The sequence below is a fragment of the Streptosporangium heterodermiicola genome (assembly GCF_051390675.1).
GTDB lineage: Bacteria > Actinomycetota > Actinomycetes > Streptosporangiales > Streptosporangiaceae > Streptosporangium.
This window is the reverse complement of sequence record NZ_JBPJSR010000020.1, coordinates 115,344-159,256: the sequence shown is the minus strand read 5'-3', so window position 1 is coordinate 159,256 and position 43,913 is coordinate 115,344. Positions and strand designations below refer to the sequence as shown.

General features: G+C 71.3%; 37 protein-coding genes (1 of these 37 only partly in view). 14 read left to right on the top strand and 23 right to left on the bottom strand.

Annotated features, from left to right (window positions below; genetic code table 11):
• Nucleotides 1-26: 26 nt before the first annotated feature.
• The 4 genes from ACSC1Q_RS33825 to ACSC1Q_RS33810 are packed head-to-tail and all read right to left on the bottom strand — an operon-like array spanning nt 27 to nt 5,891.
• Nucleotides 27-437, bottom strand: a complete 411-nt coding sequence (locus tag ACSC1Q_RS33825; protein ID WP_436762771.1) for a hypothetical protein — start codon at nt 435-437, stop codon at nt 27-29.
• Nucleotides 434-2,590 (bottom strand): hypothetical protein, encoded by a 2,157-nt coding sequence (locus ACSC1Q_RS33820; protein WP_436762770.1) that lies wholly within the window; start codon nt 2,588-2,590, stop codon nt 434-436. Before ACSC1Q_RS33820 ends, ACSC1Q_RS33825 begins: the two co-directional genes overlap by 4 nt.
• Nucleotides 2,587-4,332 (bottom strand): hypothetical protein, encoded by a 1,746-nt coding sequence (locus ACSC1Q_RS33815; RefSeq protein ID WP_436762769.1) that lies wholly within the window; start codon nt 4,330-4,332, stop codon nt 2,587-2,589. Before ACSC1Q_RS33815 ends, ACSC1Q_RS33820 begins: the two co-directional genes overlap by 4 nt.
• Entirely contained in the window at nt 4,329-5,891 is a 1,563-nt protein-coding gene (locus ACSC1Q_RS33810; protein ID WP_436762768.1) for a site-specific integrase, read from the bottom strand. Before ACSC1Q_RS33810 ends, ACSC1Q_RS33815 begins: the two co-directional genes overlap by 4 nt.
• Before the next feature lie 50 nt (nt 5,892-5,941).
• On the opposite strand from ACSC1Q_RS33810, the gene ACSC1Q_RS33805 reads away from it, so the two are divergent.
• A complete protein-coding gene (locus tag ACSC1Q_RS33805) occupies nt 5,942-6,151 on the top strand; it encodes a BRCT domain-containing protein (protein ID WP_436762767.1) in 210 nt (69 codons plus the stop codon).
• 12 nt (nt 6,152-6,163) lie between these two features.
• A complete protein-coding gene (locus ACSC1Q_RS33800) occupies nt 6,164-6,358 on the top strand; it encodes a hypothetical protein (protein WP_436762766.1) in 195 nt (64 codons plus the stop codon).
• On the opposite strand, the gene ACSC1Q_RS33795 is transcribed toward ACSC1Q_RS33800, so the two are convergent.
• Nucleotides 6,359-6,919 (bottom strand): GNAT family N-acetyltransferase, encoded by a 561-nt coding sequence (locus ACSC1Q_RS33795; protein ID WP_436762765.1) that lies wholly within the window; start codon nt 6,917-6,919, stop codon nt 6,359-6,361.
• A 273-nt stretch (nt 6,920-7,192) separates the two neighbouring features.
• Here ACSC1Q_RS33795 and ACSC1Q_RS33790 point away from each other — a divergent pair, with 273 nt between their 5' ends.
• Nucleotides 7,193-7,897, top strand: coding sequence for a ThuA domain-containing protein (locus tag ACSC1Q_RS33790; RefSeq protein WP_436762764.1), 705 nt, complete (start codon nt 7,193-7,195; stop codon nt 7,895-7,897).
• Between the two features lie 160 nt (nt 7,898-8,057).
• Here the strand turns inward: ACSC1Q_RS33790 and ACSC1Q_RS33785 are convergent, their stop codons facing one another.
• The 4 genes from ACSC1Q_RS33785 to ACSC1Q_RS33770 form a co-directional block, all read right to left on the bottom strand.
• Nucleotides 8,058-9,503 (bottom strand): hypothetical protein, encoded by a 1,446-nt coding sequence (locus tag ACSC1Q_RS33785; RefSeq protein WP_436762763.1) that lies wholly within the window; start codon nt 9,501-9,503, stop codon nt 8,058-8,060.
• Nucleotides 9,490-10,008, bottom strand: a complete 519-nt coding sequence (locus ACSC1Q_RS33780) for a SigE family RNA polymerase sigma factor (protein WP_436762762.1) — start codon at nt 10,006-10,008, stop codon at nt 9,490-9,492. Before ACSC1Q_RS33780 ends, ACSC1Q_RS33785 begins: the two co-directional genes overlap by 14 nt.
• A gap of 118 nt (nt 10,009-10,126) precedes the next feature.
• Nucleotides 10,127-10,765 (bottom strand): phosphotransferase, encoded by a 639-nt coding sequence (locus tag ACSC1Q_RS33775; RefSeq protein ID WP_436762761.1) that lies wholly within the window; start codon nt 10,763-10,765, stop codon nt 10,127-10,129.
• A gap of 190 nt (nt 10,766-10,955) precedes the next feature.
• The gene (locus ACSC1Q_RS33770; protein ID WP_436762760.1) at nt 10,956-12,050 is read right to left on the bottom strand and encodes a right-handed parallel beta-helix repeat-containing protein; all 1,095 of its coding nucleotides are present in this window, start codon (nt 12,048-12,050) and stop codon (nt 10,956-10,958) included.
• A 548-nt stretch (nt 12,051-12,598) separates the two neighbouring features.
• Here ACSC1Q_RS33770 and ACSC1Q_RS33765 point away from each other — a divergent pair.
• The 3 genes from ACSC1Q_RS33765 to ACSC1Q_RS33755 all read left to right on the top strand — a co-directional run bounded on the left by ACSC1Q_RS33765 (nt 12,599) and on the right by ACSC1Q_RS33755 (nt 15,626).
• Nucleotides 12,599-13,285 carry a TetR/AcrR family transcriptional regulator gene (locus tag ACSC1Q_RS33765; protein ID WP_436762759.1) on the top strand — a complete coding sequence of 229 codons (687 nt, stop codon included), beginning with the start codon at nt 12,599-12,601 and terminating at the stop codon, nt 13,283-13,285.
• A 60-nt stretch (nt 13,286-13,345) separates the two neighbouring features.
• Nucleotides 13,346-14,584: an MFS transporter gene (locus ACSC1Q_RS33760; protein WP_436762758.1), complete on the top strand. Its 1,239-nt coding sequence runs from the start codon at nt 13,346-13,348 to the stop codon at nt 14,582-14,584.
• 247 nt (nt 14,585-14,831) lie between these two features.
• Nucleotides 14,832-15,626 (top strand): trypsin-like serine protease, encoded by a 795-nt coding sequence (locus ACSC1Q_RS33755; RefSeq protein WP_436762757.1) that lies wholly within the window; start codon nt 14,832-14,834, stop codon nt 15,624-15,626.
• Between the two features lie 1,000 nt (nt 15,627-16,626).
• Here the strand turns inward: ACSC1Q_RS33755 and ACSC1Q_RS33750 are convergent.
• On the bottom strand, nt 16,627-16,791 hold the full coding sequence (locus tag ACSC1Q_RS33750; protein ID WP_436762756.1) for a hypothetical protein: 165 nt from the start codon (nt 16,789-16,791) through the stop codon (nt 16,627-16,629).
• A gap of 69 nt (nt 16,792-16,860) precedes the next feature.
• Between ACSC1Q_RS33750 and ACSC1Q_RS33745 the strand changes: the two genes are divergently transcribed.
• Nucleotides 16,861-18,300 carry an MFS transporter gene (locus ACSC1Q_RS33745; RefSeq protein ID WP_436762755.1) on the top strand — a complete coding sequence of 480 codons (1,440 nt, stop codon included), beginning with the start codon at nt 16,861-16,863 and terminating at the stop codon, nt 18,298-18,300.
• Between the two features lie 110 nt (nt 18,301-18,410).
• On the opposite strand, the gene ACSC1Q_RS33740 is transcribed toward ACSC1Q_RS33745, so the two are convergent.
• From ACSC1Q_RS33740 to ACSC1Q_RS33710, 7 genes are all read right to left on the bottom strand, one after another.
• The gene (locus ACSC1Q_RS33740) at nt 18,411-19,064 is read right to left on the bottom strand and encodes a sarcosine oxidase subunit gamma (RefSeq protein WP_436762754.1); all 654 of its coding nucleotides are present in this window, start codon (nt 19,062-19,064) and stop codon (nt 18,411-18,413) included.
• A 124-nt stretch (nt 19,065-19,188) separates the two neighbouring features.
• A complete protein-coding gene (locus ACSC1Q_RS33735; RefSeq protein WP_436762753.1) occupies nt 19,189-22,173 on the bottom strand; it encodes a 2Fe-2S iron-sulfur cluster-binding protein in 2,985 nt (994 codons plus the stop codon).
• Entirely contained in the window at nt 22,170-22,310 is a 141-nt protein-coding gene (locus ACSC1Q_RS33730; RefSeq protein ID WP_436762752.1) for a hypothetical protein, read from the bottom strand. The genes ACSC1Q_RS33735 and ACSC1Q_RS33730 overlap by 4 nt, the downstream gene beginning before the upstream one ends.
• Nucleotides 22,307-22,585: a sarcosine oxidase subunit delta gene (locus ACSC1Q_RS33725; RefSeq protein ID WP_436762751.1), complete on the bottom strand. Its 279-nt coding sequence runs from the start codon at nt 22,583-22,585 to the stop codon at nt 22,307-22,309. Before ACSC1Q_RS33725 ends, ACSC1Q_RS33730 begins: the two co-directional genes overlap by 4 nt.
• Before the next feature lie 13 nt (nt 22,586-22,598).
• The gene (locus ACSC1Q_RS33720) at nt 22,599-23,819 is read right to left on the bottom strand and encodes a sarcosine oxidase subunit beta family protein (RefSeq protein WP_436762750.1); all 1,221 of its coding nucleotides are present in this window, start codon (nt 23,817-23,819) and stop codon (nt 22,599-22,601) included.
• Nucleotides 23,820-23,885: 66 nt separating this feature from the next.
• Nucleotides 23,886-26,330 carry a GcvT family protein gene (locus ACSC1Q_RS33715; protein WP_436762749.1) on the bottom strand — a complete coding sequence of 815 codons (2,445 nt, stop codon included), beginning with the start codon at nt 26,328-26,330 and terminating at the stop codon, nt 23,886-23,888.
• A gap of 338 nt (nt 26,331-26,668) precedes the next feature.
• Entirely contained in the window at nt 26,669-28,126 is a 1,458-nt protein-coding gene (locus tag ACSC1Q_RS33710; protein ID WP_436762748.1) for a serine hydrolase domain-containing protein, read from the bottom strand.
• A 47-nt stretch (nt 28,127-28,173) separates the two neighbouring features.
• Between ACSC1Q_RS33710 and ACSC1Q_RS33705 the strand changes: the two genes are divergently transcribed.
• On the top strand, nt 28,174-28,491 hold the full coding sequence (locus ACSC1Q_RS33705) for a hypothetical protein (RefSeq protein WP_436762747.1): 318 nt from the start codon (nt 28,174-28,176) through the stop codon (nt 28,489-28,491).
• A gap of 266 nt (nt 28,492-28,757) precedes the next feature.
• Here ACSC1Q_RS33705 and ACSC1Q_RS33700 read toward each other — a convergent pair whose 3' ends face one another.
• The 5 genes from ACSC1Q_RS33700 to ACSC1Q_RS33680 form a co-directional block, all read right to left on the bottom strand.
• On the bottom strand, nt 28,758-29,753 hold the full coding sequence (locus ACSC1Q_RS33700) for an ABC transporter substrate-binding protein (protein WP_436762746.1): 996 nt from the start codon (nt 29,751-29,753) through the stop codon (nt 28,758-28,760).
• A 56-nt stretch (nt 29,754-29,809) separates the two neighbouring features.
• Nucleotides 29,810-31,804 carry an ABC transporter permease gene (locus ACSC1Q_RS33695; RefSeq protein ID WP_436762745.1) on the bottom strand — a complete coding sequence of 665 codons (1,995 nt, stop codon included), beginning with the start codon at nt 31,802-31,804 and terminating at the stop codon, nt 29,810-29,812.
• Nucleotides 31,804-33,114 (bottom strand): quaternary amine ABC transporter ATP-binding protein, encoded by a 1,311-nt coding sequence (locus ACSC1Q_RS33690; RefSeq protein WP_436762744.1) that lies wholly within the window; start codon nt 33,112-33,114, stop codon nt 31,804-31,806. Before ACSC1Q_RS33690 ends, ACSC1Q_RS33695 begins: the two co-directional genes overlap by 1 nt.
• 40 nt (nt 33,115-33,154) lie before the next feature.
• A complete protein-coding gene (locus ACSC1Q_RS33685; RefSeq protein ID WP_436762743.1) occupies nt 33,155-34,612 on the bottom strand; it encodes an aldehyde dehydrogenase family protein in 1,458 nt (485 codons plus the stop codon).
• Nucleotides 34,613-34,699: 87 nt separating this feature from the next.
• On the bottom strand, nt 34,700-35,503 hold the full coding sequence (locus ACSC1Q_RS33680) for an IclR family transcriptional regulator (protein WP_436762742.1): 804 nt from the start codon (nt 35,501-35,503) through the stop codon (nt 34,700-34,702).
• A 152-nt stretch (nt 35,504-35,655) separates the two neighbouring features.
• Here ACSC1Q_RS33680 and ACSC1Q_RS33675 point away from each other — a divergent pair, with 152 nt between their 5' ends.
• Nucleotides 35,656-37,017, top strand: coding sequence for a hypothetical protein (locus tag ACSC1Q_RS33675; RefSeq protein WP_436762741.1), 1,362 nt, complete (start codon nt 35,656-35,658; stop codon nt 37,015-37,017).
• On the opposite strand, the gene betA is transcribed toward ACSC1Q_RS33675, so the two are convergent.
• Nucleotides 37,011-38,651 carry a choline dehydrogenase gene (gene betA / locus ACSC1Q_RS33670; protein WP_436762740.1) on the bottom strand — a complete coding sequence of 547 codons (1,641 nt, stop codon included), beginning with the start codon at nt 38,649-38,651 and terminating at the stop codon, nt 37,011-37,013. The genes ACSC1Q_RS33675 and betA overlap by 7 nt on opposite strands.
• A gap of 129 nt (nt 38,652-38,780) precedes the next feature.
• Here betA and ACSC1Q_RS33665 point away from each other — a divergent pair, with 129 nt between their 5' ends.
• The 5 genes from ACSC1Q_RS33665 to ACSC1Q_RS33645 all read left to right on the top strand — a co-directional run.
• On the top strand, nt 38,781-39,581 hold the full coding sequence (locus ACSC1Q_RS33665; RefSeq protein WP_436762739.1) for an IclR family transcriptional regulator: 801 nt from the start codon (nt 38,781-38,783) through the stop codon (nt 39,579-39,581).
• A 299-nt stretch (nt 39,582-39,880) separates the two neighbouring features.
• Entirely contained in the window at nt 39,881-41,341 is a 1,461-nt protein-coding gene (locus ACSC1Q_RS33660; protein WP_436762738.1) for a sensor histidine kinase, read from the top strand.
• 496 nt (nt 41,342-41,837) lie between these two features.
• Complete coding sequence (locus ACSC1Q_RS33655) at nt 41,838-42,506, top strand: HEAT repeat domain-containing protein (RefSeq protein ID WP_436762737.1); 669 nt, start codon at nt 41,838-41,840, stop codon at nt 42,504-42,506.
• A gap of 6 nt (nt 42,507-42,512) precedes the next feature.
• Entirely contained in the window at nt 42,513-43,511 is a 999-nt protein-coding gene (locus ACSC1Q_RS33650) for a MerR family transcriptional regulator (protein WP_436762736.1), read from the top strand.
• Between the two features lie 111 nt (nt 43,512-43,622).
• Nucleotides 43,623-43,913, top strand: partial view of a carboxylesterase/lipase family protein gene (locus tag ACSC1Q_RS33645; protein ID WP_436762735.1) — the 5' end (the start) only. 1,299 nt of this gene lie beyond the right edge of the window; only the first 291 of its 1,590 coding nucleotides appear in the window; its start codon is at nt 43,623-43,625; its stop codon lies off the right edge, out of view.

Here is a 43,913-nt window from a genome sequence, read left to right as displayed (position 1 = left end):
TACCTCGCAGGTACGGTCTCGGTTGATCAGCGGTCCAGCTCCGGCATCGGGATGACGTTGTTGAACAGGGGGGCGGGTTGCCCTCCCGAACCGTGTCGGCGGGCGAGGACGGCGGAGGCGAGAGCGAGCTGCTCAGCACGGCTCCATGCCTCGGCTTCCGAGTCGCGTGCCGCCTTCAGGCTCGCCTTCAGTTGGGCGACGTCCTTGCGCAGACGCTTTTCGACTTCTGGGGTCTGGTGGGTCTCGGCGCGGACACGGGCGTAGAAGGCTTCCTTGAGATCAGCGTGTCGTTTTTGCAGTGCCATGCGGTGGATGTCTGCTTCGATGGCGAGGGCGACGATGGTGAGGCTGCCGTCGGAGCGGGTGGGCTTGCCAGCCAGGAGCCGGTCGATGGCGTCGCGGATGCGGGCGCGTTCATCCTGGTGCTGCTCGTTCATGTGAGGACTTCCTTGGCGGTCTTGGCGATGGCGTCATGGGTGTCGGCGATGCCGCGGAGCCGGTTCGCGTTGCTACGGAGCCGGTCGCCGACGGGCTTGGGCGTGTAGTCGGCCTGGCGGTCGAGGTAGTCGGCGCGGTCCCGCAGGGCGTGGGCGTGGGCATCGGTGCGAACTGCGTTACCGCAGCCGAGCTGGCAGGCGAACTGGTTGGGGGCTGTCGCCCCCGGTTCCGGGTCGCACAGGGCCGTGTCTTGCTTGAAAGCGCAGATCAGAAACGAATCAGGGTTGTCGAACAGGACGTTCCCGTCATGCGCGAGGAACTTCGCGGCCTTCGTGGCGGCCTGTCGGGTGGTCAGGGTCCCTTCGAAGCGCGGGGCTTTGAGGGCTCCGGTGAGAGCGCGTCGGGCCGCCTGGCCGGAGATCTTCTCCCCGGCCGCGGTCCGGCCCAGCAGGTTTGCGGCGGTGTCGGCGGCCGCACGCACCGTCTCGATATCGAGGACGCCGTGGATGCCGGGACGGCCGCGGTCGCCGTATCCGGTGGAGGTCCGGGCGTCGAGAACCGCGCGCATGTGACCGTATTGGACGGCAAGCGCGACCAGCCCGCCGGGTCGGCGGGCGATGTGCCAGGCCAGGGTGCGACGGAAGCGGGCCAGCCCGATCGCCCCGAGCGGGTCCGAAGGGATCACCCTCTGCGGCAGGTCGTGCCTGTCTGCCTCTCGGTTCGCCCAGGCCACGAAGTCCTCGACCCGCCTGGCCAGGCTCTCAGCCCTCAGAGAGCCTCGGAAGGGACGCCGGCTGGCGAAGTCTTGGTGGGCGGAGCTGAGGAGGAGTTCACCGACCGGGACAATGCGCTCAAGGACACGAATGGCGTGAACCACTGGCTCGATGGCCACCCAGGGGACTTCGCGCTCCTCGCCGGCGGAGACATGGTTGCCATCCTTGTCGGTGACGTTTTTGTAGTGGTGGCTGTAGATCAGGTGCCGTGATGTGGTGCCGTCCGGGTTCGGTTCCGGGTTGGGGCAGCAGCCGGACCGCAGCCCTTGAACCTCCTGCGGACGCATCCCGGTCAGATACAAGATCACGATGGTAGCGGCAGCGGCGAGACAGCGCATCAGCACGGGAGCCTCGTCGAACTCGATGTACTCCTTCCAGGGTCGGCCCTCGATCCGGCCTGTGATCGGGACCTCGAGCGGGCAGGGTCCTGGTCTCTGGGCGGCCAGCCGGGTCAGGCCGTGCTTGATGGCGAACCTGTCCACCTGCTTGAAGCTGGCGCCGGTTGTCGCAGCGATGAACGTGCGAGCCAGCGTGACCCCACCGCAGTCGCCGACAGTGGCGGGCACGAGGTTGTCGTCGCGGGCGCCGAGCGGCAACAGGTAGTCCTCCAGGGACGCGCGACTGGCAGGGGTGCCTTTGGTGGCCTGCGCGCGGGCCGTCAGACGGCGCCGCTCGGCCCAGGCAGCCAAGATGTCGTCGGCCAAGTCCTCAACCATGAAGATTGCCCAGGTCAGCAGCGGACCGATGACTGTCTCGTCCAGTGGCTCGGTCTGGTTCTCCCCTCCGCCGGTGCTGGCCTCCTCGGGCAGGTAGTCGTCGACGCCCTCGACGTCCCAGGGCGGCCGACCGATGCCTGACGGGCGGGCGCTGAGCTGGTCGAATGCCCATAAGTCCGACAGCTGGCCGAGGATCCTCCGGGCGTGGTCGCGACTGCAACCGCTGAAGGTCCGCCCGGTGGCGTAGGCCCGCCAGTGCTCCGCAGTGCAGCCGCCCAGACGGGTGACGTTTCGCTCGTTGAGCCAGCGAGCCAGCCTCAGCCACTCCAGGAAGCTGTGCCGCATTACCGGCGCACTGTCGCGCGTGCGCGTGGCCCGGCCGCGCGACTGCACGTAGGTGGGCCGCAGTTCCCCATTGAGCATGGTCCAGGTAACGAGCTTCAGCTCGTCCCGCAGGTCACCCGGGCAGTTCTTCCAGTAGAGACAGTGGATCTTGCTTCCAGGAATGTCGATGAGCGGCCCCATCGGCCAGATGTCGTCCTGGTAGCGGGCGTTAGGATGTTTGTTGCCGAGGCTGATCCAACACGGCAGAATGCCCGGACTGTCCGGGACGGGCATCGGAAGCACGTAGGGATCGGCCTCGACGCCAAGGAGCGTGGTCACGGGGCAAGCTGTCCCTTCAGCAGGAGATCGACGATGGTGCGGTCGGTACTCGTGACACGGGCCAGGGCGGCGTCCCAGGCGAGGGTTCTGATCTTGTCGCGTAGGTCATCCAGCCGCTGCAGGTGGTCGTCCCATCGCCCGCGCCACATCTCCTCAGGCCATGCGGAGCGCAGTGCCGTCAACTGCCGGTGCAGGTAGGCCAGGCGTGAGTGGTGGCCAGAGTGAACCCGGGAGTTCGGGCAGGCCAGGCAGAGCAGGAAGTCCGCCCCGCAGCCGCCGCCCGGGGCGGGCCAGGGGCTGGTCTCTTCGTTCGCGCAGTCCGCGGTAGCGGTCTCCTGGTGGTCGGGGGCTGCGGCGTCGGTCAGCCGGCCCTTGAAGGTGGTGTCGCGGGCTTGATTCAGGGCCTCCTCAGCGCCAGCTGCGATCACGCTCCGGGCCGCCTTCTGGACGTTCTTGTCGGGCAGTATGTAGACACTCTCGTGCGTGCCTCGGCTGTGCTGGAGCGGTCGGCCTTCCTGGGTCACGGTGGTGCGGCGGCTGCGTTGGAAAGGGGACCCGCCTAACCCGTGGGACCGCCCCCACCACTTCCCGTCGTCGGAGGAGACTCCGAAAGCCAGGGGGCCGACCCGGGGCGGCCGGTCCAGATCGTTGCCCGCCCTGTTGGGCTGCTGGCTGCGGCCGACCATGAGCAAGTCAATGCCCGGTGCCAGGCGGGCGGCCAGCGCGCGGCCGTGTGCGGTGGCCTCTAGGGCCTTGGTGATCAGCCGGCCCGGTGAGTCCGCGCCGGAGTCGGTGATGTTCTCCGTGGAGAACCACCGCCCGCCCCCAGCACGCCGCTTCTCGACCTGCACCTGGTAGGTGATGGTCGTCGTCTCTCCCGCGGACGGCGTCCTGACCGGAACGGGAACGCGGTCGAACATCGAAAGGTTCCACGCGAAACGGTCGGTCAGCATCACTGCCAGCGCAGTCAATTCCTGCCGCGTTAGAAACAACCGACCCCACGTCACCAAGGCTCCTGCCCCGCCCAGTAGGGTGGTATTCGTCACGGATGACTGGCCGCTGGTGTGCACCGTGCGCGGGACGTCACCGGTTTTCGCCAGATGATCCAGGACCGCTCCGATTCTTCCCTCGCGGCTTCGCTCGGTGAACTCTGCTGCCCGCCACTGCTCCAGTAGGACCGTATTCTCCCTGATCCGCAGCAGCGCGGCCCGGAACTGCCGCTCCGCCGCCAGCACCATCCGCTCCCGCTCCGGCCCCTCATACGACTGCTTGCTCGACCCTCGGCTCGGAACACGCCGGGCAAGTTCCTCCGCGGCCAAGCCGACCGCCAGCCGACGGTCCCGTTTCAGAAGCGTCCGCATCTGCGTCATGGAGTTACGGCCGCCAGCGGTCTCCTTGTGGTTGTTGCGCCACAGCCGCAGCGTGGCCGAGGTCAACTCGTCCAAGTCCTGAGCTGGGTGGCCCTGAGCATCGAGAAACCGGTCGAATGCCAGGACCGAGTTCCAGTACGAATTCGCGCTGGCGTGACCGGTCCAGGTGCGGGACTGCGCGGCGAAAGTCCTCGCCAGCGAGCGCTGCATAGGCGCCGGCACCTTCAGCTCACCGAAGTCGAAGACTCGCGCATGACCGCCCTTGTTGATCACTGTCACCTCCAGCCCGTCCGGGGTCAGTTGCGGAGTGGTCTGGAAGTCCGCTGGCGGCAGGACCGCCCGGTGCCCGTTTCCTCGCCTGCGCCCGCTCACAGCGCCTCCTGCGCAACCGGCCGTGCATCGACCAATACGTCGATGTCTTGGATCCCTGCCGATGCCTTCGCTAACTGCGCAAACAGGCTGACCATGTCCCTCGCGTCCTCGTCATCCTTGCGCTCGCCCACGTCGCGATCCGCATCGAGCGCCAGGATCGACTCCAACTGCAGGTGCGTCACCGGCGTCAGGTAGTGCTCCCGCGTCGTCTCCACATCCCGATGTCCCAACAGCGTCTTCACCAGCCACCACGGGTCACCGTATAACTGGGCGAAATCCCGCCGCTCGGCCGACGTTAGACCGTACTTCCGGTCCATCAGCTCGTTCAGCGTGATCAGCATGTAGAGCGCGAACGAATGCCGAGTGGAGTGCGGTGTCGCGTACGGTACCTTCCCGCGGACCTCTGCCGACCTCAGGAAGCGCTTTGCCTCCCGTTCCTGCTGCGTCAGCAGCATCCGCTCGCACTGCTTGTTCGCCAGCCTGAACACGGCGTTCCAGCGGTCCGGAAGCATCGGCAGGCCCTGTTCGGTCAACCACAACCACGCTGGCTCTGGACCCTCCGGCCCTTCGATGAACAGCCACCGCCGCTCACGCCAGTCCAACAGAGCCAACTCACGCCGCCCCTCTACCCCGGCGCGGTCCACCCAGTGCACCATCGGGGACAGTTCCCGCGTCACTCCGGTCACCAGCCGCAGCTGCGATAGCTTCTCGTAACGGCCCTGCTCCCGGGCACGCTGCACCGCCCACGCCCGCTCCGACTCCATGTAGGAGCCAACCTGCCGCACCGAATCCACCGACGCGTAGAAGGTACGAACCCTCTTCGACCGCGACAGCGCCTTCGCGATCCGGCCGTGGCAGTACCGCCCGTGACGCAGTAGCTGTGACGGCACCTCGAACGTCAGCAGCCCTCCACCCTCCTGCCGACGAAGCCCCGAGCTCAGCATGAACTGCACGAACGAGGCGTTTCGAAGCTCCGTCCGCGCGTCCCACCCCGGCTGCGGTGACCCGTCCCGGGTCAGGCCCCGAAGTCCCAGGTCCTGCCACAAACCCCACGTCCGCGGCGTCAACCAAGACACCCGGGCACTGCGGGCATCGGCCGCCCGGTCTTCCGGTCGGCTCACGTCTACGGGCAGCGGCGACACCTTCGCCCACTTGTAGAGCTTGGTCAGCGCTGCTGCCTCGCGGTTCCACTTCGTGCCACCCACCCGGACTGGATTGAGCGGTGACCTGCACCGGAACTCCTGATAAGCCTGCAGATCCCCCTCGGTCGCCTGCCGCCACGGGAGGCCCCGACGCCATAACCAGTTCAGCAGCAGCCGGATGTCTGTCGCGTAGTTCCGCCGACTCTCCCGCTCCAGCTTCCGGAACGTGGGCGACAAGACGAACTCCAGCAGCTCAGCGTCCACTATAAAGTCCGGCCGGACGAAGACCGGATCACCTGGTCGCAAGCCGATACCAGCCGCCGCGGTGGGCAGATCCCGGATCCCCAGCACCCCTTTCTCCGGCAGCGGATCCCAACCCTCCGCATCCGGCACGAACACCACCCACCACTCGCCCACGCCCTGCCTCCTATAGCCCTTGAACTCACAGAATTATCAGGGAAGGCTCCATGAGCGGGGCGCTGGAGGCGCTCACCCGCAACCAGATGAACGAGCTGATCGAACGCGCCGGCGGCAAGTCCTCCTCCAGCGTCTCGAAGAAGACCAGCCTGCTGGTCGCCGGGGAGAACGCGGGCTCCAAACGGGCGAAGGCCGACACCCTGGGTGTGCGCATCGTCGGCCCCGAGGAGTTCGCCGGCCTCGTCGGGCCGTTCATCTGACGGGGATCCGAGGTGTCTCGCCCGGTCGGCGAGTTCGAGCAGGCCGCGGAGCGACCTCCCGCGTCGGCCGTCGACGGGCGCGCGGATCCCGGGGTGTTCGAGGTCGGCTCACAGGTCCGGTCGTCCCCGTCCGGAATCCCGTACCGCCGGAAGGCCGGCGCGGTCCGGGAGGGCGAGGTCCGGGGGCCGCTGCGCCGGATGCCGTGATCAGATCCGGAACACGGACAGGGGCGCCGTGCAGAGGGTCTGCTCGGCTCCATACTCCTCGAACGTGCCGCTGGGGCGGAAGCCGAGGCGGGCGGCGAGTCTCAGGGATCGCTCGTTCGCGGTCTGGGTCACGAGCACGACCGGCTGGTCGGGGAGTTCGGCGGCCGCGGCGCGCAACGCGGCCGACGCGGCCTCGAACGCGAATCCCGCGCCCCACGCGCCGCGCCGCAGTGCGTAGCCCAGTTCCAGTTCCCCGCCGTCCCCGGTGACGTGCCCGGGACCGTCGTCCGGCCGGGGGGCGAGCATCAGTGTCCCGACGAACCGGTTCGTCGTGTTGTCCGCGATGACGTAGTTGCCGGGCCTGGACGTCGGGCTGGCGATCGCCGCGTCGAAGTGCCGCTCGACGTCGCTCCGGGGCTGGGGACCACCGATGTACGCCTGAACCTCGGGATCGGTGTAGAGCTCGATGAATCCCGCGCGGTCGGCATCGCGCAACGCGCTACGGAGCAGGAGCCGTTCCGAAGGGACCTCCGTGGCGGACAGCGTGCGCGATTCGCTCATAGGCCCCGGAGCATAGAACACGGTCGCCTTGTCCGGGCTCGGTCACGGTGACCGATCGGCGCCACCGGCCCGCGGCCGGCCCGGGACGACGACCGGTCCGGCGAGCGGGTACGGGGCACCGAGGCCCAGCGCCGGACGATGGCTGACGGCTGCCTGACCGCCGATCGGGGCGCCTTCGCCGGTGCGCCGTGGGGGTATCCGCGCGGCACTGGTGACACCGGTCATGAAATGTGAAGATTGCAGTCGTTTGTCCTCTGATCGATAGGTGAAAGCATGACGGGCGATCACACGCGCAGAGCTCTGGTGGTCCGGGGCGGCTGGGAAGGGCACGCCCCGGTGGCCGCCACCGAACTCTTCGTCCCCTTTCTCGAGAAGCACGGGTTCGAGGTGCATCGGGCGGACTCCCCCGCGCCGTACGCCGATCCCGCGTTCATGTCCGGTGTCGACCTCGTCGTGCAGTGCTACACCATGGGCACGATCACGCCTGACGAGCTGCGCGGGCTGGAGGCCGCGATCCGCGCCGGTACCGGCATGGCCGGCTGGCACGGCGGCATCGCCGACTCCTTCCGCGCCTCCTCCGACTACCTGCATCTCATCGGCGGGCAGTTCGCCTGCCACCCCGGCAAGGACCCGGCCGAGCGGGACGGCTCGCAGGCCGACAACTTCGTCCCGTACACCGTCACCATGCTGCCCGAGGCGGAAACCCATCCGATCACCGCGGGCGTCGCCGACTTCGACCTCGTCACCGAGCAGTACTGGGTGCTGACCGACGACTACGTCGACGTGCTGGCCACCGCGACCCAGAAGGCCCGCCCGTGGGACCCCTGGCACCGGGAGGTCACCTCACCGGCGATCTGGACCCGCGGCTGGGGCGACGGGAAGATCTTCGTCGCGACCCCGGGACACGATCTCGGCGTCCTGCGCGACGACAACGTGCGCACCGTCATCGAAAGGGGGATGCTGTGGGCCGGCCGGTGACCGTCGCCGGCACCTGCGAGCGGCCCCGGCCCGTGGCCTTCCGCCCGCCCGGCGACACCTCCCGGGGCGTCCGGCGGCCGGTCCACGCCGAGACGCTGAGACGCCGAGATGCCGAGATGCCGCGCGGGTTCCACCGGCCCCCGGTTCCGGGCCTCCTCGTCTAGGGCCGGTAGGACGGGGGCGGGACGCGGACCTTCGCGGCGATCCTGTCCAGTTCACCGGCCAGGGCGGGGTCGGCCTTCACATGGACGGCGACCTCCGGGCTCTCGAAGAAGATTCCCCGGCGACCGTCAGGGCCTGTGGTCCGGATGCCCATGGGCGGCCTTCTCGTGCGTGCTGACTCCCGCCTCTCTCCGCGCAGGAACTCGTTCACCCACCGGTTGTCGTGGAGGCGCACGCCTCGGATCACGGTGACCTCGACGTCGCGTGAGCCGTCCGACCAGCGTCCGATCTTCGCGCTCCAGCCCTCGCCGAGCCGCGTCGCGTCCCCGGCGACCCGTCGCAGGCCGGGGGGCAGGTAGGCGAGAGCGACGTGGTCGACCGCGTTGCCCGATGTGGACGGCTTGCCGGAGGTGGACGGCGGCTCGGCGGGAACGAGGCCCTTCACGATCCTGTCCAGTGTGGTCGCGAGGCCCCGGTTCACCGTCACGACGTATCCGAGACCGGGCCTCTCCAGCCACAGGCGCATCCGCGTGGCCGAGGCACCCGCAGCGTCCCCACCGCCCCCGTCGGCCCGGTACCCGGGTTTGCCCCGGACCTTCTCCGGGGTGGCGGTGGACAGGTTCTGACGGGTCCTGGCCCAGGTGAGCAACGTCTCCGCGTCGGCGGCGCTCACCCCGCGCACCGCCAGGAGCCGGATCGAGGCGCCGTCGTCCCCGCTCCATCCGAGTTCGGCCCACCCGGTCGGGTCGACCACGGAGAAGGGACTCTTCAGGTACAGGCCGGGGGGGACGTAGGTGACGCGCAGCCCCTGGAAGACTCCCCCGGTCGGATCCTTGGGGACGAGACCGCCGGCGATCCTCCGCAGGGCGTCCCGGTGCCGGGCGCCCACCGTGACGCGCAGGACCAGTCCTGGCCGCTCCTCCCAGACCAGGTCGTCCCCCTCTGCCCGGGTGAACGCCCCGCGCCCGCGTACCCGCACGGCGAGGACTCCCGGCAGCGTCTCGGGCGTGCCCCTGATCCCGCCGAGCACGCGCTCGGCTCCCCCGACGTGGAAGGCCGGGTCCCGGTAGACCGTGACGCGGACGAGGTCCTCCCCCGCCCCCCAGGTCGCCCCGGTGCCGCGCAGCCCTCCGGCGTCGGCTCTCCCCACCACGGGCGCGCCGAGCCCCGGGGGCAGGTAACCGACCTTGACGCCGTCCACGCCCACCGCCCGGGTGGGAGAGGCGACGCCGCTACGGTCCGTCACGATCAGGTAGCCGGGTACGGCCGCCGCCAGCACGGCCGCGGCGACCAGGGCCACCGCCGCCGTACGAGCCCTCCTCTCCCGTCTCGCGCCCTGTACGACGCGGTGGGCGAGGCCGGGAGGCACACCGAGCGCGGAGGTCTCCTCGACCATGGCCAGCCGGAGTTCGTGTTCGACGTTCGGCATTTCAACGTTCCGCATGGGGAAACTCCTCCTCGTGAAGGTCGGCGCCGATCAGGGGGCGCAGACGGGCCAGTCCCTTGGACGCCTGGCTCTTGACCGCCCCTATCGAGCAGCGGAGGACCTCGGCGGTCTGGGCCTCGGTCAGGTCCTCGAAGAAACGCAGGACCAGTACGGCGCGCTGGTGCGGCGGCAGGCTCCGCAGACCGGCGATCAGGACCTGGCGAAGCTCGACACCGCTCAGGGAGTCGGGCGCCGGGGTGTCCGGGGGCGCGTCGGTCAGGAAGATCCGCAGGATCGCGCGACGGCGGGCGCGGCTGATGGCGGTGTTGACGATGATGCGGCGCACGTAGGGCTCGGGGTCACTGCCCGCGTGCAGACGGCCCCAGCTGCGGTAGGCCTTCTCCAGCGCGCTCTGCAGGACGTCCTCGGCCTCGTCGCGGGACCCGCAGGTGAGGTGCGCGATCCTGAACAGGCTCGCTCCCCGCGCCGCGACGAACTCGGTGAACCCCTCGTGACCGCTCACGCGGCCGTCTTAGGTCTCATACCCGTCCATACGCCCGGCCCCGCGCGAAAGGTTTCCAAGCATGACCGGGGAACGTGGCGCCGTGGACGTGATCCAGGACCGTCAGGTACTCGAAACGTCAGGGCGGGTTCCACAGTCTTCGGAGGACGCTCGTCCTTCGACGGCCGTGCCGACCTGAGGGGCGACGCGGGGAAAGCGGTTGCGGCGTGGGCCAGCGGTCGAGCATGCGGTCGCGCATCATCGCGGTGAGGTCGCCGACGCCCGCGAGATCGGCGCTGCCGACCGTGATCTCGCCGACGACCCCCAGACGGTGCAGCAGGCGCCGGCGGGCGGTGGCCGTGCCCCAGCGCCAGTCACGGTGGGCCGCCCTGGCCAGATGGTCGCTCCCGTCACGGCGGGCCCGTTCGACGAGGGCGTCGCCGCGCGGCAGCCAGCCGGTACACGCGTCGGCGAGGTCACCCTGGGGTTCGGCGCCGGTGGCGGTGCTCCACGCCGCGCGGTAGGCCTCCTCGGCGCGGCGCAGCAGCGGTGAAGGGGTGGCGGTGGCACACCAGCAGGTCGGGAGGGCGACACGCAGGTAGGCCAGCTCGGTCAGCCCGTTGCCCAGCGCGGCCTGCTCGAAATCGACGAAGCGGACCCCGTCGCGGGTGTACAGGTCGTTTCCGGGACAGGGATCCCCGTGCAGCAGCGCGTTCCCCGGCGCGCGGCCCAGCCGGTCGAGCACGCCGTCGAACTCCGCGCGAACCGCCGGCGCCACCGTGACGCCGAGCCGGTCGGCCAGCCGGAGAAAAGCGTGCAGATCTCCGGATCCGGGCGGGGACCAGCGCGGCAGCGCCCCGGCGTCGGCGGCGTTCGTCCCCGCTCGTACCGCACCGTCGCCTCGGCCCGACGGCGCCGCCGGGGCGTGCGGAACCGGTGCGTCACCTAGGCCCGACGCCGCCGGGGCGTCAGGAGCAGCTGCCCTTCCTGGTGAGCTGACCGCCGATGACCTTGTTGTCGCAGGCGATCGTGTTGCCGCCCGCGGTGTCGTTGATGCCGACGCCCCTGCCGCCGGCGAGATCGATGGTGTTCTTGCGGAAGACGTTGCCGGTGCCCCAGCCGTCGACGATCTCGTGGGTCTGGAAGCCGTCCTGCGGCGTCTTCTTCCCGGTGTTGCCCTCGATCACGTAGTTGTTGCCCTTGACGTCGACCCAGGAGTCGTTGAGCTCGTCCCCGCCGAGTGCCGACCCGTCGAAGATGTTGCCGACGATACGGCCTCCGCTGGTGCCCTCCTTGATGTCCACGGCCTCGGCCGTGGCCCGGATCACGTTTCCGCGCACCAGGTTGTTGTCGCTCCTGTCCATCTGCCCGCCGGAGTAGCGCTTCCAGTTCGACTCCGCCGAGCCGAGGTAGACGCCCTCGCCGAACTTCGCACGGCGCAGGCCGGTGTTGTAGATCTTGTTGTACTGCACCGTGTTGCCCCTGCTGAAGTTACGCAGATGGACGGCCTCGTCGCCGATGTCGTGCACGCTGAGGCCCTGGACGATCGAGCCGCTGGTCCTGTCCGCCATCACGCCCTTCTGGGCGTTCTGCACGGTGAAGCCCACCAACCGCCAGAAACTCGCCCTGTCGAGGTGGAAGGCGTAGCCCTTCTTGATGCCGCCGCCGTCCAGGACCGATCGGGCGTCGCCGCACAGAAAGATCGGCTTACCCCGGGTTCCCGACCTCTGGGCGACGAACCTGTCCTGGTAGGTGCCCGGGCGCAGGCGGATCACGTCGCCCGCCCGCGCCGACCTGATCGCCCGCTGGAGCTCGTCGGCGCTGCCGACGGTCTTGGTCGGCCGCGGGCAGCGCACCGTGCCGGGGCCGGTCGGCACGGGCGTGGTCGGTGCGGGAGCGGACACGGACACCGTCCTCGCACCCTTGAGGACACTCGCCTCCTCGTTCCCGCCGTTGTTTCCGCTGTTGTTTCCGTAGCCGCCGGTGCCGGCGCCGTTCCCGAGGCTCATGGCCATGACCAGCGGGCCCACCAGCCCGACGGCCAACTTGATATCAATTCTCATAATTCGTCTCCCTTTCCGGGGGTCGACAGACGATCACTCCATCGGGAACACAAGATCTGCTTCGTTGCGAAAACCCTGAGGTGACGCTCAGCGGATGATCAAAGGTCGGCGTCACCCGGGCCGCGTGTACTCCTCGGCGATCCGGCCCACCCACGACGAGAACGACTCGCCGTCGCACGGCTCCGGTACGAACAGCAATCGCCGCACCGAACCCACCCACTCCACCACGAACACCGCCTTCCGGTCACACCAGGATGATCAACACTGCAATCATGGACGCTCCTCACCGGCGGCCGCTGCGAGATCGGGAAAATCCCGGTCACCGCGCCGGCAGCGCGCGGATCCGCCGGGCCGGGCTCGCCGAGGGGGATCCCGTGGTCCTCCTGGCCGGTGCGGCCCGCCGGCTGCCGGGGAGGAAGCGGGTTCCGGAGGCCGAAACCCCGGGCGCGCGGATATGCCTCCATGCCTCCGGCGAGCGGCGCGACCTTCACACTGTCGCATACCAATCGATATGTACGTACGTACACTTGGTGTGTACGCTTGTACGCATGACGCTTGATCCGGACGCCCGCTCGATGCGCGAGCGAGTGCTCCCCGGTGACCTGCACATCGCCGACGACCCCGAGCCGGCCATGCACCACGATCGGGCCGGGCACCCCGTGAGCGGCCCCGACCCCACGCGGTCGTCCGTTCCGCGGCGGCCTCGACGGCACGACCCCGGGCGGAGGGACCGGCTGATCGACGCCGCGCTCACCGTCATCGCCGAGCGCGGCGTCGCCGGGACGACACACCGGGAGATCGCCCGGGTGGCGGACGTGCCGCTGGGCTCGATGACCTATCACTTCGCGTCCCTGGAGGAGGTGCTCGGCGAGGCGTTCACCCGGCACGCCGACGCGGTGGCCCGCGGCTTCGACGAGCGCCTGAGCGCCGCCCGGGACCGGGCGGCGGCGGTCGAGGCCGTCGTCACGCTGGTGTCGGACGACCTGCTCGGCTCACAGCACGACCTCGTGCTCACCGTGGAGCTGTACGTGGCCGCGGCGCGCAACCCGGCCCTGAGGGCCGTCACCCAGGCCTGGATGGCTCGTAGCCGCCGGGCGCTGGAGCGTCACTTCGACGCCACGACCGCCAGGGAACTGGACGCTCTCATCGAGGGGCTCGTACTGCACAGCGCCCTGTCGACCGACCCGATGACGCCCGAGCAGATCAGCCACGCCGTCCACCGATACCTGCGCTGACCCTCTCCCCTTGCCCGCACCCATGTCGCCCGCACCCATGGAAATGTGATCGGAAAGCCGATGTCCGCCACCGTCCCCCTCGGCGCGCCCAGCCGCCAGGCACGCCTCGCCCGCACCGCCGTCGCGGCGCTGTTCCTCACCAACGGCGCCGTGTTCTTCAACGTGGTCCCGCGCTACCCGCAGTTCAAGGCCGACCTCGGCGTGAGCAACGCCGTCTTCGGCATCGCGCTGACCGGGTACCCGATCGGCGCGCTGCTGGCCGGGCTGCTCGCCGGCGCCGTCATCCGCCGCCTCCGCTCCGCGCGCACGGCGGCGTTCGGGATCGTCGTTGCCGCCGCCACGACGCTGGCCATCCCCCTCGCGCCGAACTGGATCGCCTTCGGCGGCGCGCTGTTCGTCGTGGGCGCCCTCGACGCGGTGGTCGACGTCGCGCAGAACGCCCACGGCCTGCGGGTCCAGCGGATCTACCGGCGCTCCATCCTCAACTCACTGCACGGCGTGTGGAGCGTCGGCGCGGTCCTGGGCGGCCTGATGGGGTCCGCCGCCGCCGGTCTCCGCGTCCCCCTCGCGCTCCACCTGGCCATCTCCGCGACGCTGTTCGGTATCGTCGCCGTCATCGCCTACCGGTTCCTGCTGCCCGGCCCGGAGGACGCCGAGCGCCCAGCGGAAGGCCGGGATCCCGCCTCCGGCGACGGCCACCCGGCGGCCCCGCCCGCCCGTGGAGGCCTGCGCTCGTTCACTGGCCCGGCCGTGCGGATGCTCGCCGCGCTCGGGGTGCTGGCCGCGTGCGGCGCGCTGGTCGAGGACGCCGGCGCGTCCTGGGGCGCCATCTACCTCAGCGGTGATCTGTACGCCGACGCCGCCACGGCCGGTCTGGCCGTCGTGGCCTTCCAGGTCGCCATGACCGCGGGCCGCCTCACCGGTGACCGCGTCGTGGACCGCTTCGGCCAGCGCACGGTGGTCCGTGCCGGAGGTGCCCTGACCGCCGTCGGCATGGGCGCCGCTCTCGCCGTGCCGTCCGTCGCGACCTCGCTGGCCGGCTTCGCCCTCGCCGGGCTCGGCTTCGCCACCCTCGTCCCCGCCGCCATGCACACCGCCGACGAACTGCCCGGGCTGCCCGACGGCACCGGCCTGACCATTGTCAGCTGGCTGCTGCGCGGGGGATTCCTGCTGTCCCCGCTGCTCGTCGGATTCGTGGCCGACCTCGTCAGCCTGCGCGCCGGGCTGCTCTCCGTCGTCCTGGCCGGCGTCATCACGATCGTTCTCGCCCGCGTCCTGGTGAACCGCGCCCCCGCCTAGCGCCGAGGCCCGTCCAGTGCCGAAACCCGTCCGGTGCCGAGGCCCGCCTGGCGCCGAGGCCCGTCCGGTGCGAAGGCCCGTCCAGCGCCGAGGCCCTCGCCCCGCGCGAGCGGAGAGATCCACTCGGCGGCCAGGTCGGTGGCCCGTTCGCCGTGGCTCGGCAAGCGGGAGTAGATCTTTCTGTGCTCTGTATCAAATGTAACCCTGGGGCGGTTACAGTTCCTGCGTGCGTTTTATCCCCTTTGTCATGATTTCTGTTGCGCTCACCGCGACCGCCGCGTTCCCCGTCTCCCCCGCCTGGGCCATCACCAACGGATCACCCGACCTGGCCGCTCACCCGCAGGTGGGAGCCATCATCGGCGACAAGCCGAACGATGACGGCACCTGGTCCTACTGCACCGGCACCCTCATCTCGCCGACCGTCTTCCTCACCGCCGCCCACTGCGCGGCGGAGGGGCAGAAGACCGCCCGGGTCTCCTTCTCCACCCGCTACCAGCAGGGGGACAAGGTCTACACCGGCCGCTACGTCCTCGACTCGCGCTACAAGGACAAGTCCGATCTTCACGACATGGCCGTTGTCGTCTTCGACACGGCCGTCCCGGACATCAAGCCCGCCAGGCTGCCCAGCGAGGGGCTGCTCGACCGCCTCGACGCCGCCAACGCCCTGGAGATCACGCGATTCACCCCGGTCGGGTACGGCGCCGTGGCCACGGCCAAGGTCTCGGCCAAGGGGAAACACGTCTCGGCCGGAGGGAAGCACAAGGTGCGGCTGACCTACACCGACACCCGCCACCAGGCGTCCATCTCCTTCAAGAACCTCACGCGCAAGTGGCTCAAACTGTCGCTCGCCTCCAAGGGCGACGGCAGCACCTGTTTCGGCGACTCGGGCGGCCCGAACTTCCTCGGAGGGCCCACCTCGGACCTGCTCGTGGCCACGACGATCAGCGGGGACGACGACGCGTGCAGGCTGACCAACTACGACTACCGCCTGGACACCCCTCAGGTCCGGTCCTTCCTCAAGAAGTTCGTCACGCTTCCCTGAACGGGTGATCGCCCCGCCGGGTCCAGACGCCCGCCCGGCCGGGCATGACCACGGCCATCGGCGCGGCACGCGCTCCAGGCCCCGCCGGTGACCGCACCATCCACGCCGCTCCACGGCCGTCGGCGCGGCGCGTGCTCCAGGCCCCGCCGGTAGCCACACCACCCACGCCGCTCCTCGTACGCGTCACGCGACGCCCCGCAGCTGTCCGGTGACGCGCCTTCCCCGCCCCCACCCCTCCCTCCCATCGTTCGCCTGTACCACAGCCACCACTTCACCGTTGGCGGAGGCCGACGGGAAGCGGTTCGGGAGCCACCGGTCGACCGGTCATGGGGCCTTCGCGAGCAGGAGCGGGCGGCGTCGGCGTCGACGCCCTCCCGAGGCGTCCATCGAAGTACCTCCTTTTCCGGGCCGTTCCCGGCTTTCCGGACTGTCCCAAGACGTATCGAAGCGCCTATTTCTGACTTTTCGGTCTCTGTCGTCGCAGCCCCGGAAGGCCCATACCCGCCGGACCGGAGCGGGGGCCACGGCCCGCCTTCGGGTCACACACGGCGGCACGGTCGTGACCGCCCCGGCGCCGGGCATGGGGCGCGACCTGCCCGGCAGGCCGTTCGTGCCGTGACGTCCGATTGCTGAATTATTCATCTTGACCGGCGTGAAATATGCACGCGCTATTGATGATTGACGCTCTGGTTGCGCCCGGGCCACGGCTACATAATTGATTCACATCAGGAACAATTATGTAGGCGTCGAAGGGAGCGGAAATTGTCGTCCCTGACCGTGCTTCTCCCGCCGGCGGACGCGCGCGTCCGCCCGTGGCCCGCGGACGGCCATCGGGCGCCGGTGGCACGCCCGGCCGGGAGAACGACCGGATCCCCTCGCACCGGTGCTGCCGGAAGGCCGGTGAAGGCTCGCGCGACGGGACCCGCCGACGCCGTTCCCGGCACCCCGACCGCGCCGATACCCGCAGGCAGGATGCTGATCGCGTCGCCGTCGTCGAGCTTCACGACGCACGGGCGACGCGCTCGAAGATCTGGTACGCCTCGGCGTCCGGCTCCCTGTCGTCGTTCTCCGGCAGCGCGACGGGCGGGCCGGCGACCCCGGTCGTCCGGCCTCGTGACGCCGGGCCACGACGCTCGAACCGGCCGGTCGGGCCGTCGGCGGTCACGAACCCATTCGGGCCGGAAATGACGCCGTGAATAGCTTAAGCCGTGCTATGAGACAGGAGAAAGAAAACATGGACTCTCAGGTCAAGAAGCCACCACCACTGCTTCTTTTGTGCCTTGCCCAGTTCATGCTGACGCTCGATTTCGCGATCGTGAACGTCGCTCTGCCATGGATCAAGACCGACCTGTCCTTCACCGCCGGCGCCCTGCCCTGGGTCGTCGGAGCGTACGCGCTGTTCTACGGCGGCTTCCTGCTGCTGGGTGGACGCGTGGGCGACATCATCGGCCGTAAACGCATGTTCGTGTGGGGTCTCGCGATCTTCACGATCGCGTCCCTGGTGGGTGGCTTCGCGACCAGCTCCATCGTGCTGATCATCGCCCGTGCCCTGCAGGGCCTCTCGGCCGCGGCGGTGGCTCCGGCCGTGCTCGCGATGATCGGCGCGGGCTTCCCCGAGGGGGAGGCGCGGGCCAAGGCCATGGGCGTGTTCGGCGCCGTGTCCTCGGTGGGCTTCGCCGGCGGGGTGCTCGCCGGCGGGGTGCTGACCGAGATCTTCGGCTGGCGGGCCGTCATGTTCATCAACGTCCCGGTCGGTATCGCGATGGTCGTGCGCGCCGCGATCCGCCTCGAAGACGACAGCGTACGGACCAGGTCCGCGCGCATCGACGTGCCCGGTGCCATCCTGGTGACCGCGAGCATGTGCGCGATCGCCTACGCCCTGACGATCGCGTCCGACGAGGGCTGGGGCACCGCCGGGGTGCTGATCCCCCTGATCGCGGGTGTCGCGCTGCTGGCCGTCTTCCTGTTCGTGCAGACCCGCGTGTCCGCGCCACTGGTGCCGCTCTCGATCTTCCGCAACCGGGGGGTGACGGGCGGCAACCTGGTCGCGTTCCTGTCGGGTGGCGTCATGTCCATCTCGACGTTCTTCATCACGCTCTACATGCAGCAGGTCCTGGGCTTCTCGGCCATTCTCACCGGGATCGCGTTCTTCCCCCAGGCCCTCGTGGTCGTGCTGGCGTCGCTGCCCGTGGCGAAGACGACCGCGCGGATCGGGGCTCGTCCGGTGCTGACCGTCGGCGCCCTGTTCCTGGTGGCCGGTTCGCTGGTGCTGGCGCTCGCGCCCGCCGACGGCTCGTTCCTGGTGAACGTGCTGCCCGGCGGCATCCTGGTCGGCGCCGGTGTGACGGTCATGATGATCAGCACCGCGGTGGCGGCCACGTCCGGGGTGGACGGTTCCCAGATGGGCCTGGCCTCGGGCCTCTACAACTCGAACCGCCAGCTCGGGGTCGGGCTGTGCCTCGGTGTCGCGGTGGCGGTGGCGTCGCTGGCCGCCGGGACCGGGCAGGGGATCTCCATCGAAGGGATCCAGACGGCGTTCTGGCTCTCCACCGCGCTCTCCGTGGTGATCGCGATCATCTCCGCGACCGTCGTGCCGTCGGTGCGCAAGCCGGCTCCCGGCGCTCCGGCCGCCCCCGCCCCGGAGGCCAAGACCGCCTCCATGGCCGGGCGGTAGGTCTCCGCGCCTTCGAGGGCCGGCCCCGGCACACGCCGGGGCCGGCCCTTCCGCCGCGTCCGCCGTACCCGCCGTATCCGCCGCGTCCGTCCAGGCTCCCGGTGATCGGCTCAGCCGCCCAGGTACTCCCCCGCCGCGTCGAGCAGCCAGGCCGCGAGGTATTCCGCGAACGACGAGCGTACGAGGACATGGAACCCGCCGTCCTCGCGGGCGGCGAGGACGACCTGGGCGCGGGCGAGCATGGTCTGCGCGCAGCGGCCGGGACCGAACGCGCGGGGGTGCAGGTCGAGGGCGCAGCCGTGGGAGAGCAGGTCGCGGGCCTTCGGGCCGGTGACGAGCAGTACGGTCCGCTGGGCGGAGACGTCGGTGACGGCGGCGTGACCGGTCCCGGCGGCGGCTCGCAGGCGGCCCTCCAGGCCGGTGTCACCCGGAGGCCCGACGACCAGCCACTCGTCGGGACCGAGCCACAGCACCTGGCGACCGCCCCCGGAGGTGACGGACGGCGGCACGTCGCCACCGACGCCCGTGGAGGTGGCGGACGGCGGCACGTCGGCGCCGGTGATCGCGGTGGTGCCGGGTTCGGTGGGGAGCGGGACGCCGAGCGCGAGGGCGAGGGCGGCGGCGGTGTCGCTCCCGGGCTCCACCCGCAGGTCGACCTGGGTGAGGAACGGCAGTTCCGCGATGTGGAGGTCCGGGCCCGACACCGGTTCCAGCCCGGCCAGCGGACTCAGTCGCCCGGACTGCTCCGTTTCCTGGGGCTTCATCCCCTGCGGTTCTGTTCCTCGGTGCTCTGATTCTTGTTGCTCTGATCCTTTTTGCTCTGATCCTTGTTGCTTTGGTCCGGAGAGTTCCGTCACAGGCGGGCCCGGCCGGGTCCCGGTCGGTGGCTCAGCCATCGCGGCGCGCTCCCTCGGGGTCGTAGAGGACGTGGTGGGTGACGGTGACGGGCAGCAGTTCCCCTCCGACGGGCACGTACAGCCGCTCGCCGACGCGTTCGCGCCCGCCGCTGACGAGGGCGAGGGCGAAGGTCCTGCCGAGCGCGGCACTGCGGTAGCTGGAGGTGACGTGGCCGAGCATGGGGACCGGCGGCTCGGGCAGCCGGTCGACGGCCACCAGGTGGGAGCCCTCGGGCAGCAGGACGTCCGGGTCGAGCGGCAGCAGGCCGACCAGGTGCTTGCGGTCGGGCCTGGCGGTGTCGGCGCGGGCGAAGGAACGCTTCCCGAGGAAGTCGGCCTTCTTCTTGGACACCACCCACTCCATGCCGAGGTCGGCGGGGGTGACCGTGCCATCGGTGTCCTGGCCCACGATGGGGTAGCCCTTCTCGGCCCGCAGCACGTGCATGGTCTCGGTCCCGTACGGGGTGACCGCGCCGGTGGCCTGGACGGCCTCCCACAGGGCGAGCCCGTCCCAGGCGCTGACGTTGATCTCGTACGCCAGCTCGCCGGAGAAGCTGATCCGGCACACCCGCGCGTCGAGGCCCGCCACCCGGGTATCGCGCCACGTCATGAACGGGAAGCTCACCTTGTCCACGGCCAGTTCCGGGGCGAGCCCGGCCAGTACCTCGCGGGAGCGCGGCCCGGCGAGCGCGACCGTCGCCCACTGCTCGGTGACCGAGGTGCAGTAGACCCGCAGCGAGGGCCACTCGGTCTGCAGCCACTCCTCCATCCAGTCGAGGACGGCGGCGGCGTTGCCGGTGGTGGTGGTCACCAGGAAACGGTCCTCGGCCAGGCGGATCACCGTGCCGTCGTCGAAGACCATGCCGTCGGGGCGGCACATCACTCCGTAGCGGATCGAGCCGACCTTCAGGGTGCTCATCATGTTGGTGTAGAGCCGGTCGAGCAGCTCCGCCGCGTCCGGCCCCTGGATGTCGATCTTGCCGAGCGTGGAGGCGTCCATGGCTCCGGCGGCCTCCCGCACGGCCCGGCACTCGCGCAGGACGGCCGCCTCCATGTCCTCGCCCTCGCGGGGGTAGTACCAGGGCCGCCTCCACTGGCCGACGTTCTCGAACGGCGCTCCGTACGCCACGTGCCACTCGTGCAGCGCGGTGACCCGGGCGGGGTCGTGCAGCGCTCCCCTGTCGCGCCCGGCGAGGGTCGCGAAGGAGACGGGCAGGTAGGGGGCGCGGAAGGTGGTGGTGCCGAGTCGCGAGACGTCCACGCCGAGGGCGTGGGCGACGACACCGCTGGTGAGCACGCCGGAGGTCTTGCCCTGGTCGTGCCCGGTCCCGGCGGTGGTGTAGCGCTTGACGTGCTCGACCGAACGGAGCCCGGCCCCGGTGGCGCGCATCACGTCGGCGACGGTGACGTCACGCTGCAGGTCGACGAAGTGGGTCCGGTAGTCGTCGGCGGGTACGAGCCACACGTGCTCGGCAAGGGTGGTCTCGGAGGTCTCTCCGGCCTGCGGGGTTTCCGTGCTTGAGGGTGTCTCCCCGGTCTGCGGGGTTTCCGTGTCCGGGGGCGTCTCTCCTGTCCTCTGGGCGGATGCGCCGGAGGTGGAAGGGGTCGGGAAACCGGCCGCCTCGGCGGCCCGTGCTCCGGCGGCGGCACCGTCCTCCAGGCAGGTGGCCAGGGTGAGAAGCCCTCGGGCGGCTCCGGCGACCTCGACGGCCTGGCGGGTGCTCCACGGGACGAAGGAACCGAGCTGCTCGTCGTAGCGGAGCGTCCCCCCGGCCTGGCTGAACAGGTGGACGGCGGGGTTCCAGCCGCCCGAGACGAGCAGCAGGTCGGCCTCGATCTCACGCCCTCCGGAGAGGACCGTCCCGGAAGGCGTACCGCCCGCAACGGGTCTCTGCGAGACGGTCACGGAGGTGACGCCGTGCTCGCCGTTCACGTGGGTGACGAAGTGACCGGTGAGCGCCTCGGCCTCGCCCAGGCCGCCCCAGCCATCCGGACCACCCGGCCCATCCAGGCCACTCAGACCGTCCATGCCACCCGAAGCGCTAAAGCCGCCCGAGCCGTCCCGGCCCGGGGTGGCGCCGGTACGCGTGTCCACGACGGCGGCGATCTCGACGCCCGCGGCGGCCAGGTCGCGGGCCGCGGCGTAGGCGCTGTCCCCCGTGGTGAACACCACCGCGCGGCGGCCGGGCAGGACCCCGTACCGGTTGGCGTACGCGCGTGCCGAACCGGCGAGCATGACGCCCGGCAGGTCGTTGCCCGCGAAGGCGATCGAGCGCTCGTGCGCGCCGGTGGCGAGGACGACGCGGCGGGCCCGGATGCGCCAGACGCGCTCGCGGGAGGAGGCGTTCTCACCCCTGCGCTCCACGGCGACCAGGTAGTTGTCGTCGTAGTAGCCGAACACGCCGGTACGGGTGAGCACCCGCGTCTCCGGGTGGCTCTCCAGCTCGGCCAGCGCGGTCGCGGCCCACGCCGTGCCCGGCACGCCGTCGACGGTCTCGCCGGTGTCGGGCAGGCTGCCGCCGGGCGAGGGCCGGTCGTCGGCGAGGATCACCCGGGCGCCCGACCCGGCCGCCGCGGCCGCCGCCGCCAGGCCCGCCGGGCCCGCGCCGACCACCAGGACGTCGCAGTGCGCGTACACGCCGTCGTAGCGCGCCGGGTCGGGTTCGGCGGCGAGCCTGCCCCTGCCCGGCAGGCCGGTGGCCACCAGTCCCGCGTACAGCTCGACGACGGTGGCCTGGAGCATCGGCTCGGGGAAGGGGTGCTCGATCTGGACGACGGCGTTGGGCTCCTCGGTCCAGGCGGCGAAGATCCCTCGGGGGCGGCCCAGCGTGACGCTCGTCGCGACCGTGCGGACGCCGTTGGCGAGCAGCGCGGCGGCGAGCGTGTCGCCCCGGTACCCCTCGTAGTCGCGGCCGTCGAACCGGAACGGCAGCACCTCCCCGCGACGCCCCTCCAGGCGGAACGGCTGCCCGCTCACCGGCGCACCGCTCTCTCGCCACCGGCCGGAACGCCCGCGCCGCCGGTGGCCAGGCGGAGCGTGTCCCCGGTGGCGTGGACGTCCGCGTCGCCCGGGAGCGGCGGGTGGTCCGCCGCGCCGGTCACCCGGCGGTTCACGCGACCACCGGCCTTGGCTCGCCCACGTGATAGACGGCGTGGAACTCGCCGGTGGCGGTGTCGCGGATCGCGTTGAACCAGCGGCGGCATCCGGCCGCGTGCTGCCAGCGTTCGGCGAACGGCCCCTTCGGGTTGTCGCGGAAGAACAGGTACCGGGCCCACTCCTCGTCGGAGAGCGCGGCGGGGTCACCGGGGTAGGCGACCTCGGCCTGCTCGCCGTAGTGGAACTCGGCCTCGTCCCGTGGACCGCACCACGGACAGGGGATCAGCAACATCGGTCGGGCTCCTTCAGTGGGCCACCGCGGCGGCGCCGTGCTCGTCCACGAGCGCGCCGGTGGTGAATCGTTCGAGCGTGAAGGCGGCGTTGAGGGGGTGCGGCTCGCCGTGGGCGATCGTGTGCGCGTAGCACCACCCGACGCCCGGGGTGGCCTTGAAGCCGCCGGTCCCCCATCCGCAGTTGACGTAGAGACGGTCGACGGGGGTGAGCCCGACGACGGGCGAGGCGTCGGGGGTGACGTCGACCACCCCGCCCCAGGTGCGCAGCACGTGGGCCCGCGCGAAGACGGGGAACAGCTCCAGCGCCGCCGCCATCTGCCGCTCGATGATGTGGAACGCGCCGCGCTGCCGGTAGGAGTTGTACGCGTCGATGCCCGCCCCCATGACCAGCTCGCCCTTGTGGGCCTGGCTGACGTAGACGTGCACCGCGTTGGACATGACCACCGTGGGGTGTACGGGCTCCAGCAGCTCCGAGACCAGGGCCTGCAGCGGGTGGCTCTGCACCGGCAGCTCCACCCCCGCCATCCGGCCGACGACCGAGGAGTGCCCGGCCGCGCACATCGCGACCCTGCCCGCGGCGATGCGGCCCCTGGTGGTGCGTACGGCCTCCACCCGCCCGCCCACGACGTCGACGCCGGTGACCTCGCAGTGCTCGATCAGGTCGACGCCCATCGCCGCGGCGGCGCGGGCGAATCCCCAGGCCACGTAGTCGTGCTTGGCGATTCCCGCGCGCGGCTGGTAGGTGGCGCCGAGGACCGGGTAGCGCGCGTCGGGCGAGACGTCGACGATCGGGCAGACCTCCCTCACCTCCTCGGGGCCGAGCCACTCGGCGTCGACGCCGTTGAGGCGGTTGGCGTTGACCCGGCGGACGCTCTCCCTGACGTCCTGCAGGCTGTGCGCGAGGTTGAGCACGCCGCGCTGGCTGAACAGGATCGGGTAGCCGAGGTCCTCCTCCAGCCCCTCCCACAGCTTGAGCGAGTGCTCGTAGATGCCCGCGCTCTCGTCCCACAGGTAGTTGGACCGGATGATGGTGGTGTTGCGGGCCATGTTGCCGCCCGCCAGCCAGCCCTTCTCCAGCACGGCCACGTTGGTGATCCCGTGGTTCTTCGCCAGGTAGTAGGCGGTGGCCAGGCCGTGGCCCCCGCCGCCGACGATCACCACGTCGTAGGAGGACTTCGGCTCGGGGCTGCTCCACAGCCTGTCGGGGTGCTCGGGCAGCGCCTCGGTGCTCATCGTCGTCCCCTCTCGATCCCGCCGACGGACCCCGGCGTCGCGACCGTCGCCGCTCCCGGCGTTCCGCTAGCCACGCAGGCGCTCCATAGCCGGGTCGTACAGCGGCTCCTCGGCGACGACGGCGGCCACCCGCCGGTCGAAGTAGCCGATGCGCAGTTCCCTCCCGGGCACGGACAGCCCGGCGGGCAGCCAGGCGTAGGCGATGCCCTTGCCTATCGTGTAGCCGTAGGCGGCGCTGGTGACGTATCCGACACAGGACTCGCCGTCGTACACCGGTTCCTTGCCCATGACCACGGCGGCGGGGTCGTCGACGGTGAGGCAGGTCAGCCTGCGCCGGGGGGCCGTGCCGCGTTCGGCCAGGGCCGCGCGGCCGATGAAGTCGCCCTTGTCCGCCTTGCGCACGGCGAAACCGAGGCCCGCCTCGTACGGGTCGTGCTCGTAGGTCATGTCGGTGCCGAAGGACCGGTAGCCCTTCTCCAGCCGCAGGCTGTTGAAGGCGCCACGGCCCCCCGCGATGATCCCGTGCCCCTGACCGGCCTCCCAGAGCGTGTCCCACAGCTTCGCGCCCATGTCGGCCGTCGTGTAGAGCTCCCAGCCCAGCTCCCCGACGTAGGAGAGCCGCAGCGCGGTGACGGGCACGGTGCCGACGTACGCGCGGGCGCCGCGGAAGTAGCGGAAACCGCCCGGCCCGAAGCCGGGACCGGCGAGCGGGGCCACGACCTCGCGGGCGAGGGGTCCCCAGACGCCGACGCAGCAGGTTCCCGGCGTGATGTCGGTGACGGTGACCGACCCGTCGGAGGGCAGGTGGCGGTGCAGCCAGTCGAGGTCGAGGTTGCCGTTGGCGCCGACCTGGAACAGGTCACGCCCCAGCCGGGCCACCGTGACGTCGCTACGGATCCCGCCGTCGTGGTCGAGCAGCAGGCAGTACGTGACCGAGCCGACGGACTTGTCGACGTCGCCCGTGGAGATCCGCTGGAGGAAGGCGGCGGCCCCGCGGCCCGCGACCTCGATCCGCTTGAGCGCGCTCATGTCGTACAGGGCCACGGTCTCGCGCGAGGCCTGCGCCTCGGCGCCGACGATCGGCGACCAGTGGCGGGCGGCCCAGTCGTTGGGACGGTGGATGTCACGCCCGTCGAGCAGGGGCGCGTTGGCGCCGTACCACTGGGGGCGCTCCCAGCCGGTGGCCTCCAGGAAGTACGCGTCCAGCTCGCGCTGGCGGGCGTGGAAGGGGCTGGTGCGCAGCGGGCGCAGGTTCTCGGCCGGTTGGAGCGGGTGGATGATGTCGTAGACCTCGACGAAGTTCTGGCAGTCGCGGGTGCGGACGTACTCGGGGGCGAGCTGGTGGGCCTCGAACCGGTTGACGTCGCATTCGTGCAGGTCGAAGGACGAGCAGTGGCCGTCGGACAGCCACTCGGCCATCGCGCGGCCCACCCCGGCCGAGTGGGTGACCCACACGGCCTCGGCCACCCAGAAGCCCCGCACGTCGCGCGACTGCCCGAGCAGCGGCATGTTGTCGGTGGTGAAGGAGAACAGGCCGTTGATCCCCGCTTCGAGCTTGGCCTCCCCTGCGGCGGGCAGCAGCGCCTTCGTCTCGGCCCAGGCGGGGGCGAAGTCGTCGTCGGTGAACGGCAGCACCGACGGCATGACCTCGGCGTCGGCGATCGGGAGGATCTCCTCGGCGGTGATCGGCATCGGGCGGTGGCCGTAGTAGCCGATGCCGAGCCGGTCGAACCGCTCCCGGTAGTACAGGTCGGCGTCCTGGTGGCGCAGGATCGGCCGGACGGCCTCCTCAGGCTGCCCGGCCTGCCCGGCCTGCCCGGCGAGCGCGGGGACCGGGCCGGTCCAGGCGAGCTGGTGGGCGAGGGGGGTGAGCGGCAGTGCCATGCCGACCATGCCCGCGATCTTGGGGCCCCAGATCCCGGCGCAGCAGACCACGAGGTCGGCGGGGATCTCGCCCCGGTCGGTGACGACGGCCGCGACCCGGTCGTCCTCGACGCGGATGTCCAGCACCTCGTGCCGGTCGAGGACGCGGACGCCGCGCTCCCGGGCGCGGGCCAGCTGGACCTCGACGGCGCGCACGGCCTTCGCCAGGCCGTCGGTGGGGACGAACAGCCCGCCGAGGATCCTGTCCCCGTCGAGCAGGGAGTGGTGCTCCACGCACTCCTCGGGGGTGAGCAGGCGCGCCTCGATCCCCCAGGAGGTCGCCCAGCCGTGGCGGCGGTGCAGCTCGGCGAGCCGCTCGGGCGTGGTGGCCACCTCCAGGCCGCCCACCTGGAGGAAGCAGTCGAGGGCGACGAGTTTCTCGACCGTGTAGCGGGCCAGCTCCGCCATGGTCTTGGACGGGTTGGTCTGGAACACCAGGCCCGGCGCGTGGGAGGACGATCCCCCGGTGGCGGGCACGGCGCCCTGGTCGACGACGGTGATGTCGTCCCGGCCCCTGGCGGAGAGCTCGTCGGCGAGGGCCGCCCCGACGACCCCGGCTCCGATGATGACGACGCGTCGGCCCGCCATACCCACCTCCGTCGTTGCGCAGTCCGAAACGAAGTGCGCTTCCCGCAACAGATTGTCCTCCCGTCGACAACACTGTCAAGAACGGGCCGACGGTCGTTCTCGGGATTTAACGGTATTTCACGAAATACGGCGGGGACGGCGGATGAGCAGGGACGACCGGGCACGCTCCGCCCCTGGCGCGCCGTACGGGTTGATCACGCATAACGGCGTGATCGCGCAGAACGGCGGGGCGGCACCGATCCGACCGCCGGTGACCTCCGGGCACCGGTCCGATCGTCGGTGATCTTCGCGACCCCGGCGAAGTCGCCGGTGACGTTCGCGGCCCCGGCCGGTGTCACCTACGCGACGTCGGGCCGTGTCATCAGCGGCGACCGCAGGTGCGACGCCAGATCGGGGCTGGTCAGGGGCATGGTGCTCCACGTCGCGACCGCCGTGCCCGCGTCGGCGTCGACCACCAGCCGGACCCGGTGCGGGGTGGTGATGACGTAGAGGTCGGCGACGAACACGTCGTCCTGCCAGGCTCCGGCCGCGACGACGGGGCGGCCGAGCGGTGCGCTCTCCCGCCACTCGCCGTGGCCGGCCTCGACGTCGAGGGACGACCCGAGCCGCAGGAGCCATCCACCGTCCACGGGATCGACGATCACCGTGGTTCCGCCGGGCAGGGCCGAATCCCCGGCGGAGGCGTCGAGTGTCGCCTTGACGGAGCGCCCCGGGGCGGCCGAACCAGACACAGGCGCGAACGACAGCCGCCGCAGCCGATCGGCGAGGATCCCGTCGTCCCGGGTGTCTCCCGCGTGGCCGTCGTCCCGGGTGTCCCCCGCCCGATCCATGCCGGGCAGCAGGCACTCCCATATCGCGTCGAGCACCGCCTGTGCCCGCGTGTGGGCGCCGGTCACGGCGACCACGAGATCGTGCGAAGGGACGACCACGCACAGCTGGCCGAAGGAGCCGTCACCGTGGTAACCGTGACGCGACACCCAGAACTGGTAGCCGTAACCGCACAGGTAGTCGGCGTCCCCCGGCCCGTCCTCGGGCCGTAATGTCTCGATGTGCCGTCCGGTCGCGAGCTCCACCCATTCGCGCGGGACGAGCCGCCGGTCGCCCCACAGGCCGCCGCGCAGCAACAGCTCGCCGAAGGCGGCGACGGCCTCGGTCGTGAGGTGCAGCCCGTGGAACCCGAAGGCGGCACCGCTCGCCACCCGGTCCCATTCGGCGTGGTCGACGCCCATCGGCGTGAAGAGGCGCTCGTCGAGGAATTCCGGGAGTCCGCGGCCCGTGACCCGTTCCACCATCCGGGCCAGGACGAAGGTGGTCGGATTGTCGTAGGCGTGCCGGGTCCCCTCGGCCTCGGGAAACGGTACGCGCAGGAAGCCCTTCACCAGGTCGCCCGGCTCCAGCCGCCAGGCCTCGGCGAGGCTGTCCGTGCGGTGTCCGGCCGTCATGGACAGCAGGTGGTGAACGGTGAGACGGCGTCCCCGCTCCGAGATTCCGGCCGGAACGTGGTCGGGCAACACGTCCACCACCCGATCGTCCAGCGAGAGCAGCCCGTCGGCGATCGCGAGCCCCACGGCGACCGAGGTGAACGACTTGGTCAGCGAGTAGAGAAGGTGCGGGCGCTCGGCCGAGTACGGTGCCCACCAGCCTTCGGCGACGACGTGACCGTGGCGTACGATCACGACGGAGTGACACTCGACGGATCGCGCTTCGAGCCGGTCCAGCAGCGCGGTGACCGAACGGGACGACATCCCCGAGGCGACCGGTGTCGACCGTGGCAGCAGGGCGCGGCGGGAGGGCATCCGGACACCCTAACAAAACAGCCCCCACTACCTTGGGACCGACTGAGATGAGCGCGGAAGAGGATTTCAGGCAGGTCGGCGCCGAGCTGGCCGACCTGGGTGTGTGGATCTCCACGATGATGGGGAATCCCTCGCTCAAGGATCAGGCGGGGAAGGTGTTCGCGAGCCTGCGGCGCGACGGCACGATGGTGTTCCGGCTGGTCAGGGACACCCCCGAACACGCGGCCGCGCTCCAGCTGGCCGGGGCGTCCCTGTTCGACCCCTCGGGGCGGGGCAGGGCGATGAAGGACTGGGTGGTCGTGCCCCACTCCTCGGCCGGGAGATGGACGGACCTGGCCGAGGCCGCCCTCAGCCGCCCACGCTGATCGGCGGGTCACGTCGGCGGTGGCGACACTTCGCCGAGCGACGGACCGGATCCTCTGACGGGAGCCGTGGTCACCCGGCCGGTCGTCCCGGACGAGGCGAGGGTGCCCCCCTTCCGGGCGGCACCCCCTCCGGGACGACGGGACTCGAACCCGCGCCCCCTGGGTCCTCGGGTGAGCACTCGGGAGACGGGAAGCCTCGGGTGAGCACCCAGGAGTTGAGGCGCCTTGGGTGAGCGCTCAGGAGGCGGAAAGCCTCGGGTGGGCGCTCAGGAGGCGGGGAGCCAGGCCTTCACCTTGTCGGGGTTGTCGCCGGCCCACTTCTCCGCGGCCTCCTCGGCCGTCATCTTGTCCTCGGAGATGTACTTGGCCACGAGGTTCTGGTCCTCGTTCGTCCAGGTGAAGTTCTTGACCAGGTCGTACGCCGGGCTGCCGGAGTCGGCGAACTTCTTGCTCACGATCTTGTCGAGGTCGTAGAGCGGGTAGTCGCAGGCCACCTTCTCGGCGTCGGCGTCGCAGCCCTCGGTGTACTCGGGCAGCTTGATCTTGACGAGCTTCACCTCCGACAGGAACCACTGCGGCTCGTAGAAGTAGCCGAGCATCGGGGTCTTCTGCTTCTCCGCCTGCCTGAAGCCGGTGATGAGCGCCGCCTCGCTGCCCGCGTAGACGACCTTGTAGTCCAGCTTCAGGTTCTTCACCAGCGCAGCGTCGTTGGTCACGAAGGACGGGTCGCCGTCGAGCAGCTGCCCCTTGTCCCCGGACTCGGAGGTCTTGAACAGGTCGGCGTACTTGTTGAGGTTCTTCCAGTCGGTGATGTCGGGGTACTTCTCGGCCATCCACGGCGGCACGTACCAGCCGATGACGCCCTTGTTGCCCGTCGAGCCCGCCGAGACGGCGACCTTCTGGTCCTCGATGTACTTCTTCTTCAGGTCGTCGTGGGCCCAGTTCTCCACGATGGCGTCGACCTCGCCGGTGGCGAAGCCCTGCCAGGCTACCTCCTCCTTGAGGTCCTTCTTCGTGACCGAGCAGCCGAGATCCTTCTCGGCCACGTGGGCGATGACCGCCGCGGTCGCCTCGTACCCGACCCACGGGTTGATGGCGATGTTGACCGCGCCGCAGGCCTTCTTCCCGTCCGCGCCGGAGGCGGCCGGGGCGGCCCCGCTCTCGCTCTCGCCGACCTTCGCCCCGCCGCACGCGGAGACGAGGAGGCCGGTCACGACCAGGAGCGCCACCGCCCGCGGTCGCCCGATCCTCGAAACTGTCACCAGGTCCTCCTGTGTTGGATGTCGTGTGCTGTGTTCGGTTCCGCCCGGTCTGTCGCTCAGTGGACGCCGTGCGTCTCGGCGTCGGCCCGCCGCGCGGCCGTCCGGGTGATGCGCTCCAGCATGATCCCGAGTACGACGATCGCCACGCCCGCGGCGAGCCCCTTGCCCCGCAGCTGCAGCTGGGAGAACCCGGCCACCACGTCGTAGCCGAGCGCGCCCGCGCCGACCAGGCCGCCGACGACGACCATGGCGAGCACGTAGATGAGTCCCTGGCTCGCCGCGAGGGTGAGCGCGCTGCGCGCCATCGGCAGCTGCACCTTGGTGATGAGCTGCCAGGTGCTGGAGCCCGCGGCCGTGGCGGCCTCCACCGCGCTCGGCGCCACGCCGCGGATGCCGTCCGCGGTGAGCTTGACCGCCACCGGGGCCGCGTAGACGACCGCGGCGATGATCGCGGTGATCCGGGTGGCGCCGAACAGCCCGAGGATCGGCACCAGGTAGACGAACGGCGGCATGGTCTGCCCGGCGTCGAGGACGGGCCGCACCAGCTGGTCGACGCGGTCGCTGCGCCCCATCCAGACGCCGAGCACCACCCCGAGGACCATCACCAGGACGGTGGCCACCAGCGTCGAGGCCAGCGTCACCATGCTGTCCTGCCACAGGCCGAGCGCGACGAGCAGGGCGACGCAGACCGCGGTGACGAGCACGATCCTGACGTTCGCCAGGATCGCGGCGAACACGACGAGCACGGCGCCGACCAGCCACCACGGTGAGTCGGTGAGCAGCGCCTCGAACGGGTTGAGCAGGCCGTAGGAGACGGCGTTCCTGAACGCGCCGGTGTAGGCCGCGAGGTTGTCCTGCGCCCACAGGGTGGCCGCGTCGACCCCCTGGCGGACGTAGCGCCCCAGGTTCGCCTCGCTCGGGAACTCCGCGGCCCACACGTAGACGTGGGAGAGATAGACCAGTACGCCGGTGACCGCGAGGACCGCGCCGACCTCCGCGCGGCGGCGGCCTGGTCCGCGAGAGCGCCCGGCCCGGTGCCGGTCCTCGACGCGGCGCCCGGCGGCGGAGGTGACCCGGTCGAGCACGATGGCCATCACGACGATGGCCAGGCCCGCGTTGAAGGCGCTGCCGACGTCGAGGGTCTCCAGCGCCTTGACGACGGTCTTGCCCAGGCCGGGGGCGTCGATCAGCGCGGCGATGGTGACCATGCACAGCGCGGCCATGATGGTCTGGTTGACGCCGACGACAATGGTCCGCTTGGCCAGCGGGAGCCGTACCTTCCTCAGCGACTGCCAGGCGGTCGAGCCCAGGGAGGTGCTCGCCTCCAGGATCGCGGGCCGCACCTCGCGGATGCCGTGCGCGGTGATGCGGATCGCGGGCGGGACGGCGTAGATGACGGTCGCCACGGTGGCGCTCGCGGGGCCGATGAGGAAGAACAGGGTGAGCGGCGCGAGGTAGACGAACGTCGGCATCGTCTGCATGAAGTCGAGCAGCGGGGTGACCAGGCGGTCGAACCGGTCGTTCACCCCGGCCCAGACGCCGAGCGGGATGCCGATCAGCAGCGAGAGCGCGACGGCGGCCAGGGTGAGGGCGAGGGTGTCCATGCTCTCCTCCCACAGGCCCAGCAGGCCGAAGGAGGCGAAGCCGATCGCGGTCAGCAGGGCGACCCGCAGGTTGCCCCACAGCAGCGCGACCGCCGTGGCGACGGCGACCACGCCCAGCCAGCCGACGACCGGCAGCGGCCGCCCGAAGGACGGCTGGCTGATCAGCGCCTGGACGAACGTGACGGACTCGTCGAGGAAGAGCCGGATGTAGTTGACGAAGTACAGGAAGAACGGGTTCTCGTTCCTGCTGTTGTCGATGACCTCACTGGCCTCGTTGATGCTCACGTGCAGCGGGGTCAGTTCCGCGCCGCCGAGCTGGAGGGTGTCGCGGCCCTGGACGAACACCCAGATCAGCACCCACGCCGCGACGACGGCGGCGAGCAGGTAGCGGCGGGGCCACGCGGGCAGCCGCCGCAGGCCACCGGCCGGGGTGGCCTGGGTGGCCATCACCCCTGCCCCTCTGACCTGGGCGTGCCAGGCTCACCGGGCTTGCCGGAATCTCCGGAGCCGCCGGGCCTGCCGGGGCTCGCGTCCGGAGACGGCTCGGCGGGTTCACCTGAAGTCCCCTCCGAGGACAGCCCGACGGGCCCACCGGAGAGCTCGCCCACGGAAGGCTCGGCGGACTTGCCGGAGGTCCCATCCGAAGACAACTCGACGGCCTCGCCGGAAGTCCCCTCCGGAGAAGACGGTTCCGCGAGCACGCCGAGGACCTCCTCCGCCGTCACGACCCCCAGCAGTTCCCCGCCCTCGACGACCTTGACCGGCCTCGTCGCGCGCAGGACCGTGTGCACGACGTCGCGTACGACGACGTCCGGCCCGACCTCGGGGCCGTCCAGCGGTTCGTCGGGCCGGGGCGGGCGCATGATCCAGCGGGTGGTGAGCACGTTCGAGCGGGGCACGTCGCTGACGAACTCGCGCACGTAGTCGTCCACCGGCGCCCCGACGACCTCGTCGGGGGTGCCCATCTGGACGAGCTCGCCGTCGCGCATGATGAGGATGCGGTCGCCGAGCTTGAGCGCCTCGCCCAGGTCGTGCGTGATGAAGATCATCGTCTTGCCGACCTCGCGGTGCAGGCGGATGACCTCGTTCTGCATGTCCCGCCTGATCAGCGGGTCGAGCGCGGAGAACGGCTCGTCGAAGAAGAGCACGTCGGGGTCGACCGCGAGGGCCCTGGCCAGCCCGACGCGCTGCTGCATGCCGCCGGACAGCTGGTCGGGGTAGGAGTCCTCAGAACCGGAGAGGCCGACGAGCTCGACCATCTCCCTGGCCCGCTCGTAGCGGGCCTCCTTCCGCATGCCTCGGATCTCCAGCCCGTAGGCCACGTTGTCCAGGACCCGCCGGTGCGGCAGCAGCCCGAAGTTCTGGAAGACCATGGCGAAGCGGTGGCGGCGCAGCTCGCGCAGCTGCCTGTCGCCCGCCTCGCGGATGTCCTCGCCGTCGAACAGCACCTCTCCGGCCGTCGGCTCGACGAGCCGCGTGAGGCAGCGCACGAGGGTGGACTTGCCGGAGCCGGACAGGCCCATGACGACGAAGACCTCCTGGGGCCGCACGGTGAAGGAGACGTCGCGTACGGCCGTCACGCAGCCCGTCCTCGCCCTCAGCTCGCTGCGCGAGAGCTCCGCGAGCGGGGTCCCGACGACCCGGCCGGGGCGCGGGCCGAAGACCTTCCAGAGACCTCGCACGTCGAGGACGGCCCGGTCCTCGTTCCGCGCGGCGGCTCCTGGCCGCGCCTGCTTGGTCGGTGATGTCATGGTCATGACCACCTCACGGGTCGTCTGGGGACGGGGGGGTCGTCCTTCAGCTGCGGAACCACCGCTGCGGGCGGGGGCGGACGTTCTGCCACACGTGCTTGGTCTCCCGGTACTCGGCCAGGCCCGCCTGGCCCAGCTCGCGGCCGATTCCCGACCGCTTGAAACCGCCCCACTCCGCCTGGGGGACGTAGGGGTGGTAGTCGTTGATCCACACGGTGCCGTGCCGGAGCCGCCCGGCGACCCGCTGGGCCTTGCCCGCGTCCTGTGTCCACACCGCCCCGGCCAGGCCGTAGTCGGTGTCGTTGCCGAGGCGGACCGCCTCGTCCTCGTCGCCGAAGCGCTCGACGGTGAGGACGGGGCCGAAGGACTCCTCGCGGACCACCCGCATGCCCCGGTGGCACTCGTCGAGGACGGTCGGCGGGTAGAAGTGGCCCTCGCCGGGGAGTCTCTCCCCGCCGCAGCGCAGCACCGCGCCCTCCGCGACGCCGGAGGCGACGTACGCCTCGACCTTGGCCAGGTGCGCGGCGGAGATGAGCGGGCCGGTCTCGGCCTCGGGGTCGAAGGGGCCGCCGAGGCGGATGCGGGCGGCGCGGCGTACGAGCTCGTCGACGAAGGTGTCGTGCAGGGAGTCCTCGACCAGCAGGCGGGCACCGGCCGAGCAGACCTGCCCGGAGTGGAGGAAGACGGCGGTGAGGGCGAAGTCGAGGGCGGTCTCGACGTCGGCGTCGGCGAAGACGATGTTGGGGTTCTTGCCGCCGAGCTCCAGCGCGACCCGCTTCACCGTGGCCGCCGCCGACACCATGATCGTACGGCCGGTCGCCAGGCCGCCGGTGAACGACACCATGTCCACCTCGGGGTGCTCGGCCAGCGGGGCGCCGACCTCGGCGCCCGCCCCGAGGACGAGGTTGCCGACGCCCGGGGGCAGCCCGGCCTCCTCCAGCAGGCGCATGAACAGGATCGCGGTGGACGGGGTGAGCTCGCTGGGCTTGAGGACGAAGGTGTTGCCCGCGACCAGCGCGGGGGCGACCTTCCAGGAGGCCTGCAGCAGCGGGTAGTTCCACGGGGTGATGAGGCCGCAGACCCCGACCGGTTCGTGGACGACGCGGCTGATCGCGTCGTCGCGGCCGGTGTCGATCACGCGGCCCGCGTCGGTCCCGGCGATGCCGCCGAAGTAGCGCAGGCAGGCCACCACGTCGGCGACGTCGTACTCGCTCTCGGCGAGCCGCTTGCCGGTGTCGAGCGACTCGGCCCTGGCGACGTCCTTGACGTCCCGTTCGAGCAGGTCGGCCACCCTCAGCAGCAGCGCGCCGCGCTCGCGCTCGGGGGTGGACGCCCAGGTGCCCTCGTCGAACGCCGCGCGGGCCTCGGTTATCGCGATCTCGGTGTCGGCCCGGGTGGCCTCCGAGACGGTCGCCACGAGGCCGCCGTCGGCCGGTGAGCGGATCTCACGGTGGCCGCCCGCGACGGGATCCCTCCAGGTGCCACCGAGGTAGAGATCTGACACGAACGGGCCCGCCCTTCGGTTATCGCATGATCCGTTGCGTATCACGCACCGGAATGCTTAACGAGGAACAGAATCGACCCTTTTCGTTCACGCAGTCAAGGCTTTACCGACCTCATTACCGTGCCAGCCCAATCGTGAGGAGACCTCGCCCGCCGCGGCCATCACCTGCTCGGCCACCGTGGGGAGCCGCTCGGGAGGGAGCCGGAAGGTCGGCCCGGACACGCTCATCGAGGCGACGACCGCGCCCTCGACGTTGAAGATCGGCGCCGCCACCGCGGTCAGGCCGATCTCCAGCTCGTCGGCGGCGGTGGCGTACCCGCGCCTCCTGACGGTGTCGAGCTCCTCGCGCAGCAGCCCGGCGTCGGTGACGGTCAGGTCGGTGAACGGGCGCAGCGGCACGGCGGCCAGCCGTTCGAACCGCTCGCCCGGGGCGTGGGCGAGCAGCACCTTGCCGTTGGACGTCGCGTGCAGCGCCACCCGCCGCCCCGCCCAGTTGTAGGCCTGCAGGGCAGAGGGACCCGCCATCTGGTCGACGTACAGGACCTCGTCGCGGTCGAGGATGGCCACGTTGACGGTCTCGCCGACCGCCGCCGCGAGCCGCTCGCCGGTGGCGCGGCTCTCGCGGACGACGTCGAGCCGCACGGTCGCGGCGCCCGCGAGCCGGACGATCCCCACCCCCAGCCGGTACTTTCCCCGGTCGGCGGTCTGCTCGACGAGCTCGTGCAGCTCCAGCGTCATGACGAGGCGGAACGCCGTGGAACGGTGGACCCCCAGCTCCGCGGCGATCTCGCTGACGCCCAGGTCTCCGTGCCGGGCGAGCAGCCGCAGGACGGACAGCGCGCGGTCGACGGACTGCACCGCAGCGCCATCTCTCTCCAGCTCGTTGCTCATGACACAACTTTAAGCGGGTTACGCACGAACCCGGCCGGACACGGGACCGTCGCGCCATCCTGCACCCCGTACCGGCTCCCGGAATCCCCCGCCCGGCGGACGCCTCGCGCCCGCCCGCGTCCCTAGCCTGATCGCGAAACAGGGAGGGGCACATGACCGGAACCGATCGGGGCGCCCGGCGGGACGCGGCGGCGCGGCTGGCCCGGGAGCGGCGCTGGGCGGACCTGTGGGACCTGGTCCGGCGGCGGCTCCCCCTGGTCGAGGCGGACAGCGTCCTGCCGCTGTTCGACGAGCGGTGGCGGCCGGACGGCCCGGAACGCCCCCTGTTCGACCTGCTCGCCGCGACCCCGCCCGGAACCGTGGAGGAGGCGCGCGCCACCCTGACCGCCGACCCCCTGCTGGAGATCCCCGTCGACGGCTGGATCGTCACCGGCTCCCTGTCCCCGGACGGCCGGTGGCTGGCGGTCCACCTGAGAAGCTGGAACTCCGCGCACGGCCACGAACTCCAGGTGTTCGACCTCGACGACGGACGCCAGGTCGCCCGCCGGGCGGGAGGCGCCGACTCCGGGGTGATGCTGAACAGGGGCGCGTCCGTCTTCAGCATGGACTGGATCCCCCCGAACCCCTTCCTCGGTCTCGTACGCAACGACGCCGCGGGCGGGACGATGCTGCAGCCGGAGGAGTTCTCCCTGATCGCGGGGCTGGCCTGGCTGGACCGCGACCGCTTCGCGGTGCTGGCCCGGCACTACCCCCGGCTCGGCCGCGACCCGGAGCCCGCCGACTGCCACCTGACCTACTACACCGGCGAGGGCGAGCGCGCCGAACGGGTCGTCCTGGAGGAGGACCTGGTCTGGGGCGAGCGGGGGGTGGACATCCTGCCGTCGCACCTGGCCGCCGACCCGTCCTCCGGCCTGCTCGCCGTGGACGGTCGTACGCTGCGTATCATCAGGCCGCCCCGCCACGTCCTGGCCCGCTCACCGGAACAGGAGAACCTTCGCGAGCTGTGCTTCCTGGCGCCGGACCGCCTCGCCGCGGCGGGCGACGAGTGCCTGGAGATCTGGCGGGCGACCGGCGCGACCCTGGAACGGGTACGAGGCATCGGCCTGCGCCCCCGGCGGAAGCGACACCACCCGATCCTCGTCCCGCAGCGCCACGAGATCGTGTTCCTGGACGGGATCCCCGGCTCCGGTGCGGGCGGCCTGGTCCGCTACGTCGACGCCGAGACCCTGGCCGGCGTCACGGGACCGCGCGAGCTGTCCGACTCGATCGGCGTCGGGCTGTGGAGCGCCGCCGACGGCTCCCGGCACGCGCTGGCCGTGGAAAGCGCGGTCTACGTCGTACGCGACCCGGCGGCCGGAGCCGTCGCCACCCTGGCCGGACGCCCCCCGTCCGCCCTCCGGCCGGCCGACCTCCCCACGCTCGACTCCGTACGGCCCGCCACGGAACCCGTACGCCACCTGCTGGCCCTGCTGCGCGCGGCGGCGCGCCCGGGGGAGGTGCGGCGCGGTCAGTGAGGAGAGCCGTCGCGGTGCCGGTAGAACTCCGCGCGCTCGGCGGCGAGCGGGGTGTTGCCGAGGATGAGGTCGGCCGCCTTCTCCGCGACCATCATGACCGGCGCGTAGATGTTGCCGTTGGTCACGTACGGCATCACCGAGGCGTCCACCACGCGCAGCCCGTCGAGGCCGTGGACCCGCATGGACAGCGGGTCGACCACGGACATGGGGTCGACGCCCATCCGCGCGGTGCACGACGGGTGCAGCGCGGTCTCGCCGTCCCTGGCCACCCAGTCGAGGATCTCCTCGTCGGTCTCGACCCCGGGGCCCGGTGACAGCTCCCCCGCGTTGAACGCGTCCATCGCGGGCTGGTTCAGGATGTCGCGGGCGACCCGGACGGCCTCCACCCACTCGCGCCGGTCCTGGGCGGTGGACAGGTAGTTGAAGCGCAGCGCCGGGTGGACCCGGGGGTCGGTGCTCGTGATCTTCACCGAGCCGCGCGAGTCGGAGTACATCGGCCCGATGTGCACCTGGTAGCCGTGCCCGCCCGCCGGGGCGGAGCCGTCGTAGCGGACCGCGATGGGCAGGAAGTGGAACATCAGGTTGGGGTAGTCGACGTCGTCGTTGCTCCGGGTGAAGCCGCCCGCCTCGAAGTGGTTGGTCGCGCCGGGGCCGCTGCGCAGGAACAGCCAGCGCGCGCCGACCAGCGGCCGGTTGCGCCACCTCATCGCGGGCTGCACCGACACCGGCTCCTTGCAGCCGTACTGGATGTAGACCTCAAGGTGGTCCTGGAGATTCTCGCCGACGCCCGGCAGGTCGTGCACGACGTCGACGCCGAGGGCGTCCAGTTCGGCGGCGTCGCCCACCCCGGAGAGCTGGAGCAGCTGCGGGGTGTTGATCGCGCCGCCGCACAGGATCACCTCGCCCGCGTGGACCGTCCGGCCGTCGTACTCGACGCCGACCGCGCGGTTCCCCTCGAAGAGGATGCCGGTGACGTGCGCCCGCGTCCTCACCTCCAGGTTGGGACGGTTCATGACCGGACGCAGGTAGGCGCGGGCGGCCGACAGGCGGCGGCCCCTGCTGATGTTGCGGTCGAAGCGGGCGAAGCCCTCCTGGCGGTAGCCGTTGACGTCGTCGGTCAGCGGGTACCCGGCCTGCTGCACCGCCTCGAAGAAGGCGCCGAACAGCGGGTTGCGCACCGGCCCGCGCTCCAGCACCAGGGGACCGCCCCGCCCGCGCCAGGAGTCGGCGGGGTCGGCGGCCAGGCAGTTCTCCATGCGCTTGAAATACGGCAGGCAGTGGGCGAAGTCCCAGGTGCTCATGCCCTCGTCTGCGCCCCAGCGCTCGTAGTCCATCGGGTTGCCGCGCTGGAAGATCATCCCGTTGATGCTGCTGGAGCCGCCCAGCACCTTGCCCCTGGCGTGGTAGATCCGGCGGCCGTTCATGTGCGGCTCGGGCTCGGACTCGTACCTCCAGTCGTAGAAGCGGCTCCCGATGGGGAAGGGCAGCGCGGCCGGCATGTGGATGAAGACGTCCCACGGGTAGTCCGGGCGGCCCGCCTCCAGCACCAGCACCCGGTTGGCGGGGTCGGCGGACAACCGGTTCGCGAGGGCGCTTCCCGCCGAGCCGCCCCCGACGATGACGAAGTCGTACATGTCTGCCTCGCCTCGTTCAGCAGGAGGTAATGGCCAAAATTGTAGCGAATAGCGCAATGTGCTGCACCATTCGCAACGGTGATTGTTCCTTCGATGGCGTTCGTTGCCCCCAGCGCCTACAGTCCCGCTATGGGCAACGATCCCCTCGGCGGCCGTACCGCCGACAGCAGTGGCGGAGTCCAGTCCGTCGACCGGGCCATCACCATCCTGGAGATCCTCTCCGAGCGCCGCGAGGCCGGGGTGAGCGAGATAGCCCAGGAGATATCGGTGCACAAGTCGACGGCGTTCCGGCTGCTGGGCGCGCTGGAGTCGCGCGGCCTGGTCGAGCAGGCCGAGGAGCGGGGGAAGTACCGCCTCAGCTTCGGGATCATCCGCCTCGCGGGCGGAGTGGCCTCCCGGCTCGACCTCACCCAGCAGAGCCGCCCCGTCTGCCGCCGCCTCGCCGAGGAGATCGGCGAGACGGTCAACATCGCCGTGCTCCGCTCCCACTACGCGGTCAACCTGGACCAGGTACGCGGCCCGGCGGCGGTCACCACGCACAACTGGGTCGGAGAGCTCACCCCGCTGCACGCCACCTCCAGCGGCAAGGTCCTGCTCGCCCACCTCGACGACCTGCACCGGACCCGGCTGGTCACGGCGGGCGGCCTGGAGCCGTACACCCCGAACACGATCACCTCGGCCGACGCGCTGGAGAAGCAGCTTCTCCAGGCCCGCGAGCGGGGCTACGCCGTCACCGTCGAGGAGTACGAGATCGGCCTGAACGCCGTCGCGGCCCCCATCCGCTCCCACGACGGCGAGATCGTCGCCGCGGTCAGCGCGTCCGGCCCGGCCTACCGCTTCGGCGAGGAGCGGCTGCACGAGCTGGCGGCGGTCATGATCGCCGGAGCCCTGGACATCAGCCACCGCCTGGGCCACACCGAACGCGCCTGATCCCTCGCTCCCGGGAATCGTTCCCGGGAGTCGTTTCCAGGAGCCGTTCCCGGGAGTCGCTCCCGGGAAGACCACGCGCCCGGCCGGAGCCCCGGTCCTGACCGGCGGCCCGCCGGACCACGCCGCCCGGCGAGCGACGCCGTGCGGAAACGGTAATGCGATGGTCTGGCTTTGGTCCGGTTATGGGCGGTTCGTTCCATAACTGCTCATTGGGCGGTTACCTTCGATAATGACCTGACCTGGGCTTTCACAAGGAAGCGCACAGGAGGGCCGCGGGGAAGAAGGAAGGGGGCGCGGTTTTGGGAGGCGGATCCTCGAGAGGCAAGTGCCGCAGATCGTTCCTTCCGCACTCGCTTCGCGCACGCACCACGCTGGGTGTCACCGGCCTGGCCCTGATCTTCCTCACCGCGATCGGTACCGGCCTGAACTTCCTGATCCTCAACCGGGTCCAGGCCCAGATCTTCGACGAGGCGGAGCGGGTCGCCGTCAACTGGGGCGCGTCCCTCCGGCCGGACGGCACGCCACCACCGGTTCCCAGGACACGCGTCGACCTCCTCCAGCTCGTCGACTCCCGAGGCCGGGTGGTGACGGCCGGCGCCGCGGCGGCGGGCAGGCCACCCCTGAGCACGCTGAGGCCCCCGGCCGACGACCGGATCCAGACTCGCACGGAGTGCTCCGGCCAGGGCGAGTGCGTCATGCTGGCCGCCTTCAGGGTCCCCCGGCCGGAGACCTCCGCGCTCCGGCCGGACGAGCCCCTCTTCGTCTACGCCGGGATGACGCGGCCGCCCATCCTGGCCGACAACCGCATGCAGCTCCTCACCGCCGCCGGAGTCCTGCTGGGCGTGGCCCTCGCGGCGTGGGTGAACTGGTGGGCGGCGGGCCGGAACCTGCGCCCGGTGGAGGCGATCCGCGAGCACCTGTCCCACATCACGGTGAGCGACCTGAGCCTGCGCGTGCCCCAGCCTCCCGGCTGCAACGAGTACGCGCTGCTCGTCTGCACCGTCAACCAGACCCTGGCCAGGCTGGACGAGGCGGTGAAGCTGCAACGCCGGTTCGCCTCCACCACCTCCCACGAGCTCAGGACCCCGCTCACCGGCCTGCGTACCCGGCTGGAGGAGGCGGTGCTCTATCCCGGCGACGTCGACCCCCGCGAGACCGTCCGGGAGGCGTTGTCGATCACCGGGCGGCTGGAGACGATCGTCGACGACCTGCTGGTGCTGGCCCGCCTCCGCGCCGGCATCCCGGTGGCGCACGAGCCGATCGACCTCGGCGCGCTGGTCGCCCAGGAGGCCGCCGCCCAGGCGGGGGGCGTGCCGGTGCACGTCCACGTCGATCGCGACGTGTACGTCCGGGGCAACCGGATCCAGCTGGTCCGGGTCCTGAACAACCTCCTGGCCAACGCCCGGCGGCACGCCGGAAGCGTGGTCGAGGTCACCGCCGGGCGCGCGGACGGCCAGGTCGTCGTCACGGTGACCGACGACGGGGACGGCATCGCACCCCAGGACCGCGAACGGGTCTTCGAACGCTTCGTCCGCCTGGACGACGGGCGGCGCCGCGAACCCGGCGGCAGCGGGCTCGGCCTGGCCATCTCCCGTGACATCGCCCAGGCCCACCACGGAACCCTGCTCATCGAGGACACCCCGCGAGGCGCGCGGTTCGCCCTCCGCCTGCCGGTCCAGCGGGAGACACCCGTCCTGGCCGACCAGGCGCCGGACCTCCGCGACCTCGACCGCCTCCCGGACCACGCCGAACAGCACTGAGCGCCACGGTCCTCCCCGGTCGCCGTACGCGTTCACGGGCACCCGGCGGCCCCGAGCCCCGCCTCACCGTGCAGGCCGGACCCGCGGCCGCCCGCGTGATGCCGGGCTCAGGGGGCCGGGGGTGGGACGCCTGCCGCGCGTGGTGGTCCAGCAGGCGGATGAGCAGGTGCGTGAACTGGTCGCGTTCGGCGGGGGCCAGCGGGGCGAGCAGCTCCTCGTGGAGGTCGTCCAGGACCTTGTCGAGGCGGGCGTCGGCCCGCTACCGCGACGGCCGGGCACCCCACCAGGCGAGCGGCCTGCGACTGACCGGCACCGCGGTACGGACACCGGCGGGCTGGCGATTCCGCGAGCATCGGATCACGCCCGCCTGGACGCGCGAGAACCGATCTCTCCTTGGGGCGTGCCCCGACCCCGGCCCGGGGCCCGCGCTTCGCGGCGTCCGGCTTGACCTTGACACGGTGACAAGGTCTTCACTGGGGCCGAGGAGGTGGTCCCGATGACCATGCCGAAACAGGACACGGACGCGATCCGATCCTTCCAGGGGCTGGAGGACGCCCGCTCGTCGGTGCGGCTACGGGCGGCGCTGGCGGCCGGAACGACCCCTGACCCGCGGTTCGTCGACAAGCTCGTCCAGCGATGCGCGATCGAGCCCGACTTCTACGTACGCGACATGCTTACATGGGCACTCACCCGCCACCCGGCGGCGGCGACGGTCCCGAGGCTCGTCGACGAGGTCCGTTCGGAGCGCGCGCAGGCGCGAAGCCAGGCGTTGCACACGCTGTCCAAGATCGGGGATCGGCGGGCGTGGCCGGCGATCACCCGGGCGCTCCTGACCGACGCCGACGACGAGGTGGCGCGGAGCGCCTGGCGGGCGGCGGTCGTGCTCGTGCCCGAAGGCGAGGAGACCGAGCTGGCCGCGGTGCTGTCGGCACAGCTCGGGCGCGGCGGGCGTGAGACGCGGCTGAGCCTCAGCCGGGCGCTGACCGCGCTCGGTGAGGTGATCGCGCCGGCCCTGCGCGCCGCGATGACACACCTCGACCCTCGCGTACGCGCGCACGCGATCGCCACGGAACGGCTGTTGCGCGACCCGGACACCGGGTTCGAGTTCGCGATCGAGGAGGCGAAGCGTGTCGTGGCCCTCGGCGAGAACGGCGGGGAGGGATGATGGAGGGTGTTGATCGGTGAGGTGGCACGACGGTCCGGGGTCAGCGCCCGCATGCTCAGGCACTACGACTCGCTCGGCCTGGTGCGGCCGACGGGCCGCAGTGACGCCGGCTACCGGGAGTACTCCGGCGAGGACATCCGGCGGATCTTCCACATCGAGAGCCTGCGGTCGCTGGGGCTGTCGCTGCGTGACGTCAAGCGCGCGCTCGACGACCCCGGCTTCGTGCCCTCGGAGCTCGTCGACGACCTCGTCCGCCAGGCGCGAGAGCGCATCGCTGCCGAGACGGAGCTGCTCACGCGGCTCCGCCGGATCGGTGCCGCGGACCCCAGCGGCTGGGAGGACGTCCTGCGGATCGTCGCGCTCCTCCAGGCGCTGGGGTCGAAGAGCGCCGGCAAGCGCCAGCGCGCGGCCCTGGCCTCCGCCGAGGAGGTGCCGGTGGAGGCACTGGTCGAGGCGGTGCTGAGCGAGCAGGACCCGCACGTCGCCGGAGCCCTTCGATGGGCTCTGGCGCGATCGGGCGACGACGGGCTGGCGCTGCTGGCGGAGGGCCTCGGCTCGCCGGTGGCCGAGGTGCGCAAACGCGCCGTCCAGTCCATCGCCGAGATCCCGGACGGTGTGGCGACCGCCCTGCTGCGGGACGCCCTCGCGAACCCCGACATCGTGGTCCGCGGGTACGCCGCCCTGGCGCTCGGGGCACGTGGAGTCGCCGACGCGGTCCCGACGCTCATCGACATGGTCGTCGAGGGGACGAACGACGTCGACGCGGCCGACGCGCTGGGCGCTCTGGCGAGCCGTCCCGCCCTGGTGGATCGGATCGCCGGCGGGCTCGTCGACCGTCTCGGCCACGACACCGCCGAACCGTCCGCACGCCGGCGGCTGACGCAGGCGCTCGCGGACGTCCCGGGCGACACGGTGTCCCGTGCCCTCGCGGAGCTGTCACACGACGAGGACCGTGCCGTCGCGCTCACCGCGACGTACATCCTCGGGCTGCGCGGCGAGCGATGACGGCTCACCCGCGCCACCGGAACGGGGATGGGTCCGGAAGGACATTTGTCCCGGAGGGTTCGGGATCGATGGATCTGCTGCAGCGGCCCGCCCGCTGACAGCGTGGAGGGCATGAGACGGAGATCGAGATCGACGGGTGCCGCGATGGCGGCGGCGGCGCTGGTGTCGGCGTGCGCGGGCGCGCCCCCGGAGCGGGCGCCGGAGCGGGCCGGTGAGAACGTGGTCCGGACGGACGCGGGAGCCGTACGGGGAACGGTGACCGGCGAGCACCGGATCTTCCAGGGGATTCCCTACGCGGCTCCGCCGGTGGGTGAGCTGCGGTGGAACTCACCGGCGCCGGTGAGAGCCTGGACCGGGGTCAAGGAGGCCACCAGGCCGGGCAGCGTGTGCCCGCAGGTGGGA

Coding starts and splice junctions, on each gene's coding strand:
- ACSC1Q_RS33710 (WP_436762748.1), bottom strand. CDS start 28,126: ATGCCCTCCCGCCGCGCCCTGCTGCCACGGTCGACACCGGTCGCCTCG.
- ACSC1Q_RS33715 (WP_436762749.1), bottom strand. CDS start 26,330: ATGGCGGGCCGACGCGTCGTCATCATCGGAGCCGGGGTCGTCGGGGCG.
- ACSC1Q_RS33805 (WP_436762767.1), top strand. CDS start 5,942: ATGAGCGGGGCGCTGGAGGCGCTCACCCGCAACCAGATGAACGAGCTG.
- ACSC1Q_RS33695 (WP_436762745.1), bottom strand. CDS start 31,804: ATGGCCACCCAGGCCACCCCGGCCGGTGGCCTGCGGCGGCTGCCCGCG.
- ACSC1Q_RS33675 (WP_436762741.1), top strand. CDS start 35,656: ATGACCGGAACCGATCGGGGCGCCCGGCGGGACGCGGCGGCGCGGCTG.
- ACSC1Q_RS33795 (WP_436762765.1), bottom strand. CDS start 6,919: ATGAGCGAATCGCGCACGCTGTCCGCCACGGAGGTCCCTTCGGAACGG.
- betA (WP_436762740.1), bottom strand. CDS start 38,651: ATGTACGACTTCGTCATCGTCGGGGGCGGCTCGGCGGGAAGCGCCCTC.
- ACSC1Q_RS33740 (WP_436762754.1), bottom strand. CDS start 19,064: ATGAAGCCCCAGGAAACGGAGCAGTCCGGGCGACTGAGTCCGCTGGCC.
- ACSC1Q_RS33725 (WP_436762751.1), bottom strand. CDS start 22,585: ATGTTGCTGATCCCCTGTCCGTGGTGCGGTCCACGGGACGAGGCCGAG.
- ACSC1Q_RS33760 (WP_436762758.1), top strand. CDS start 13,346: ATGTCCGCCACCGTCCCCCTCGGCGCGCCCAGCCGCCAGGCACGCCTC.
- ACSC1Q_RS33790 (WP_436762764.1), top strand. CDS start 7,193: ATGACGGGCGATCACACGCGCAGAGCTCTGGTGGTCCGGGGCGGCTGG.
- ACSC1Q_RS33690 (WP_436762744.1), bottom strand. CDS start 33,114: ATGACCATGACATCACCGACCAAGCAGGCGCGGCCAGGAGCCGCCGCG.
- ACSC1Q_RS33785 (WP_436762763.1), bottom strand. CDS start 9,503: ATGCGGAACGTTGAAATGCCGAACGTCGAACACGAACTCCGGCTGGCC.
- ACSC1Q_RS33680 (WP_436762742.1), bottom strand. CDS start 35,503: ATGAGCAACGAGCTGGAGAGAGATGGCGCTGCGGTGCAGTCCGTCGAC.
- ACSC1Q_RS33665 (WP_436762739.1), top strand. CDS start 38,781: ATGGGCAACGATCCCCTCGGCGGCCGTACCGCCGACAGCAGTGGCGGA.
- ACSC1Q_RS33825 (WP_436762771.1), bottom strand. CDS start 437: ATGAACGAGCAGCACCAGGATGAACGCGCCCGCATCCGCGACGCCATC.
- ACSC1Q_RS33765 (WP_436762759.1), top strand. CDS start 12,599: ATGACGCTTGATCCGGACGCCCGCTCGATGCGCGAGCGAGTGCTCCCC.
- ACSC1Q_RS33745 (WP_436762755.1), top strand. CDS start 16,861: ATGGACTCTCAGGTCAAGAAGCCACCACCACTGCTTCTTTTGTGCCTT.
- ACSC1Q_RS33720 (WP_436762750.1), bottom strand. CDS start 23,819: ATGAGCACCGAGGCGCTGCCCGAGCACCCCGACAGGCTGTGGAGCAGC.
- ACSC1Q_RS33655 (WP_436762737.1), top strand. CDS start 41,838: ATGACCATGCCGAAACAGGACACGGACGCGATCCGATCCTTCCAGGGG.
- ACSC1Q_RS33755 (WP_436762757.1), top strand. CDS start 14,832: ATGATTTCTGTTGCGCTCACCGCGACCGCCGCGTTCCCCGTCTCCCCC.
- ACSC1Q_RS33705 (WP_436762747.1), top strand. CDS start 28,174: ATGAGCGCGGAAGAGGATTTCAGGCAGGTCGGCGCCGAGCTGGCCGAC.
- ACSC1Q_RS33770 (WP_436762760.1), bottom strand. CDS start 12,050: ATGAGAATTGATATCAAGTTGGCCGTCGGGCTGGTGGGCCCGCTGGTC.